The 43,202-nt window shown below is 61.7% G+C and carries 40 protein-coding genes; 18 read left to right on the top strand and 22 right to left on the bottom strand.

Features of this window, described 5'->3' with window-relative positions:
* Window positions 1–141: 141 nt before the first annotated feature.
* The 8 genes from A6D6_RS15945 to A6D6_RS15980 are packed head-to-tail and all read right to left on the bottom strand — an operon-like array spanning window position 142 to window position 7,107.
* Window positions 142–1,095, bottom strand: coding sequence for an MBL fold metallo-hydrolase (locus A6D6_RS15945; RefSeq protein WP_159661265.1), 954 nt, complete (start codon window positions 1,093–1,095; stop codon window positions 142–144).
* A gap of 49 nt (window positions 1,096–1,144) precedes the next feature.
* Window positions 1,145–1,945 carry a 4-hydroxy-2-oxoheptanedioate aldolase gene (gene hpaI, locus A6D6_RS15950; protein ID WP_159661266.1) on the bottom strand — a complete coding sequence of 267 codons (801 nt, stop codon included), beginning with the start codon at window positions 1,943–1,945 and terminating at the stop codon, window positions 1,145–1,147.
* Between the two features lie 12 nt (window positions 1,946–1,957).
* Window positions 1,958–2,761: a 2-oxo-hept-4-ene-1,7-dioate hydratase gene (gene hpaH / locus A6D6_RS15955; protein ID WP_159661267.1), complete on the bottom strand. Its 804-nt coding sequence runs from the start codon at window positions 2,759–2,761 to the stop codon at window positions 1,958–1,960.
* Window positions 2,761–3,150 (bottom strand): 5-carboxymethyl-2-hydroxymuconate Delta-isomerase, encoded by a 390-nt coding sequence (locus A6D6_RS15960; RefSeq protein ID WP_133491312.1) that lies wholly within the window; start codon window positions 3,148–3,150, stop codon window positions 2,761–2,763. The genes hpaH and A6D6_RS15960 overlap by 1 nt, the downstream gene beginning before the upstream one ends.
* Window positions 3,151–3,181: 31 nt before the next feature.
* Window positions 3,182–4,045 carry a 3,4-dihydroxyphenylacetate 2,3-dioxygenase gene (gene hpaD, locus A6D6_RS15965; RefSeq protein WP_159661268.1) on the bottom strand — a complete coding sequence of 288 codons (864 nt, stop codon included), beginning with the start codon at window positions 4,043–4,045 and terminating at the stop codon, window positions 3,182–3,184.
* 54 nt (window positions 4,046–4,099) lie between these two features.
* Window positions 4,100–5,560, bottom strand: a complete 1,461-nt coding sequence (gene hpaE / locus A6D6_RS15970) for a 5-carboxymethyl-2-hydroxymuconate semialdehyde dehydrogenase (RefSeq protein WP_159661269.1) — start codon at window positions 5,558–5,560, stop codon at window positions 4,100–4,102.
* A 3-nt stretch (window positions 5,561–5,563) separates the two neighbouring features.
* A complete protein-coding gene (locus A6D6_RS15975) occupies window positions 5,564–6,334 on the bottom strand; it encodes a fumarylacetoacetate hydrolase family protein (protein ID WP_159661270.1) in 771 nt (256 codons plus the stop codon).
* Entirely contained in the window at window positions 6,334–7,107 is a 774-nt protein-coding gene (locus tag A6D6_RS15980) for a fumarylacetoacetate hydrolase family protein (RefSeq protein WP_159661271.1), read from the bottom strand. Before A6D6_RS15980 ends, A6D6_RS15975 begins: the two co-directional genes overlap by 1 nt.
* 120 nt (window positions 7,108–7,227) lie before the next feature.
* On the opposite strand from A6D6_RS15980, the gene hpaA reads away from it, so the two are divergent.
* Entirely contained in the window at window positions 7,228–8,127 is a 900-nt protein-coding gene (gene hpaA / locus A6D6_RS15985) for a 4-hydroxyphenylacetate catabolism regulatory protein HpaA (protein ID WP_159661272.1), read from the top strand.
* Window positions 8,128–8,167: 40 nt separating this feature from the next.
* On the opposite strand, the gene A6D6_RS15990 is transcribed toward hpaA, so the two are convergent.
* On the bottom strand, window positions 8,168–10,069 hold the full coding sequence (locus A6D6_RS15990) for an FAD-binding monooxygenase (RefSeq protein WP_159661273.1): 1,902 nt from the start codon (window positions 10,067–10,069) through the stop codon (window positions 8,168–8,170).
* A gap of 352 nt (window positions 10,070–10,421) precedes the next feature.
* Between A6D6_RS15990 and A6D6_RS15995 the strand changes: the two genes are divergently transcribed.
* From A6D6_RS15995 to A6D6_RS16005, 3 genes are read left to right on the top strand one after another with little or no spacing between them, the layout of a single operon-like run.
* On the top strand, window positions 10,422–11,471 hold the full coding sequence (locus A6D6_RS15995) for a TRAP transporter substrate-binding protein (protein WP_159661274.1): 1,050 nt from the start codon (window positions 10,422–10,424) through the stop codon (window positions 11,469–11,471).
* Between the two features lie 52 nt (window positions 11,472–11,523).
* A complete protein-coding gene (locus tag A6D6_RS16000; protein ID WP_159661275.1) occupies window positions 11,524–12,015 on the top strand; it encodes a TRAP transporter small permease in 492 nt (163 codons plus the stop codon).
* Window positions 12,012–13,346 (top strand): TRAP transporter large permease, encoded by a 1,335-nt coding sequence (locus tag A6D6_RS16005; RefSeq protein ID WP_133491303.1) that lies wholly within the window; start codon window positions 12,012–12,014, stop codon window positions 13,344–13,346. Before A6D6_RS16000 ends, A6D6_RS16005 begins: the two co-directional genes overlap by 4 nt.
* On the opposite strand, the gene A6D6_RS16010 is transcribed toward A6D6_RS16005, so the two are convergent.
* Window positions 13,324–14,217: a sterol desaturase family protein gene (locus A6D6_RS16010; RefSeq protein WP_133491302.1), complete on the bottom strand. Its 894-nt coding sequence runs from the start codon at window positions 14,215–14,217 to the stop codon at window positions 13,324–13,326. The genes A6D6_RS16005 and A6D6_RS16010 overlap by 23 nt on opposite strands.
* A gap of 229 nt (window positions 14,218–14,446) precedes the next feature.
* On the opposite strand from A6D6_RS16010, the gene A6D6_RS16015 reads away from it, so the two are divergent.
* A complete protein-coding gene (locus tag A6D6_RS16015) occupies window positions 14,447–14,683 on the top strand; it encodes a hypothetical protein (RefSeq protein ID WP_159661276.1) in 237 nt (78 codons plus the stop codon).
* Window positions 14,680–15,687 (top strand): AraC family transcriptional regulator, encoded by a 1,008-nt coding sequence (locus A6D6_RS16020; RefSeq protein ID WP_159661277.1) that lies wholly within the window; start codon window positions 14,680–14,682, stop codon window positions 15,685–15,687. The genes A6D6_RS16015 and A6D6_RS16020 overlap by 4 nt, the downstream gene beginning before the upstream one ends.
* A 30-nt stretch (window positions 15,688–15,717) precedes the next feature.
* On the opposite strand, the gene A6D6_RS16025 is transcribed toward A6D6_RS16020, so the two are convergent.
* The 3 genes from A6D6_RS16025 to A6D6_RS16035 form a co-directional block, all read right to left on the bottom strand.
* Window positions 15,718–17,676: a monovalent cation:proton antiporter family protein gene (locus A6D6_RS16025; RefSeq protein ID WP_133491299.1), complete on the bottom strand. Its 1,959-nt coding sequence runs from the start codon at window positions 17,674–17,676 to the stop codon at window positions 15,718–15,720.
* A 51-nt stretch (window positions 17,677–17,727) separates the two neighbouring features.
* Window positions 17,728–18,222, bottom strand: coding sequence for a DinB family protein (locus tag A6D6_RS16030; protein ID WP_133491298.1), 495 nt, complete (start codon window positions 18,220–18,222; stop codon window positions 17,728–17,730).
* A 153-nt stretch (window positions 18,223–18,375) separates the two neighbouring features.
* Window positions 18,376–19,182, bottom strand: coding sequence for an endo alpha-1,4 polygalactosaminidase (locus A6D6_RS16035; RefSeq protein WP_097057796.1), 807 nt, complete (start codon window positions 19,180–19,182; stop codon window positions 18,376–18,378).
* Between the two features lie 69 nt (window positions 19,183–19,251).
* Between A6D6_RS16035 and A6D6_RS16040 the strand changes: the two genes are divergently transcribed.
* Window positions 19,252–20,196: an SMP-30/gluconolactonase/LRE family protein gene (locus A6D6_RS16040; protein ID WP_159661278.1), complete on the top strand. Its 945-nt coding sequence runs from the start codon at window positions 19,252–19,254 to the stop codon at window positions 20,194–20,196.
* Window positions 20,197–20,238: 42 nt separating this feature from the next.
* Here A6D6_RS16040 and A6D6_RS16045 read toward each other — a convergent pair whose 3' ends face one another.
* The 4 genes from A6D6_RS16045 to A6D6_RS16060 form a co-directional block, all read right to left on the bottom strand.
* Window positions 20,239–21,882, bottom strand: a complete 1,644-nt coding sequence (locus tag A6D6_RS16045; RefSeq protein WP_097057798.1) for an acetolactate synthase large subunit — start codon at window positions 21,880–21,882, stop codon at window positions 20,239–20,241.
* Window positions 21,883–22,080: 198 nt separating this feature from the next.
* Window positions 22,081–22,407 (bottom strand): multidrug/spermidine efflux SMR transporter subunit MdtI, encoded by a 327-nt coding sequence (gene mdtI, locus A6D6_RS16050; protein WP_133491295.1) that lies wholly within the window; start codon window positions 22,405–22,407, stop codon window positions 22,081–22,083.
* On the bottom strand, window positions 22,404–22,754 hold the full coding sequence (locus A6D6_RS16055; RefSeq protein ID WP_097057800.1) for an SMR family transporter: 351 nt from the start codon (window positions 22,752–22,754) through the stop codon (window positions 22,404–22,406). The genes mdtI and A6D6_RS16055 overlap by 4 nt, the downstream gene beginning before the upstream one ends.
* A 312-nt stretch (window positions 22,755–23,066) precedes the next feature.
* Window positions 23,067–23,282 (bottom strand): hypothetical protein, encoded by a 216-nt coding sequence (locus A6D6_RS16060; protein WP_097057801.1) that lies wholly within the window; start codon window positions 23,280–23,282, stop codon window positions 23,067–23,069.
* 382 nt (window positions 23,283–23,664) lie between these two features.
* On the opposite strand from A6D6_RS16060, the gene A6D6_RS16065 reads away from it, so the two are divergent.
* The 6 genes from A6D6_RS16065 (at window position 23,665) to A6D6_RS22050 (ending at window position 27,820) form a co-directional block, all read left to right on the top strand.
* Window positions 23,665–24,558 carry a LysR substrate-binding domain-containing protein gene (locus A6D6_RS16065; RefSeq protein WP_159661279.1) on the top strand — a complete coding sequence of 298 codons (894 nt, stop codon included), beginning with the start codon at window positions 23,665–23,667 and terminating at the stop codon, window positions 24,556–24,558.
* Window positions 24,559–24,680: 122 nt separating this feature from the next.
* Window positions 24,681–25,964 carry an NADH:flavin oxidoreductase/NADH oxidase family protein gene (locus A6D6_RS16070; RefSeq protein WP_159661280.1) on the top strand — a complete coding sequence of 428 codons (1,284 nt, stop codon included), beginning with the start codon at window positions 24,681–24,683 and terminating at the stop codon, window positions 25,962–25,964.
* 55 nt (window positions 25,965–26,019) lie between these two features.
* A complete protein-coding gene (locus A6D6_RS16075; RefSeq protein WP_255461659.1) occupies window positions 26,020–26,112 on the top strand; it encodes a hypothetical protein in 93 nt (30 codons plus the stop codon).
* Between the two features lie 115 nt (window positions 26,113–26,227).
* Window positions 26,228–27,301 carry an NAD(P)H-dependent flavin oxidoreductase gene (locus tag A6D6_RS16080; protein ID WP_159661281.1) on the top strand — a complete coding sequence of 358 codons (1,074 nt, stop codon included), beginning with the start codon at window positions 26,228–26,230 and terminating at the stop codon, window positions 27,299–27,301.
* Window positions 27,291–27,689, top strand: a complete 399-nt coding sequence (locus A6D6_RS16085; RefSeq protein WP_159661282.1) for a hypothetical protein — start codon at window positions 27,291–27,293, stop codon at window positions 27,687–27,689. The genes A6D6_RS16080 and A6D6_RS16085 overlap by 11 nt, the downstream gene beginning before the upstream one ends.
* A gap of 2 nt (window positions 27,690–27,691) precedes the next feature.
* Window positions 27,692–27,820 (top strand): hypothetical protein, encoded by a 129-nt coding sequence (locus tag A6D6_RS22050; RefSeq protein ID WP_255461658.1) that lies wholly within the window; start codon window positions 27,692–27,694, stop codon window positions 27,818–27,820.
* Window positions 27,821–28,136: 316 nt separating this feature from the next.
* On the opposite strand, the gene A6D6_RS16090 is transcribed toward A6D6_RS22050, so the two are convergent.
* Both A6D6_RS16090 and A6D6_RS16095 read right to left on the bottom strand, forming a co-directional pair.
* Window positions 28,137–29,453 carry a ribonucleotide-diphosphate reductase subunit beta gene (locus A6D6_RS16090; RefSeq protein ID WP_159661283.1) on the bottom strand — a complete coding sequence of 439 codons (1,317 nt, stop codon included), beginning with the start codon at window positions 29,451–29,453 and terminating at the stop codon, window positions 28,137–28,139.
* Window positions 29,454–29,595: 142 nt separating this feature from the next.
* Window positions 29,596–32,472 carry a ribonucleoside-diphosphate reductase subunit alpha gene (locus A6D6_RS16095; protein WP_133491292.1) on the bottom strand — a complete coding sequence of 959 codons (2,877 nt, stop codon included), beginning with the start codon at window positions 32,470–32,472 and terminating at the stop codon, window positions 29,596–29,598.
* Between the two features lie 653 nt (window positions 32,473–33,125).
* Between A6D6_RS16095 and A6D6_RS16100 the strand changes: the two genes are divergently transcribed.
* From A6D6_RS16100 to A6D6_RS16120, 5 genes are all read left to right on the top strand, one after another.
* Window positions 33,126–33,848: a response regulator gene (locus tag A6D6_RS16100; RefSeq protein WP_133491291.1), complete on the top strand. Its 723-nt coding sequence runs from the start codon at window positions 33,126–33,128 to the stop codon at window positions 33,846–33,848.
* A 96-nt stretch (window positions 33,849–33,944) separates the two neighbouring features.
* Window positions 33,945–35,561, top strand: coding sequence for an ATP-binding protein (locus tag A6D6_RS16105; protein ID WP_133491290.1), 1,617 nt, complete (start codon window positions 33,945–33,947; stop codon window positions 35,559–35,561).
* A 196-nt stretch (window positions 35,562–35,757) separates the two neighbouring features.
* The gene (gene glpK, locus A6D6_RS16110; protein WP_133491289.1) at window positions 35,758–37,227 is read left to right on the top strand and encodes a glycerol kinase GlpK; all 1,470 of its coding nucleotides are present in this window, start codon (window positions 35,758–35,760) and stop codon (window positions 37,225–37,227) included.
* Window positions 37,228–37,457: 230 nt separating this feature from the next.
* A complete protein-coding gene (locus A6D6_RS16115; protein WP_133491288.1) occupies window positions 37,458–38,546 on the top strand; it encodes a GGDEF domain-containing protein in 1,089 nt (362 codons plus the stop codon).
* On the top strand, window positions 38,546–39,649 hold the full coding sequence (locus A6D6_RS16120; protein WP_159661284.1) for a GGDEF domain-containing protein: 1,104 nt from the start codon (window positions 38,546–38,548) through the stop codon (window positions 39,647–39,649). Before A6D6_RS16115 ends, A6D6_RS16120 begins: the two co-directional genes overlap by 1 nt.
* A 171-nt stretch (window positions 39,650–39,820) precedes the next feature.
* Here the strand turns inward: A6D6_RS16120 and A6D6_RS16125 are convergent, their stop codons facing one another.
* From A6D6_RS16125 to A6D6_RS16135, 3 genes are all read right to left on the bottom strand, one after another.
* Entirely contained in the window at window positions 39,821–40,876 is a 1,056-nt protein-coding gene (locus A6D6_RS16125; RefSeq protein WP_133491286.1) for an ABC transporter ATP-binding protein, read from the bottom strand.
* Window positions 40,877–41,019: 143 nt separating this feature from the next.
* Window positions 41,020–41,928: an ornithine carbamoyltransferase gene (gene argF, locus A6D6_RS16130; RefSeq protein ID WP_133491285.1), complete on the bottom strand. Its 909-nt coding sequence runs from the start codon at window positions 41,926–41,928 to the stop codon at window positions 41,020–41,022.
* A complete protein-coding gene (locus tag A6D6_RS16135; protein ID WP_133491284.1) occupies window positions 41,925–43,106 on the bottom strand; it encodes an acetylornithine transaminase in 1,182 nt (393 codons plus the stop codon). The genes argF and A6D6_RS16135 overlap by 4 nt, the downstream gene beginning before the upstream one ends.
* Window positions 43,107–43,202 lie beyond the last annotated feature (96 nt).

Below are 43,202 nucleotides of genomic sequence, written 5' to 3' on the forward strand. Positions count from 1 at the left end.
TCCGCCACGGTCGCCACGATGTTGCCCGTGGCGGGATCGGTGACCGCGAACCGCTGCGCGGTGTTTACCCAGTTGCCGTCAATATAAGCGTCTTGCCGAAAGAGCCCGTTCTGTTGAAGAGCGCTTGAAAAAGCGGTGGTGTCAGTCATCGAGTTTGATTTCCATGCCGTCGCGGCCCACCACGATGGGCCCTTGATACTGATCGCCCACCGCCTGGCGCCAGACGTCATCGGTGACCAAAGGATCGTCGGCGGGAACGAAATGGCTCAGCACCAGCTTCTTCACGCCGGCTTCCCTGGCGATACGGCCCACGTTCCCGGCGGTAACGTGGTGAGAGATGATGGCCTTGGCCAGAGTGGAGCCGTTACCGATACGTTTGGCCAGGCGTTCGACAGCTTCCACGTGGACCACTTCGTTGATCAGGACATCGGCGCCCTTGGCGAACTCCGCCAGCGGCGGAAAGTAATTCAGGTCGCCGGAAAGAACGATGGTCTTGCCGCCGGTCTCGAACTTGTAAGCGAAGGCCTGGCCGTCCTTGAACGGCGGGTGCGGCACGCGCAGGGCGGAGACGGTGAGTTGCTTATCCCGATACACCACGCCTTCTCCGATTTCCTTTACGGTGATCAGCTGGCGCGGATCGGGTTTGCCTTCATCGTCGATACGCAGACCGATGTCCACCTGGAACGTCTTCCAGGTATTGTCGGTCATCGCCTGAGTACCGGGCGGGCCGAACACCCGCACCGAATGCTTCAGCCCGCTGGCCCAGCCATTCATCAGCACCGACGGATAATCCAGTACGTGATCGCTGTGCAGATGGGTGATGAACACGCCTTTGAGGCGGGCCAGCGGAATACCGGCCTGAACCAGACGCAGGCTGGCGCCGTAGCCGGCGTCGAGCAGGTAAAGATCATCGCCGATCATGAGCGCGGTGGATTGGGGCAAGCGCTGATCGGAGAGTATGGAAGGGCCGCCCTTGGTGCCAAGCAGGATCAGACGAACCGGCGCCTGATCCGCCGGTGCGGCGGCGACGCCGAAAGGGATCAGAATGGCTATGAAAAGCAGCGTCGCGGCCAGTGGCGAGCGTAAGCGAAGCATGATTTTTCCTCTTGTTGTAATGATGAGCGCGGGAGCGTCAATACATCGGTCAGTACACGGCAGGCGGAGCCGGGTTGTGGTCACTGGCCATGAATCGCCCGGCCAGGTTTTTCAGAGCGCCCATCAGCAGGCTGGTGTCCACGCCCACCGCCACGAACAGACAACCGAGGTCGAGAAAATGGCGCGCCTTTCCGGGATCGGCATAGAGAATACCGGGAGCCTTGCCGGCGGCCAGAATGCGGCCAATGGCATTCTCAATGGTCTCTTGCACTTGCGGGTGAGCGGGGTTGCCGCGATGGTCCAGAGCGGCGCTGAGGTCCGCGGGGCCGATGAAGACGCCGTCGACACCCTCCACCGCGGCGATGGTGTCCAGATTGTCCAGGCCGGCTTTTGACTCTATCTGCACCAGTAAACACATTTCGTCGTTGGCCTTGTCCAGGTAACCGGGCACGCTGTTCCAGCGCGATGCCCGCGCCAAAGCGCTGCCGACCCCGCGCACGCCCTCCGGTGGGTAGCGCATGTCCCGGACCAACTGGCGCGCCTGATCCGCTGTCTCCACCATTGGCACCAGCAGTGTCTGTGCTCCCAGGTCCAGGTACTGCTTGATCAGAGCGGTGTCGCCCACGGGGGGGCGCACCACCGGTTGCGAGCGGTACGGAGCAATGGCCTGCAATTGGGACAGCAGGCTGCGCAGATCATTGGGCGCGTGCTCACCGTCAAGTAACAGCCAGTCAAAACCGGCGTTGGCCGCCAGCTCGGCGCTGTAGGGATGGGCCAACCCCAACCACAGCCCGATTTGCGGTACGCCTTGCAGCAGGGCCCGTTTGAATGTGTTCACCGGCATGTCCATGAGATTTCTCCGTTAAACAAAACGGCAGGCGATGGCGCCGAGATCACCGTAGTCCACATGAAAGGTGTCGCCGGGGCGCACCGCCACCGGTCGGGTGAAGGAGCCGCCGAGAATCAATTGGCCGGGCTCCAGGCCGACACCGTAGGGTGCCAGCTTGTTGGCGAGCCAGGCCACGCCCTTGGCCGGGTGGTTGAGTACGGCGGCGGAGACACCGGATTCCTCGATCACGCCATTGCGATACAGCACCGCCGACACCTGTCTCAGATCCACGTCCATGGGCCGAATGGCACGGCCACCCATGACCACGCCGGCGTTGGCGGCGTTGTCGGATATGGTGTCGAAGACCTTGCGGGTGGCGCCGCTTTGCGCGTCCACTTGCTGGATACGGGCGTCGATGATTTCCAGTGCCGGAATCACATATTCGGTGGCATCGTAGACATCGAACAGGGTGCAGTCCGGGCCTGACAGCGGTTTGCCAAGCATGAAGGCCAGCTCCACTTCCAGGCGCGGTACGATGAAACGGTTGCAGGGAATATCGGTTCCCTCGTCAAACAGCATGTCATCCAGAAGGGCACCGTAGTCCGGTTCGTTGATGTTGGAGGATACCTGCATGGCACGGGAAGTCAGGCCGATCTTGTGGCCGATCAGCTTACGGCCGTCGGCGATTTTTTTATCCACCCAGGCCCGTTGAATGGCATAAGCGTCTTCGATGGTGATGTCCGGTTGTTCCAGTGACAGCTGCCGGATCTGGGTGCGCCGTTGTTCGGCGTCGTCGAGCCGCAGGGCGGCCTGGCGAATCAAAGCCTTGTCGAGCATCAGCTCTCCCCTTTGAGAAAGGCGTGGATGTTGTTGTGTTTGAAATTCAGATCCGGGTTCAACTCGGTCATCTCGAAGGACACCGCCAGTAATCGCTTTTCCTGCAACGGCGTGAAGTGGGCCTTGATGACTTCGAACAGCGCTTCCGCCACCCGCCGGCGTGTCGCCAGGTCGCGGCCGCTGCCGACCTTGAGGGTCATGTGCACGAACGCGTAGTCGTGCTGGCCGTCGGCGATGCGCCAGGTGTCATGACGGATGGCGCGGCTGCGAATGCCACCCAGTGGAAACACACCACTGTTACCGAGAACCTCGTGGATGTTCGCGAACAGACCGTCGAAATCCGCTTCGGATTCCAGATTGCCGCTGTATTCAGCAATGAAATGAGGCATGAGCCATACTCCGTTTGAGTACGTCGCGCGGTTACCAGGGCAGTGGGAACACCGCATTGATCTGGCCGGTGCCGGAACTGCCGAACGGTTCGGTAAGAATCTCCACCGGCTTGTCGTATTCGGCGCCGCCCAGCAGGCCCAGCAACATGGCGGTGTCATGCATGCCGCCTTCGCCATAGCAGTGCTCGGCATAGTCCGGCAGCATGGAGCAGAACTCCCTGAAGCGGCCCTGGCGCCACAGGTCCACCACCCTCATGTCCACCTGGCGATCGAACTCGCGGGTCCATTTGTGCAGGTTGTTCTCCGCTTCACGATCGTCGGAAAAACGGTGGGAAAGCGATCCCGAAGCCAGTACCAGAACTTTGTGATCGCTGGCCTCGATGGCGCGGCGTACGGCGGCGCCGAAGGTGAAACTGTCCTCCAACCGGTGCCAGGCGTTCCAGGCGGCGATGGAAATGACACTGAGATGCTGCTCCCCGGGTACGTCCATGTGCATGTAGCGCATGGGCACCAGGGTGCCGTACTCCAGTTCCAGACTGGGGATGTTGTGAGCCAGGGTACGCACGCCGGCGGCGTTGGCCTCGGCGGCTATGTTTTCTCCCAGCGCGGGGTTACCGCGATAACGGTAGCGCATGTCCTTGATGAAGTGCGGCAGCTCGTTGCTGGTGTAGATGCCTTCAAACCGTTCACCGCAGTTGATGTGAAAGCCGCTGTTGACCAGCCAGTGCACGTCGAACACCACGGCGGTATCGGCGCCGAGCTCACGGGCACGGCGGCCGATTTCCTTGTGGCCGTCGATGGCCGCCTGCCGGCAGCCCTGATGTTTGCCCGGCAACTCCGACAGGTACATGGAGGGCACGTGGGTGATTTTAGCGGCGAGAACGACTTCGCCCATGATTTTTCTCCTTATCCGAGATTGGCGCTCCGCCCTTGAATCTTAAGCTGGCGTTCACACGCCCCAGCGGGGAATGTGGTGACTGCCCATGGAAAGGCAGACGTTCTTGACTTCGGTGAAGGCCTCGAAGCTGTATTCACCGCCTTCACGGCCGGTACCGGATTGTTTGATGCCGCCGAACGGTTGACGCAGATCGCGCACGTTCTGGCTGTTGATGAACACCATGCCGGCCTCGATGCCGCGGGCCACCCGGTGAGCCTTGCCGACGTCCCGGGTCCAGACATAGGAGGCCAGGCCGTACTCCACGTCGTTGGCCAGTCGCAGCGCTTCGCGTTCGTCCTTGAATTTACCCAGACACACCACCGGGCCAAAGATTTCTTCCTGGCAGATGCGCATGCGATTATCCACGTCGGCGAAGACCGTGGGCTGAATGAACTGTCCGTTGGCCACCCGTTCGGGCAGCCCGGCGGGACGCTCCAGGCCACCGGCCACCAGGTTGGCGCCTTCCTCGATACCCAGACGAATATAGCCGGTGACCTTCTCGTAATGCTGACGGGTGATCATCGAGCCTATCTGGGTTTCCGGATCGGCGGGGTCGCCCACTTTCAGGCGTTTGGCGCGCTCGGCAAAGGTCTCCACGAACTCGTCGTAAACACTTTCCTGAATGAAAATACGGCTGCCGGCGGTGCAGCGTTCGCCGTTCAGAGAAAAAATGGTGAACAACGCCGCGTCCAGGGCCCGATCCAGATCCGCGTCCTCGAATACCAGTACCGGTGACTTCCCGCCCAGCTCCATGGAGTATTTCTTCATGCCGCCGTTGCGCATGATATTGCGGCCGGTGGTGGTGCCGCCGGTGAACGACACCGCGCGCACGTCCGGGTGGCGTACCAGGGCATCGCCGGCGCTGGCACCGTAACCCTGGATCACATTGAACACGCCGTCGGGCAGGCCGGCTTCCTTGGCCAGACGGCCCAATTCGTTGGCGGTGAGTGGTGACAGTTCCGACATCTTGAGCACGGCGGTGTTGCCCAGTGCCAGGCAGGGAGCGGTCTTCCAGGTGGCGGTCATGAACGGCACATTCCAGGGCGATACCAGTGCGCAGACCCCGACCGGCTGGTACAGGGTGTAATTGAGCATCTGGTCGTCCACCGGATAGCTGTGCCCGTTCATGCGCGTGCACACCTCGGCGAAAAAGTTGAAGTTATGCGACGCGCGTGGAATCAGCACGTTTTTGGTCTGGTGAATCGGCAGGCCGGTATCCAGAGTCTCCAATTCCGCCAGTTTCGGTACGTTCTCATCGATCAACTCCCCGAGCCGGCGCATCAACCGTGCCCGTTCCTTCGCGGGTGTGGCGGCCCAGCCCGGAAAAGCGGCCTTGGCGGCGGTCACCGCCTGATGGATTTCCTTTTCGGTACCGCTGGCCACCTGGCCGATCACTTCGCCGGTGGCGGGGTTGATGTTGTCGAAGGTCTCGTCGCTGGCCACCTGCTGGCCATTAATCCAATGCTTGATCACGGGTTACTCCTCGGTATTCCTGAAAAAGTCGCTCTCGCTGACCATGTGGTTGCGCAGCCTGCCGATCCCTTCTATCTCCACGTCCACCACATCACCGGGCTGGACGTCGGCCATGCCCTTGGGGGTGCCGGTGGCGATCATGTCGCCGGGAGACAGGGTCATGAAGCCGGACAGATACTCGATCAGGAAAGCGACATCGAAAATCATGTCGGCGGTGGTACCTTCCTGGCGCAGCTCACCGTTGATGTAGGTGCGCAGGCGCAGGTCATTGGGGTCGGGCACATCGTCACGGTCGACGATCCACGGGCCCACCGGGGTGGTGCTGTCGCGATTTTTCACCCGCAAATTGGGGCGGTAGTAGTTTTCCAGGTAATCGCGAATGGCGTAGTCGTTGCACAGGGTGTAACCGGCCACGTGGTCGAGGGCGTCGGCGCGCGCCACGTTGCGGGCGGTCTTGCCGATTACCGCCACCAGCTCGCATTCGTAATGCATGTACTCGACATTGTTCGGGCGCCAGCTGCGGCCGTTATGGCCGGTGTAGGCATTGGGCGCCTTGACGAACACCAGCGGTTCCTTGGGCGCCGCCGCGAAGGACAGTTCAGTGGCGTGGTCGGCGTAGTTCAGCCCGAGGGCGAACATGGTGCCGGTGGCGGGAGGCAGCCAGATGACCTGGTCCGGATCCAGTGCGGTGCCGTCCGCCAACAGTGGGTAACCGTCGTCATTCACGGCGACCGTCAGCGTGTCGCCCTGGTACTGAATACGTGCTTTTCTCATTATTTTGCCTCCCCGCCATAGTCGGTGACGATAGTATTGCTGAGCGTACCGATGCCCTCGATGGTGATGTCCACCTGATCCCCTTCGCGGACATCCACCCGGCCCGGCGGCGTTCCGGTGATCAGCACGTCGCCTTCGTTCAAGGTCATGAATTCGCTCAACTCGGCGATCAGGTGGGGAATGGGCCGAATCAGATCGGCGGTACTGCCGCGCTGCTTTTCGATCCCGTTAACCGTCAGGATCAGCGCCAGGTCATGGGGGTTGGCGATATCGTCGCGGTCTACCCACCAGGGGCCTAATGCGCAGAAACCGTCCCGGCATTTTGCTTTGATCGCCGGCCGGTAATAGCTGTCTTCCGGCAGACTGAACTCATTGACCACGGTATAGCCGCGGACATGGTCGAGGGCGTCCTGCTCGCTGACGCGACTGGCGCGGTGGCCAATCACCACGCCCAGGGCAGGGCCTGGCTGCAGTCGCTCGCCCCGGGGTAGTACCACGGCGCCCTGGTGAGCGTTGCGCGTATTCGGGGTCTTGATGAACAACACGGGTTTCTCCGGCGGCTTCTCATAGGGCGACGCCTGAAACTCCGGCAGTCGGGCTTCCAGCAAACCCCGATAGTTCAACGCCACACCGAACAGGGCGCCGTCGCTGACCGGCAGCCAGCGCACCGCGGCGGCGTCCAGCGTCGCGCCGTCGTCGCCGATGAGGCGGCCGTCCGGATCGGCGGTGGCCGTCCGGACGAGCCCTTGATATTCCACGTTAGCGTGCCGCATGAAGGCTCCTTGTTTTGTTAATAGGTTAATGTTTACATTAATATATTAATGAAATCAAGAAGACGTTGCCGAGCCCGTCAAAGCGGTGAATGATGCCGGTATCAGGCAGTGGGCAGGACGATGACAACAACCGATCCCATACCCAACATCAACATCGGTCAGGTGTACGACAAACGTTACGCCGATGCCGAGGTTCACTACGACGCGCTCGGCCCCATGGCGGACTTTTTCGGACGCAACATGCCGGCGCACCGCCATGTCCGTTTCTTCCAACTGCATTACGTCAAGTCCGGCGTGGTACGGGTGTACCTGGATGAGCATCAGTACCATCAGCCGGCGCCCATGTTCTTCCTCACGCCACCCACGGTGACCCACGCCTTCGTCACCGAAACGGGCGCCGACGGCCATGTGCTCACCGTGCAGCAACAGTTGGTATGGTCGCTGCTGGAAGAGAGCGGTGATTTGGGCGACTTCAGTGACATCGCGCCGCTGTGCGTGGCGGCCTCCCAACTGCCGGCATCGCAGGAACCGGCGATGGCGGGACTCGACCGTCTGCTGGATGAGCTGCGTGGTGAAATCCACCGGCCGCGGCCGGGACAGCCCCAGGCGGTGCGGGCCCTGGCGCAATTGATCTTCATTCAGCTGTTTCGGTTGGCGCGTAACCGCGTGACACCACAGCCGGTACGTCATGAGGATCTCTCCCTGTTTCAGCATTTCCAGATGCTGATCGAGGATCATTACCCGCATCACTGGACTCTGACCCGTTACGCCGACGAACTGGGCGTCACCGAGAATCGGCTCAACCAGATTTGCCGGCGTATCGCCGGCAAATCCAGCAAGCGCTTGGTGTTCGACCGGCTGATACAGGAGGCGCGTCGGTTGCTGATTTTCACCACCGCGTCGATCAACGAGATCGGTTACCAGCTGGGTTTTAACGATCCCGCCTATTTTTCACGCTTTTTTACCCGCGAAGCCGGCATGACACCGGGCCGGTATCGCGCGGACAAGCGCACGCCCTGAGAGCAACGCGTCGTTGATCATCGGGCGGGCGCTGGTGATCTCACTGACCTTGACGCACCATGGCCCCATTGAAGAAGGCGGCCAGCTCATCGGTGGCGTCCAGGGCGGTCACCAGGGAAACATACTGATCCGGTCGCACCACCACGACGGCGCCTTTCGGGTCGATACCCCGTGTCTCGAAGATGTTGTATTCCGGGTCGATGGCATAAACCTTTTCGTAATCCGTCAATTGAAACGGACCGATCTTCGGTGTGAACAGCGCCGGGATCATCGGGCCGAATTCCACCTCGCCATGGGGGCGTCGATAGATCACCTTGATATCGAAGAGACTGTCGGGATCGGTTCCTTCCGGAGTGTATTTCAACACCGGCGAACCGGCGCTGTTCCGCATCCAATTGGCCCAGGCGGTCAGCCGGGAATCCTCAGCCGGGGCGGATTGGTCGGCGAAAGCATAGATCCGCCAGCGGCCATCGGCGGTGGCATGGTGTCCCAGGTGAACGTCATTGCCATCACACACCCGCATGACCCGGGCGGACTTGAACCGTTTGCCGACCGGGAAGCCGCTGGCCAGATGCTGGTGCTGTCCACCACCGGTGATCATGGACGGTTGATATTCGGTCATGAAGCCCGCCGGGAATTCGGCGGTCTTGACGTAGAATTCCTTCAGCTCTTGCGGGTCGCTGAATTCCTCCGCCGGTCTGGCCATCAGGCTGGACCATTCGCGATCGAAATCAATCAGGTTCTGCGCCACCACCTGGCGCTCGCTGGAATAGGTTTCCAGCAGGGTCTCCGGGGCAATACCGGAAAGCACGTGCGCCAGTTTCCAGGCGATGTTCCAGCCATCCTGCATGGATACGTTCATGCCCTGGCCGGCCTTGGCACTGTGCGTGTGGCAGGCGTCGCCGGTTATGAAAACACGTGGTGCCCGGGTGCCGGTCTCCCCGGGAGGCACGTCATCGAATTTGTCGGTGACCCGGTGACCCACTTCGTAGACGGTGTACCAGGCGCAGTCCTTAATCTCCAGGGTGTACGGGTGGAGGATCTGGTTGGCCTTGGCGATGGTGGTTTCCAGCGTGGTCTGGCGTATCCGGCGGTTGTCATCGCCGGCCACTTCGCCGAGGTCGACGTACATGCGAAACAAGTGACCGCCTTCCCGGGGAATGTGCAGAATGCTGCCCCCGGAGGACGACTGGATCGCGCACTTGGTGCGGATGTCCGGAAAATCTGTGGTGGCGAGGACATCCATGACGCCCCAGGCGTGATTGGCGACCTTGCCGATGTGCTTGCGACCAATGGCTTCACGCACACGGCTGTGCGCGCCGTCGCAACCGATTACGTATTTGGCCTTGACCGTGCGCTCCATGCCTTCCTGGTCACCGCAAACGTGGCGCAATGTCACCGTCACCGGGTACTCCTCGCCATGATCGATCCGTAGATCCTGGAACTCCAATCCATAGTCCGGTGTCAGGCGGGCGGGGGCGTTGCGGGCGAACTCGGCGAAATAGTCCAGTACCCGCGCCTGATTGACGACGAGGTGGGGGAACTCGCTGATTTCGCCGCTGGCGTCGTCGAGGGCCACCGAGGAGCGGGTGATGTGGGAAGGGTTGGCCGGGTCCGGTGTCCAGAAAGCCATCTCGGTAATTCGATAGGCTTCGGCGGTGATGCGTTCGGCGAAACCGAACGCCTGGAAGGTTTCGACACTGCGCGTCTGGATGCCATCGGCCTGGCCCAGCCGCAGGCGGCCGGGGCGGCGTTCGACGATACGGGTGGTGATGTTCGGAAACTTCGCCAACTGGGCGGCGGCGATCATGCCCGCCGGTCCGCTACCGACGATCAGTACGTCGACCTGGTTCGGCGGAGTGTCGGGACGGTCGATACCGGTGCCGGATGCGTCCTCGATTCTCGGATCGTCGGATACATAGCCGTGATGGTGAAACTGCACTGTTGATTCTCCTGTTGTCGGGCCAGTCGGAACTGCCTGAACGGGGATCCGGCGGGCCGCGATTGTTGTTATCGGCGTATGACGTTCCGCATCTTGGCCGAGGGGAGAAAACGAGCCCAGGTGATTTACGCGGGAAAAATTGCACTTTTCGTGGGGTGTTCGTCGGGGGCGGTACTGAGAGTAACAAAAGAAAGGCGCCGGCGGTTTTTCCCAATCCTCCGTTGACCTGATCGGGGCGAGGTGTTAGAAATTCATTAATACATTAATGGAATCCGGAGGGCCGGCGAACGGAATCGATGGCGCGAACGGATTTCGATGAATAACAATCAGGGTATCAACCCGAGAGGTGTGTATGAATTCCAAAACAATCATGGCCCTGCTGGCGATCGTATGGCTGTCCGTGAGTGCCCAGACCCAGGCGGCGGAACAAAAAGAAAAAGTCACTTTACGTATCATGCATTTTCTTCCCGCGGTGGCGAACGCCCAGAAAAACGTATTGGAACCCTGGTGCGCGGATCTGGCTGAGCAGTCCGGCAACCGAATCGAATGTCAGATTTATCCGTCCATGCAATTGGGGGGCACCCCGGCGCAACTGGCCGACATGGCGCGCAACGGCGTGGTGGATATTGTCTGGACCGGTCTTGGTTATGCCGCCGGCCGTTTCCCGCGCAGCGAGGCGCTGGAGCTGCCGTTCGTCATGCCTCCCGGCGGTGTTGACGGCAGTGAAGTGGCCTGGGAGTTCTACCAGCGCTACGCCAAGGATGATTTCCGTGATTACCACGTATTGGCGATTCAGAGCGACGGCGGTGGTACTTTGCACACCGCGCGCCGTAAAGTGGCTTCCCTGGCCGACATGAAAGGACTGCGGGTGCGGGCATCCACCCGGCTGGCTTCCGAGATGCTGACTTCCCTGGGCGCCACCCCGGTGAGTATGCCGCCGGCGCAGATCGCCGACACCCTGGCCAAGGGCGTTATCGACGGGGCCCTGGCGGTGTGGGAAGTGGTGCCGCCCACCAAGCTGGATGAGACCACGCATTACCACATGCGGACCGCGCCGGATCAGGCCACGCCCACGGTGACCACGCTGGCGGTGCTGATGAATAAAAAGCGCTATCAGAATCTGCCCGACGATCTGCGCGCGATCATTGATCGGTTTAGCGGAGAGGCGCTGTCCCGCCGGTTCGGGGAAGCCTGGGACGTGACCATCGATCAGGTGGTGGAGCAATTGTCCGCTGATCCGGACCACGAGATCGTGACGCTGGACGATGATACTTATCAGTCCATGCGTGAAGCCTCGCAGAGGGTCACGGACGAGTGGGTGGCCTCCGACAAGGGCGGTATTGATCGCCAGGCGCTGTATCAGGGCCTGCGGGACATCGTGCGCGAGCACGCTGGCCGCTAGCGTGCCACCCGTCAGTTCCGCCCTTCAACTCTGATAAAGACCGAGGTTTCCCATGGTTGAAACGGTATTGCGCCGTCTCAGCACTGCCGTCGCCGTGCTTGGCGGTGCCGTGGTGCTGGCGGTGATTGCCATGTCGCTGGTCTCCTTGCTGGGGCGCAAGTTGTGGTCCGCGCCAATTCCCGGTGACATCGAAATTCTGGAAATGGCCATTGCCGTGGCGGTGGCCTCGTTCATGCCGCTGTGCGAGCTGCGCGATAACCACATTCGTGTGGATCTGATCGGCGGGCTGTTGCCGGCGTGGGTGAACCGCGTGTTGTTGTTGAGCAGTCATCTGTTGCTGGCGCTGGTGGCGGCGTTGCTGATCTGGCGCACCGGGCTGCTGACACTGGACAGTCATGAGTATGGCTCCACCTCCACCATGTTGGCGGTGCCGTTGTGGATTCCGCAAATGTTGATGTTGCCTGGGCTGGCGCTGTTGTGCGCCTGCGCCTTGTATCAGGCGGCGCGGTCGCTGACCGGTAAATCGCTGCAGGTGCCGTCATGAGCGGTATGGAAATCGGCCTGTGGGTGCTCGGCGGCGTATTGCTGATTCTGGCGCTGCGTGTGCACGTGGGCGTCGGCATGCTGCTGGGCGGCGTGGCCTGCTATCTGATCGTCAATCATGGTGACACCACGGCGCTGCTGTTCACCATCAACAATCTGGTTTACGCCCGCTTTTCCAATTACGACCTGGCGGTGATCCCGTTATTTGTGTTGATGGGGCAATTCGCCATTCACGGTGGTCTGTCGCGCGCGCTGTTCAAAGCGGCGGCGGCCTTTATCGGTCATTGGCGCGGTGGTCTGGCGATGTCCTCCGCCGGTGCCTGCGCCGGTTTCGGTGCTATTTGCGGTTCGTCCCTGGCCACCGCCGCCACCATGAGTCAGGTGGCATTGCCAGAGTTGGAGAAGCACAACTATCCGTCGAAACTGGCCGCCGGCACGGTGGCGGCGGCGGGCACCCTGGGGATTCTGATCCCGCCGTCGGTGCCGTTGATCATCTATGCCGTGCTCACCGAGGAGTCCATCGCCAAGCTGTTCATGGCGGCGGTGATTCCTGGTCTGGTGGCGATGTTCGGTTACCTGGTGGTGATCCGCCTGGTGGCGGTACGGACCATGGCGTCGGTGCCGCGGGTGGACAAGGCCGGCTGGACGCAGCGGTGGCGGGCGTTGCTGGAGGTCTCTCCGGTGCTGTTGATTTTCGTCGTGGTGATCTTCGGCATCTACGGTGGATGGGCCAATCTCACCGAGGCGGCGTCCATCGGCGCCGCCGCCTGCGGCCTGTTCGCGGTGGTGCGCGGGGGCTTGCGCTGGAACGGGCTGTATCAAAGTCTGATCGGCACCGCCGAGGCTACCGCCATGATCTACCTGGTGGTGGTCGGCGCCGACCTGCTTAACAGTGGCCTGGCGCTCAGCCAGATGCCGGCGGAACTGGCGGCCTGGGTCGCCGACAGTGGATTGGCGCCGTTCGTGGTGCTGTGTTCGATCCTGGCCCTCTACCTGCTGCTGGGCTGCGTGATGGACTCCCTGTCCATGATCCTGCTCACCGTGCCGATCTTTTACCCGATCGTGGTCAACCTGGAATTCTTTGATCTGACCTATACCGAGAAATCGATCTGGTTCGGCATCCTGGCCCTGATGGTGGTGGAGATCGGTCTGATCACGCCGCCCATGGGGATGAACCTGTTCATCGTGCAGAAGTACAGCGTCAAAACCTCTTTGGGAACGGTGAGTCGCGGTATCGTGCCGTTCCTGTGCGCGGACGTCATACGCATCGCCATCCTGGTAGTGTTTCCGGCCCTGTCGCTGCTGTTGCTCAATCTGCCGGGGAGCGGCTGAATCCGCCCCGCGCTTCCTGCTCCGGGCGCTGCCATTCCGGTGGCGCCCAGAAATGCTTCAGACGCTGTCCTAATGGCCCGGGCCGCAGCGCATCGCGAAACATGTCGCGGGCCTCGTGCACCGTCAACGTGACCGGATTGAAACTGTCCACCGGACGGGTAATGCCGTACTCCACCGGCACCGCTTCCCGCTCTTCCACGAAGGTACCGAACAGCCGGTCATAAAGGATCAGGATGCCGCCGTAGTTGCGGTCGATGTATTCGGGATTGCGGCCATGGTGGGCGCGGTGGTGGCTGGGCGTGTTGAACACGAACTCGACTGGGCGCGGCAGTTTGCCAACCCATTGGGTATGAATGAAATACTGATAGGCCAGATTCACGGTGAGCATGAAGAATACCCACACCGGCTCGAAGCCGAGAAACGCCAGCGGAATGTAAAAAATCCAGTTGCCGGCCAGACTGTACAGGGCGCTTTGCCGCATGGCGGTGGAGAAGTTCATGTAGCGGCTGGAATGGTGCGCCACATGAGCCGACCAGAACCAGCGGATGCGATGGCTGGCACGGTGAAACCAGTAATAAAAGAACTCCAGAAGCACGAACAGCAGCGCTCCGGTGAGCGGGGTCATGGTGACGGTGAACAGCCGGTGCTGGTAGGCCCAGTTGAACAGTAGCGCCACCAGGGTCACGGTGACCAGCGTATCGAACACCATGTACAGCGCCCCCAGGCCCATGCTGGCGACAGTGTCGCGCAGCAGGAAGCGGCCGCGACCACGAAAACGGATCCACTCAGCCAGGAGCACCGCGATGAATACCGGCACCATGGCCGGTAATACCAGGGTGCGCCAGTCCAGTTGTTGTAGTGTCTCGAACATGAGGACCTCGTGAAAATCCGGTCGCGTCCACGGCCAGGGTCGCCGGCGGAACGATCCGGAAAGATGGACGGACCTCGACATTGTTCCCTGGCGGCGCAAAAAGCGCTTGACGCCACCGGACTCTTTTTTGACAAATGACGACAGAGGGAGAAAACACCGCCGGTGAGAGAAGGGGCATGGGGTATATGAGCGCCAGCTGCTGGTTGTACCGGCGACCTGGTTTGAGCAAATGCGCCAGCAACTGCCGCGCGGCGGTGATTCGGCGGGGCCGTCGCGGTTCGCCTGCGAACAGGTCAAGGACGCCTTGAGGCGACGCGTGGTGGGCGGTGCCGTGACGGGGCCCACGGTGGATCTGGCGATGCAGGACCTGAGTCTTTCGCGCTGCTTTCTGGAGCAATGGTGGTGGGCCACGGTACATTGGCGTGTCCTGGGTAATGATCTCGAAGCACAGGCATCGACAGCATGAGCGATGAAACAACCGTGATGGCCTCCACTGACAATTACGTGGCCGCCGCCTACGCGCGGTTGCTGTACGATTATCTGGAAAGCCAGGGGGTAGAGGCTGAAGCTCTTCTGGGGGCACCGACGGTGCTGGCCGAGGATGGTCTGGAGAAAGTACCGTTGGCGTTCTGGCGGCGTTGCCTGGAGATTGCCAGCGAGCACCTGAACCAGCCGGCCCTGGGGTTGGCGGTGGCGCGCACTATCACCGCGCGGCATTTCGACGTGCTCGGCTATGTGGTGTCCCACTGCGGCACCCTGGGTGAAGCCCTGGCGCGGCTGGAGCGCTATCACCGCTTGGTGTATGACGTGAATCCGGCCCGCGTGGCCATCCTGGGCGATAGTCTGGAAGTGCGCTGGGGAGTGGAGCGTGGCCGCCCTGGCGCGCTGGTGGATGAAACCGGCGTGGCGGCGGTGGTGCAATTCATTCGCAATTTGTCGGGTCGGGAACTGCCGGTGGAGGCGGTGCATTTCGTCAATCCCCCGCCGGCGGAACTGGCGCCCTATCAGGCGTTTTTCGGCGCCGAGGTACGTTTCGATTGCGCGCGGACGGTGTTGCGGATACCGCTGAGTTATCTGGCGCTGCCCCTGGGGGCCCCGGACCCGGGTCTGGTGGATATCCTGGATCGGCAGGCGCAGGCGTTGCTGGACCGTCAGCCGCGCGCCGGGTCGCCCTACGACGCGGACCTGGTGCGTTTGATGCGCGAAGGGCGGCCGACACTGGACGCCCTGGCGGAACACCATCATGTCAGCGCGCGTACCATGCAGCGCCGTTTGGCGGAACAAGGCGAGGCGTTCCAGCCCTTGTTGCAACGAGTGCGTTATCAGATGGCCCGGGAGTACCTGGCGGACGGTCGTCTGGAACTGACGGAAGTGGCGGCGCTGCTCGGCTACTCTGAACACAGCGCCTTTACCCGGGCCTTTCGTCAATGGAGCGGTGTCGGCCCCAAGCGCTGGCGCCGTGAGCACTAGCCTGGATACTCCCCACTGGCTCGTTTGCCCTCAGCCGCCCAACAGTCTCTCCTCGGTGGCTTCCACCGCTTCCAGGGGGCCATAAAGGATAAGAATGTCACCGGCCATCAGCGTCTGATCCGCGTCCGGATGATGGATGGTCTGCTCTTGTCGGCGCAGGGCCTGCACTTCCACCTTGCGGGCGGGCAGATCCAGATCGCCCAGGGCCTTGCCGATACAGGCCGCCTGCCCGTCGAGGGTGACCGCGTGCAGAAGCCGATAGGGATTGCCGGCGCTGTCACTGGTGGGCAGCGACTCGCCATGATAGTAACCGCGCAGCAGCTTGTAGCGTTCGCGGCGACTCTGACGCAGCATGGCCAGCACTTTGCCGAACGGCGTATCCAGCATCATCAGGGCATGGGCCACCAGCATCAGTGACGCTTCCAGCACTTCCGGCACCACTTCGGCGGCGCCGGCCTGGAGTAACTCGTCCAGATGGGTGTCGTCACGGGTGCGTACCAGAACGCGCAAGTCCGGACATAATTGCTGGGCGGTGTGCAGAATACGTTCCGCCTGGCGGGCATCGTCGAAGGTCACCACCAACAGGCTGGCGCGGTGAATACCGGCTCGTTCCAGGATCTCCTTGCGGGTGGCGTCGCCAAAAATGATGCGCTCACCGGCCTGGCTGGCTTCCTGAATTCGTACCAGGTCGGTGTCGATGGCCACCGCCTGATGATGGAACCGGTTCAGATAACGCATCAGGTTCTGACCGACGCGGCCATAACCGCACAGCAATACATGCCCGCTGGTGTGCTCGTCCACCGCCGGCGTATCCGGTTCCTGTTCCCAGCGGCGAAGCAGCAGGCGGGTGAGGGAGTGGCTGTGTTCCAACAGTGCCGGGGTGGCGGCCATGGTCAGCACGGTAATGGAAACCAGCACGCCGGCCTGTTCACTGTTCATTAAGCCGTGCGAGACCGCCAGGGTTACCAGCACGAAACCGAACTCTCCCCCCTGGGCCAGCATGATGCCGCCGCGCAGGGCGGTTTCCTTGCGTTCTCCGAGTACCTTCAACAGTGCCGACACCAGCGCTGACTTGAATACCATCAGCGCGACGGCGCCGAGCAGGATCCAGTGCCAGTGTTTGGCGAACAACTGGGGCGATACCAGCATGCCCACGCCCATGAAAAACAGGCCGAGCAGCAAATCCCGGAACGGACGGATGTCGGCTTCGATCTGATGTCGGAAATGGCTTTCGCCAAGCATCATGCCGGCGAGAAAAGCACCCAGCGCCATGGACAGGCCAAGGGCGTGCGTGACCCAGGCGGCCAGCAGCGCCAGCAGCAGGGCCGTCATCACGAACACCTCATCGGAGCGGGCGCGGCCGGTTTCTTCCAGGGCGCGGGGCATTACCCACTTGCCGATCACATAGATGCCGAAGAACAGTAGCAGGGCCTTGCCCAGTGTGGTCCCGGCGGTAATGAGCGGGTCACCGATTTCCGGATGCGCCAGTACCGGCAACAGCACCAGCATGATCACCGCCGCCAGATCCTGGAACAGCAGAATGCCGGTGCTGGCACGGCCATAGCCGGTGTTGACCGCGCCCCGGGCGATCAGATCGCGGATCACGATGGCGGTGGAGGACAGTGCGAAGGCGCCGCCCGCGATCAGAGCGATGGCCAGCGGAAAATCCAGCAACCACATGATCAACGATACCGGCAGGCCGGTCAGCAGCACTTGCAGCGGCCCGGCGCCGAACACCACGCGACGCAGAGCGAGCAGACGGGGGATGGAGAATTCCAGTCCCAGGGAAAATAACAGAAAGACAATGCCGAACTCGGCCAGATGCTGCATGCCGGAGGTGTCGTCGACCCAGCCGAGGCCCCCCGGACCCGCTAGGACACCGGCGCCCAGGTAGGCCAGGATCGGGGGCAGATGCAGCCGCCGGAACAGTACCACCGCGAACACCGCGGTAGCGAGTAGAATTACGACAAGAGTCAGGGCATCGGGCATGGCAGGTCCTATGGGTACCACCGCTTGAGGATCAGAGTAGCGCGGTTGGTGTCATGGAGAGGGCATGAAGATCAAATCCGTGACACCGACGTCATGGCCCAGTTGGCTATAGGCGGTGGTGAGCTGGCCGCGATGGTGGGTCTGGTGATTGAAAAAATGCGTCAGACACAGCCGCAAAGGGTAGCTGCGTAATTGGCCGGTGGAAGCCGAGACATAGCTTAGGTCATCGTCCAGACGGGTTCTCTTAAGCTCGGCGATATAGTCGAGGATGATCTGATCGGTGCTTTCCCGTTCCCGTCGTAATTGATCAAAATCCTCATACAGCTCCTGGTCCAGCCCCAGGATAGGGAAGGGGCGGTCCAGGAACCGACCCAGCCACAGCCGGTCGGCGAGCAGAAGATGGTTGAGCGTGCCGTGGATGGAGTGAAAGAACAGGCCCCGGTCCGCTTTGCGTTGAGTGTCGTCCAGTTCGGCGCAAAGTTGGTAGTGTTGCCGATTCTGCCACCGGTTATAGAGTGCCAGTGTCGAGTAGTGCGATAACCACATCACAACCTCCCGGGTTTGGGCCGTTCAGGCTGGCATGTTGGCAGGTAATCCGGGGCTTGCCAAATTTCGTGGGCTGTGAGCTGGCGTGGCACGGCGATCAGAAAAGAGACACCCCGGGGGGTGTCTTCAAAGTCTACGTGAGGGCTCATGAGGTCACGGATTACAACTTAATCGGAAGCTGCCATCCAGTAGTTCCGGCAGTGTAAGTGTGCGGAATCCGAGCCCCTGAGTGTACAGGCACAGTTGGTCGCGACCGACCGGATCGTTGGCGTACAAATAGTCGATGTGCAGTACGGGTTTACCGGCCTGAGTGAATGGTGTCAGTAACTCGCATTCGTCCCATTCATGACAGGATTCGTTGATGGCGAAATCGAAATGCGCCACCAGATCCTGGATCTGGCCCAGGTCATTCTTTAGTGAGACCGCCAATCCCCGTTGGTGGGCTTCACCGGCAAGCCAGATATTGTAGTCAAGCTGATTCTGGTAGGTCAGCGGCAGGCCAGTGTGGTTGGAATAGCCGTCCACGTTATCCGGGTCGACACCGTCGCAGCCTTTTTCCACCGCCAGATCGAGTCGGTCGGCCATGATCTCACGGACATTCTGTGAGCGGATATCGAGCCAGCGTTCGCCGGGCCAGTTGCCCAGCCGTCGGCCTTTGTCACCGGGCAGGAAACGCCCGGCGTCGTCCCGCCAGTTTTCGAAAGTGCCGGCGGAAAAGTAGCAGATCATTTTAGCGCCCTGGGCATGCAGGCCGCCAATCACGCTTTGTTCGGTGTCAAACAGGTCGAGCACGTAGAGCTCCACGTCGTAGTGGGTGTCCGGTGTGCCCTGGAGCTGTACCTGCCAGTTTACGTCCATGGCGGGCTGGTACCAGCCGCCGTTGGCAAGAGCCGGCTGGACGAGCGCGGCGGTGCCCAGCAATGTCGACAGAAGCTCGGGAAGAGACAGGAAAGTAGACATGATGGTGTCCATGTGCCGGGATTTAAACAAGCATACAATGCGGATCGAATCAATCGTTAGAGGTTTTCGATGAGCGATCATGCGACCGGGATAAAGGGGCGTGGCCACCGGGACACAGGGTGTCTCTGGTCAGGTGTTGCCGTCGCGCTGCTGTGGCTGTGCGCGCCTGTCGGAGCGATGGAGCCGGCGTCGAGGGACTGGGTGGCGGAGGGCACTTTCCCGCGCGGTATTGAAGGGCCGGCGGTGGCGCCGGACGGCCGTTTGCTGGTGGTCAACTACCAGCGGCCGGGGACCCTGGGGGTGATAAGCGGACAGTTCCAGGCCGGCCTGTTGCTGGTGTTGCCGAGGGGCAGCGTGGCCAGTGGTTTGCGGTTTGGCCCCGATGGTTTCCTTTATGCCGCCGATCATCGCGGCCACAATCTGTTGCGCATCGACCTGGATAACGGCAGCGTCAGCGTCTGGGTTCACGAGCCACGCATGCATCAACCCAATGATCTGACCATCGCCGCCGATGGGGGCATCTACGCCAGCGATCCGGACTGGAACAATGGCACGGGCCGGGTTTGGTATGTGAGCCCCGCCGGTCAGGCGCGTGTCGCCGCCGATCATCTGGGCACCACCAATGGCCTGACGTTGAGCCCGGACGGCCGGTGGCTCTATGTGGCCGAGACGGTGCAGCGTCGTATCCGTGTCTTCGAGGTTGGGGACGGTGGCGCGCTGGATGGTGGTCGCGTGCTGGTGGAATTTCCACGGCACAAGCTCGATGGGCTGCGCGCGGATGTGGATGGCAATCTGTATGTGGCGCGGTATGGCGCAGGCGAGATCGCGGTGGTGGCGCCGTCTGGAGAGGTGCGGCGGACAGTAAGGCTCAAAGGAGCGTACCCGACTAACCTGACCTTCGGCGGCGAGGACGGGCGGAGGATGTTCGTGACCGTGGATAAGAGGGGACTGGTGGAATCATTCCGGGTCCCGCGTCCCGGAGCCGACTGGGTGCGGCTGCAAGACTTGCGGTAGGGGAGTACACCGTTCCCGCCAGGCGGGAACGGTGTCAGCGGCTCAGACCTTGCTGCTCAGCTCGCGGATTTCCTGATTGAGAATGCGGTCGTTCATGGAGTAATCCACCGGCAGGTCGATGACGTGAACACCGCCGGCCTCGAAGCAGCTCTCCACCAGGGGAACCAGTTGATCGCTGCTTTCCACCCGGTGCCCTTCGGCGCCATAGGCCTTGGCGTAGGCGACGAAATCCGGATTGCGGAAATCCAGACCGAAGTCGTGGAAGTCCATCTGGCTCTGTTTCCACTTGATCATGCCGTAGCCGTCGTCGCGCAGAATCAGTACCACCAGATCCAGCCCCATGCGCACCGCGGTTTCCAACTCCTGGGAGTTCATCATGAAGCCGCCGTCACCGCAGACCGACAGGACCCGCCGGTTGGGATGAACCATCTTGGCCGCCATCGCCGAGGGCAGGCCGGCGCCCATGCTGGCCAGGGCGTTGTCCAGCAGGACCGTGTTGGGATGGGTTGCCGGGTAGTTGCGGGCGAACCAGATTTTGTACATGCCGTTGTCCAGGGCGATGACACCGTCGTCGGGCATCACCTTGCGCACCTCGTGCACCAGCCGCTGGGGCAACATCGGGAAACGATCGTCGCGGGCTCCTTCGTTGATGTGCTTCTGCAGCGCATCGCGCACCCGGTGAAAATCGGCGAAGCTCCAGTGCTCCTGCGGGTCGAGACGCTCCTTGAGCTGCCACAGGCTGTTGGCGATGTCGCCGACCACTTCGATCTGAGGGAAGTAGACCGGATCCACCTGGGCGGAGTTGAAGTTGATGTGCACCACTTCCGGTCCGCCGGGACGCATGAAGAACGGCGGCTTTTCCACCACGTCATGGCCGATGTTGATGATCAGGTCGGCGGCGCTGATGGCGCGATGCACGAAATCGCCATCGGACAGCGCGGTATTGCCGAGGAAGTGCGGGCCGGTTTCGTCCACCACGCCTTTGCCCATCTGCGTGGTGACCACGGGAATGCCCAACTTGTCGATGAACTGCCGCAGCATCTTGCTGGTCAGTTTGCGGTTGCCGCCGGCACCCACCAGGATCAGCGGTTTGCGCGCGTTCTGGATCGCTTCCACGGCGCGGCAGATGGCCTTGTCCTCGGCGATGGGCCGGCGCGTCAGACTCGGCTCCAATACCGGCATGGTGGAATGTTCGCGGGCGATGTCTTCCGGTAATTCCAGGTGGGTGGCGCCGGGACGTTCCTCCTGGGATAGACGGAACGCCTCACGGATGCGGGCGGGAATGGTATCGCCGCTGACCACCTGCTTGGTGAACTTGGTCAGCGGACGCATCATGTCGACCACGTCGATGATCTGGAACTGACCTTGTTTGCTGGACTTGATCGGCTTCTGGCCGGTGATCATCACCATCGGCATGGCGCCGAGCTGGGCGTAGGCGGCGGCGGTAACCAGGTTGGTGGCGCCGGGCCCCAGGGTGGACAGACAGACGCCGGCCTTACCGGTGAGGCGGCCGTAGGTGGCGGCCATGAAACCGGCGGCTTGCTCGTGACGGGTAATGACCAGGTTGATTTTCTTGGACCCCCGCAGGGACTCCAACAAATCCAGATTCTCTTCCCCGGGGATGGCGAACAGATATTCGACGCCTTCGGCTTCCAGGGCACGGACAAAGAGATCCGACGCTTTCATGAACAGGGGCTCCCTAACGCAGCAACTCTCGATATGCGGCAACATATGCAGCAACTCTTACATGAACAGCAGTGCGGCAATATGTAAAAAGACGGCGCGACCTTCCGGTCAGCGCCGTCACTCACTATAACGCCTTGGGCGCGCGGTTGCGCGTGGATTGGCTGATGGATGTCATCGGATTATCCAATCAGCGCCGGTTTAACCAAATTTGAGCAATGCCAGACCAGTCAGCAATACGACGATCCCCAATACGCCCAGGCCGCCGAGGCGCTGGCCGAACAGCACCGCGCCGGCGGTGACCGTGGCGAGAATGCCGAAGCCGCCCCACAGGGCATAGGCCACCGCCAGATCCAGGTGGCGCACGGATTGCGCCAGGGCGGTGAAGGCGGCCAGCACACAGACAATGGACAACAAGGCCGGCACGCGGCGGCGGAAACCCCGCGAGTACTTGAGCATGACGTTGGCGACCACATCCAGCACCACGGCCAGGAGCAACCAGCACAGCGCGATCAGAGTCGGGCTCATGATGCCTCCCCCTGCTCATCGGCCGAATCGCGGGTGCCAACCTTGAGCAGGGCGATGCCGCTCAACAACAGCAGCATGCCGAGCCATTGCCAGAGGGACAAGGACTCGGCGAACAGGGTCAGCCCCACCAGGGCGATCAGCAGTAGCCCAAGGGCTTCCCAGAGGGCGTAGGCCACGCCCAGGGGAATATGTTCCACCGCCCGCGCCAGGCAGTAGTAGGACAGGGTGATCAGAACATACATGGCCAGGTGACCGGTGATCGGCGCTTCGCCGCTGGCCAGTTTCATTACGCTGGTCCCCATCACCTCGGTGACGATGGCGGCCAGCAGGAACAACCACGGATTCATGGTCGGGTCTCCATGATGGAACAGCCCGGATCGGTTCCGGGAAATTGGAAAAGAGGTATCAGGGAAGGGCCGTCAAAGCCGCCCGGGCAGGGGCGATCGGCCGTCAGTCGTGAGGAGACCTACAGATAGTGGCGCCAGCACAACTCACTGTGGATGGCGTGGTTGAGCGGCGGAAGCCGCAAAGCAAACAGGGGAGACATGGTGAAGGGATTATAAGTCGCGGAATAAAAAACCGCCAGACAGCGCCAGGACGGCGGGAAGCACCCCGCGGAGAAAGGAACCGGACAGGCCGCTTGGGACGGCCTGGCGGAGTCAGTGCCAGGTGCCGCCCAGATTCTCGCAGCGTTCGAGGAATTCCTCGGCGGTCAGTTCCTCGGTTTCGTCTTCCAGGTGGGAAGCCACCTGTTCCTTGAGTTGGGCCACCACGGTGCTCATCACCGTCAGAGCTTCTTCCACCTGCTCAATGGTATCGAGCAATTCGCGGGCTTCCTGTTTATCATGGCCGTCGTAATCTTCGTGGTCGCTCATTCACGCCTCCGGGAAGGGTTGTGCTTATGGTGCCAAAGCATGGTCACGGAGACAATGCGGGAACGGCCTGGTGTGGCGTCATCGGGGAGAGACGGTTGGCTCGACCTGGATCGGGCAAAAGTGTGATGAATGTCACTTTTTTCAGTTAAATCAACATGTTGAGGGTGCCGCTATGAGCCAGAGAGTCACATTGGTCTGGCTGATGCCAGGGGGATCGTTCCAGAGACGATCGGCACGCTATCCTCTGAAATGCCGGTTGCCAGGAGGCGGTTGAATCCTTTAAGACAGGCGGAGTAGGCTGGACCGCGCGTATCGACGTTCTTGTTCCCGCCTCTGTTGTGAGCATCGAAGTCCACGAAGCCCTCTCATCATGACACCTGCCATGCCGACAGCGAAACGCCCGCCCCCGCTTCAACTGCTCCCCGCGTTTGAAGCCGCCGCCCGATTACTGAGCTTCAGCAAGGCCGCGCAGGAACTGCACCTGACGACATCCGCGATCAGCCAACAGATCAAACAACTTGAAACCTTGCTGGGCCAGCCTTTATTTCGCCGGTTTACACGGCGAGTGGAGCTGACCGAGGCCGGGCAACAATTCGCGACGGTGGCCTCTCGCACTCTGGCCGCATACCGGCAGGGTCATGCGGAGTTTATTCATCTGTTCGGGAAACCTCAGTTCCGGCTTGGTATGACTCCGCTGATCGCTCATGAGTTTGTAATGCCCCGTGTGGAAGGCTTTCAGGCAAGACATCCCGGCGTGGTCATCTCGATCGAAAGCCGCATGGAGGTGGTGGACTTCGAGGCAGTGCCAATTGATGCGGCTATTCGTGTTGGTGATGGACAGTGGGCAGGCCTGACCGCCTGGCCGCTTTGCGAATGTGAGGCGGTGCTATTGGCGGCGCCGTCTCTGATCGAACACCATCCTGTGAGGTCGTTGAAGGATCTGGGAAACCACACCCTGATTCGTCGTCGTCGGGAGCAGTTTGGCTGGGAGGAATTGGCGGCATTAATGGCGGAACCGGAGCCGTGTGGCAAAGCGGAGCTGTTAGTGGATTCTGATCTGGCCGCACTGCATGCCGCGGAACGGGGGCTGGGGGTGGCCTTGAGCTTTTTTCCTGCCAATACCTCTCTCTCGCAACTATGGCCAGATAGTCGTTTTGTGTCGGTTTTGCCGCCGGTGAAGACGCCTCTCAAAGCGTACTTCGTGTTTCGCTCCAACAATGGTAAGAGCGAGCTTCTCAGGGATGCCTTCGCCTGGATTCAAGCTTTGTTGAACTGAAGAGGCGAAGCAAAGCCATGATTAAGTCATGCTTAATCATGGCGCAGTAATCATCGTTTGTGAGTCCATGACCCTATTTCTAGTATGGGTTGGCACAAGTACCGAGCCAACACGAGGGTCTCATGAACGCCATCGAATCGCCATCCACTCCGATTTCTGTTGGCCACTCCGGCCTTGCCGCGCCGCTGACACTCAAGACCGGCACCGTGATCCCCAACCGTATCGTCAAAGCGGCTATGCATGAATCCATGGGGAACTCCCGGGGAAAGCCATCTCATTGGCTGCTGCCGCTGTACCAGGCTTGGGCGCTTGGCGGTGCTGGACTCAGTATTACCGGCAACGTCATGGTCGACAGGCGGGCCCGTAGTGAGCCCGGCAATGTGGTGGTCGAGGACGAGCGTTACCTGAAGATCTTGAGCGAATGGGCGCAGCAGGGGAGTGTTGGGGGTACTCAGCTGTGGATGCAGATCAACCACCCCGGCAGGCAGGCCATGCACGGTTTGAACCGGGAGAACCTGGCACCGTCGGCCATTCCGTTCAAACCGGAACTGGCGCCTTATTTTCCGGTACCGCGGGAAATAAAGCCAGACCAGATCGAGGACGTCATTGCGCGTTTCGCCAACACAGCGCGCATCGCCAAAAAAGCCGGTTTTGGTGGTGTTCAAATTCATGCGGCCCATGGTTATCTGATCAATCAGTTTCTTTCGCCACAATTGAATCGTCGTGAGGATCAATGGGGAGGAACCCCGGAGAAACGACGACGTTTCCTGTTGGCGGTTTATCACGCTATACGTGAGACGGTGGGTGATGACTACCCGATTGGCATCAAGCTGAATTCAGCGGACTTTCAGAAAGGCGGCTATGGCGAAAATGAATCCATGGAGGCGGTGCTGGCCATTGCCGATGCCGGGATCGACCTGATTGAGATTTCCGGTGGCACATATGAATCCCCGGCCTTTACCGGATTGCAACAGCCGGAAAAGGAAAGTACCCGCCAAAGGGAAGCCTATTTCATCGATTTTGCCGAGAAGGTGCGTGAGAGAACGTCGGTGCCGTTGATGGTGACGGGCGGTTTTCGCTCCGTGGCGGGTATGAATGAAGCGCTGCAAGGAGGCGGACTGGACTTGGTCGGGTTGGCCCGTCTGTTCAGTCTTGACCCCGCTGTGCCTCAGCGCCTTTTGGCGGGTTTTGATCCGAAGCAGGCAGTGGCGCCCAGGCGGTCTGGTGTCAAAGCAGTGGACCGGTCCGGGATGATGGAAATTGTCTGGTATTCACATCAGCTCATGCGTATTGCTCGTAACGGCAGGGCCCGGCCCGAAGAGTCCGTTCTCAAAGTGGCGCTCTGTTACATGCTGAGTAATTTCTCCAAAGGGGATATCGGGCTACCCAGGTTCCGGGCCAGTTGACCCCCGGCCTGTTAATCCTCGTTTGTAAATGTAGAAGAGTCCCCTGGCTTTTGAACTGCTCCCGCTGCCTTACGGGATGAGGGCCCTGGGTGCCCATATCTCCAGGGAAGTCCTGAAATATCACTATGGAAAACATCAAAGCGCCTAGGTGGTAAACCTCAATGGACTGATTGAAAACTGGCTAGCTGGGACTTTGTTACTGAAAATCTGATGGCTTGAAGTCACCTTGAGTCTGTCTGGCGGCACCTGCACTGGAGGAAAAAATGAACGATAACCGTGATGCGATAACCGCACCCTCGCGCGCTTCGAAACACCTGTCGGGCAGTGACATCGAGGCGTTGGCGAAGCTGGGGGCTTTAGGGGTGCGTCACCCCGTCATGCAAGCCGGTATGACCAGTGCTTCTGGCCCGGCTCTGGCCGGGGCAGTATCCGCCGCTGGCGGGATTGGCACGCTGGGGCTGCATGATGTGTCGGTCTGGGAAGAGATGATTGAGCGCACCCGTGCCCGCGCCAAGGGCAACCCGATCAGTGTCAACCTGTTGTTGCCGTACACCCGGGTGAAACATCTTGATGTGGTGATTCGTCAGCAGGTGCCCATTGTTACCCTGTTCTGGGGTGATGGGAAGCGGGAGATCCGGCAGTTACGCAAACATGGTGTATTTGTTTTTCAGCAGGTGGGGTCTGTTGTGGAAGCACGTAAGGCGATTGATGCGGGAGTAGACGGCATCATTGTCCAGGGTGTGGAGGCTGGAGGGCATGTCCGGGCGGAAAAACGGCTCGACGTGCTGCTCCCCGAGGTGGTGGAACTCACCTCGACGCTGCCGGTGTTTGCTGCCGGTGGTATCTATGCGGCTGAAGATGCGGCGCGCGTCGTGGGATTGGGAGCGCACGGAGTCTGTACCGGAACCCGTTTTCTGCTCACCCCGGAAAGCCATATTCACGATGCCTACCGCGAAGCGTTACTGGCCGCGGATAACACCATACTGACGCACCTGTTCGGTTTCGGCTGGCCTGACCTGCATAGGGTGGTGCCGAACAAGGCCACTGAGCGCTGGTGTCGGGAAAACGGCAGCATTCCCGGGTGGCTGAAAATGTTGAATACGAGTTTTTCCTTTACCCGTAAGCTGGTGCCCATGAAATCGAGGATCTCTTCGATACAAAAACCAAGTGTGCCGTTCTTTTCACCAGCGATGTTGGGGCGAGGTCAGCAAGAGAGCCTGATCGATGCCACCGCCATTTACGCTGGGGAGCAGGTGGGGCGTATCCACGATATCAAGCCGGCCTCGGAGATAGTGGCCGAATTGGCGAAAGGCATGGTGTTTCGGCATGAGCAATGAACCACTTGGTGAAAAGGTGAGAAACATGAATTCCGCACCAATCAGCTTAACGGCGTTTGGGCTGTATATGATGTTGATTCCTGGGGTTGGCCTGATGATCGCGCCGGAACGGTTGCTCGACCTTTTCGGCCTGAGCCATGGCGGCCACTTCTGGATGGCCAGGGTGATTGGCCTGCTGGCGTTTATCATCGGGGTCTTCCAGTTCAGTATCGCCAGGTATGCATTGGAGCGGCTGTACCCGGTTACCGTGGCTCAACGCTACTTTGCTGCGCTGGTCTTCATCGCGCTGTGGGTAAAGGGAGAAGCGCAAGTTGCCATCCTGCTGTTCGCCGTGGTGGATATGGCTGGTGCGACCTGGACTTTGCTGGCAAAGAAACGGAGCCGTTAATCATGTTGACCGAAGACCAGATCGCGATCATCAAGGCGACAGTTCCGTTGTTGGAAACGGGTGGCGAGGCGCTCAACGATCATTTTATCAAACCCTGCAGGGGAGAACCCGGGTGTACGGCCTTTGTTTAATCAGGCACATCAGGCCAGCGGCCAGCAATCTCGTGCGTTGGCCAGCGGAATCCTGATGTATGCCCGCTTCATTGACAAGCTGGATGAGTCAAGGATAAAGGGTGTCTTAAAGAAATCCGTATACCGGAAAGTCAGTGTCACTATGAATTCCTTGGGCCAGCCCTGGCGCTGGAAAGTTGAACTGACGGGGGCGCGGTAAGGCCACTCTTGAGGTGTTTTGATGGTGCAGGAGAGTCCCACGGCCATCAATACATAAGTACGGTTTCTGTTTTAATTTCATAAGAAAAGGGCGCCGAAGCGCCCTTTGTGTTCTGTATCAATCCCAGCTCAGCGCTCCACCGACCTGATATTCGGTGACCCGGGTTTCGAAGAAGTTCTTCTCTTTCCGCAGGTCCATGATCTCGCTCATCCAGGGGAAGGGGTTGCTGACGCCCTTGAACTGCTCGGGGAGACCCAACTGGGTGAGACGGCGGTTGGCGATGAACTGCAGGTACTCTTCCATCATCGCGGCGTTCATGCCCAGCACGCCACGGGGCATGGTGTCGCGGGCGTATTGAATCTCCAGCTCGGTGCCTTCCAGGATCATCTGGGTGGCCTTGTCACGCATGGCCTGGTCCCACAGGTGCGGGTTTTCCAGCTTGATCTGGTTGATCACGTCGACGCCGAAGTTCACGTGCATGGACTCGTCACGCAGGATGTATTGGAACTGTTCGGCCACGCCGGTCATCTTGTTGCGGCGACCCATGGACAGAATCTGGGTGAAACCGCAGTAGAAGAAGATGCCTTCCAGTACGCAATAGAACGCGATCAGGTTCTGCAGTAGCGCCTTGTCGGTTTCCGGCGTGCCGGTCTTGAATTCCGGGTCGGACAGCTCGCGGGTGTACTGGATGCCCCATTGAGCCTTTTTGGCCACGGAGGGGATTTCCCGGTACATGTTGAAGATCTCGCCTTCATCCATGCCCAGGGACTCGATGCAGTACTGGTAGGCATGGGTGTGAATCGCTTCCTCGAAGGACTGACGCAGAATGTACTGGCGGCACTCTGGATTGGTGATCAGCCGGTAGATGGCCAGTACCAGATTGTTCGCCACCAGGGAATCGGCGGTGGAGAAGAAGCCGAGATTGCGCTTGATGATGCGGCGCTCGTCCTCGGTCAGACCGTCGCCACGCTTCCACAGCGCCAGGTCGGCGTTCATGTTGATTTCCTGGGGCATCCAGTGGTTGGCACAGCCATCCAGGTATTTTTGCCAGGCCCAGTCGTACTTGAAGGGGACCAGTTGGTTGAGGTCGGCGCGACAGTTGATCATGCGTTTGTCGTCCACCTGCACGCGGCCGGCGGTGCCTTCCAGTTCCGCCACGCCCTCGGCCACGTCCATCTGCGCCACGGTCTGTTGAGCGCGGGCCACGGCGTCGGTCAGGGCGCGTTCTCCGGTGCTTCCGTCGGCGGCGCCAGCAGCGTTTCCTGGCAGGTCTTGTTGAGGCTCAGCATCCGCTGCACTTCCCGTTGCCGGTGCTTGAGGTGCAGATGCCGCTTTCTCAGGTACCGGCTCAGATTGCGGCGGCGTCGGCTGTGCGACGCCGGGCTGCTTGTTGGCGGGCGTCTCTTGCGCATCAAAATCGTCCCAGCTCAGCATGATTCTCTCCATTCTTTCAGAGTGACGTCCTGGCGTCACCGGTGGTGCATTTCTTAAATGGCCTGACGCTGGACGCCTGACGCCGGACGCTTAAGAAAAGCGGGGTTGGCGTCTCGCGTCGGGCGTCAAGCGTCCGGCGTCTTTACTGGCACGCCTCGCAGTCCGGGTCGTCGATGGAGCAGGCCTGCGGCACATCCGCCGCCTTGTCGAACTGGGCCGGCTCTTCCGCCACGGCGGATACCCGGTTGAGCTTGTTGTCGTTGACCGTGGACTTCTCGGTCTGGGTGGCGCCGATGGCGCGCAGGTAATAGGTGGTTTTCAGACCCAGCAGCCACGCCATTTTGTAAGTCACATCCAACTTCTTACCGTTGGCCTCGGCGATGTACAGGTTCAGGGACTGGGCCTGATCGATCCACTTCTGGCGGCGGCTGGCGGACTCCACCAGCCAGCGCGGCTCCACCTCGAAGGCGGTGCGGAAGCGCTCCTTCAGATCCGCCGGCACCCGTTCGATCGGTTGTACGGAGCCGTCGTAGTACTTGAGGTCGTTGACCATCACGTTGTCCCACAGACCCCGTTCCTTGAGCGCGTTCACCAGGTAAGGGTTGACCACGGTGAACTCGCCGGACAGGTTCGATTTCACGTACAGGTTCTGGTACGTGGGCTCGATGGACTGGGATACGCCGGTGATATTGGCGATGGTGGCGGTGGGCGCGATCGCCATCACGTTGGAGTTACGCATGCCCTTGCGCGCTCTTTCGCGCACACTGTCCCAATCCAGGGTCTGGCTGCGATCCACCTTGCAGTAGTCCTCGCCACGCTGTTTCACCAGGATGTCGATGGAGTCGATCGGCAGCACGCCCTGGCTCCACAGGGAACCGTCAAAGGTCTGGTAGGCGCCGCGTTCCTCGGCCAGATCGGCGGAAGCCTGGATCGCGTAGTAGCTGACCGCTTCCATGGACTGGTCGGCGAACGCCACCGCGTCGGCGGAAGCGTAGCTGATGCCTTGCTTATACAGCGCGTCCTGGAAGCCCATGATGCCCAGGCCCACCGGACGGTGCTTCAGGTTGGAGTTCTCCGCCTGCGGCACGCTGTAGTAGTTGATGTCGATCACGTTATCGAGCATGCGCACGGCGGTGTTGACGGTGCGTTCCAGCTTCTCGCGATCCAGGGCGCCGTCGACAATGTGCTGGGCCAGGTTCACGGAACCCAGGTTGCACACCGCGATTTCCTCGCGGTTGGTGTTCAGGGTGATCTCGGTGCACAGGTTGGAGGAGTGCACCACGCCCACGTGCTGCTGCGGACTGCGCAGGTTGCACGGATCCTTGAAGGTGAACCAGGGGTGGCCGGTCTCGAACAGCATGGAGAGCATCTTGCGCCACAGGTTGATGGCCGGCAGACGCTTGTAATGTTTGATGCGGCCGTCACGGGTCATTTCCTCGTATTCGTTGTAGCGTTGCTCGAACGCTTCACCGTAGAGATCATGCAGATCCGGCGCGTCGTTGGGGCTGAACAGGGTCCACTCCTGTTCGTTCACCACCCGCTTCATGAACAGATCCGGAATCCAGTTGGCGGAGTTCATGTCGTGGGTACGGCGACGGTCGTCACCGGTGTTCTTGCGCAGCTCGAGGAATTCCTCGATGTCCATGTGCCAGGTTTCCAGGTAAGCGCAGACCGCGCCCTTGCGCTTGCCGCCCTGGTTCACCGCCACCGCGGTGTCGTTGACCACTTTCAGGAACGGCACCACGCCCTGGGATTTGCCATTGGTGCCCTTGATGTAGGAGCCCAGCGCCCGTACCGGGGTCCAGTCGTTACCCAGGCCGCCGGCGAATTTGCTCAGCATGGCGTTGTCGTGGATGGCGCTGTAAATGCCGGACAAATCATCGGGCACCGTGGTCAGGTAGCAGCTGGAGAGCTGTGGACGCAGGGTGCCGGCGTTGAACAGGGTCGGCGTGGAGCTCATGTAATCGAAGCTGGACAGCAGATTGTAGAACTCGATGGCGCGCTCTTCGCGGTTGTCCTCGCGCAGTGCCAGGCCCATGGCGACACGCATGAAGAAGCACTGCGGCAACTCGATGCGGGTGTCGTCATGATGGATGAAATAACGGTCGTACAGGGTCTGCAGGCCCAGATAGGAGAACTGCAGATCGCGTTCGCCCTTGAGTGCGGCGCCCAGTTTTTCCAGATCGAAGTCGGCCAGTTCCGGGTTCAGCAACTCGAACTGGATGCCCTTTTCCACGTAGGTGGCGAAGGTGCGGCCGTACAGCGCTTCCATCTCTTCCTGGTTGGCGCGCTCGCCGACGCCCAGGTATTGCAGTGCCTCGGCGCGGATCTTGTCCAGCAGCAGGCGGGCGGTGACCAGGGAGTAGTTCGGTTCCACCTCGATCAGAGTGCGGGCGGTGATCACCATGGAGGTGTTCACGTCCTTGATGGAGACGCCGTCGTACAGGTTCTTGACGGTCTCGGCGATGATCTTGTCGGCGTCCACGTAATCCAGACCGCGGCAGGCCTCGCGGATCAGGTGCTCCAGGCGGCCCATGTCCAGCGGCGCGCGGCTGCCGTCTTCCATGGTCACGGCCAGATCCACCTGGTGGGTGGGCTCGGGGAACTGGCTGTCGCGCTCGGCGCGTTTGCGGGCCTGTTGCTCGCGGTAGAGAACGTAATCCCGGGCCACTTTGTGTTCGCCGCCGCGCATCAGCGCCAGCTCCACCTGATCCTGGATTTCCTCGATGTGGATGGTGCCTCCGGAGGGCATGCGGCGCTTGAAGGTGGCGCTGACCTGCTCGGTGAGCCGGGCGACGGTGTCATGGATGCGCGAGGAGGCCGCGGCGGTGCCACCCTCCACGGCCAGGAACGCCTTGGTAATGGCGACGGTGATTTTGTCGTCATCGTAGGAAACCACCTTGCCGTTGCGTTTGATCACGCGCAGCTGGCCCGGGGCGGTGGTGGATACGCCCGCGTCCTCGATGTCGATCGCATCGCGGTCGTCGGGTTGCGATTCGCGATTCATCTCCGTTTGCATGATGCCCTCTCCGTAAAAGTGTGGTGCGATGCTGTATGGTGTTCCGGCCCGGCTGGCCGGGGCGGCGCTGTCACGGCGCTGACAGGGTGTCCTGATTCGTGTTCCGTCTGCTTGCTCGGGGCTTGCCGCGGCCCTGGCGCCACGTTCACCGTCTTTCCCGGGACGTTCCGGTGGATCCGGACCGCGCCCATGGTGCCTGGATACCACTATATCTTGTGTGCCCGAAAAGGGCGGGTACCCAGCGGGAGGAGGTGCCGCCGGCCCCGTGGCGCCGGCCCGCCACGGGCTTCGGCTGTCTTCAGCCACCTCCAAATGACAGAGGCCGTGGCATTTTACAAAACCCAATATATTGGGTTGGTGTTTCCTGTTGGGTACAAGTTATAGTCGAGCGAGCGGATTTGCAAGATGCCGGCCTGGGGAAATCCTGTGGATAATGTGTGAACTTCTGTGAGTCTTTTCCAGCGCCGGAAATGACACTGGCGGTAAAGCGCCGCTATCCCATATATTGTGTCATCTTGCCGACATCGCCGTGGTTGCCGCCGCCGGGGTGTATGCGCTAAAAGAAGAATATCGCCACGCCATTGGGGGTGGGGCAGCTTATACCGGGGTAACCCGGTCCCTTGTGAACAGAAACGGATAAGGACAACGACGGGATGACAACCGTGCAGGATAACCCGCCGACCATCATGATCGTCGAGGACGATGACCGCCTCGCCGACCTGACCCGAGAATACCTGGAATCCAACGGCCTCGCCGTTACCGTGGTGCGCGATGGGGAAGACGCGATCCGCCGGATCCGCGCCGAGCAACCGGATCTGGTGGTACTGGATTTGATGCTGCCCGGGGCGGATGGGCTGACGGTGTGCCGGGAAGTAAGGGGGACGTACAAAAAGCCGATCCTGATGCTGACCGCCCGCACCGACGACATGGATCAGGTGCTGGGGCTGGAGATGGGCGCCGACGATTACGTCGCCAAACCGGTCAAACCGCGGGTATTGCTGGCGCGGATCCGCGCCCTGCTGCGGCGGGTGGAAACCGACAACGAGCGCGACAACTCGCCGGCCCGCCTTGAGTTCGGCGCTCTGGTGATCGACAACGCCGCCCGCGAAGTGACGCTGCGCGGTGAATCCGTGGATCTCACCAGCGCCGAATACGATCTGCTCTGGCTGCTGGCCTCCAACGCCGGCACGGTGCTGTCCCGGGAGACCATCTTCGAGAAGCTTCGCGGCATCCAGTACGACGGCCAGGACCGTTCCATCGACGTGCGCATTTCCCGGATCCGCCCGAAAGTCGGCGACGACCCGGAAAACCCCAAACGTATCAAGACGGTGCGTTCCAAAGGGTACCTGTTCGTCAAGGAAATGAGTGCCGGTTGAAGACACCGCGCCCGCTTTCCCGCCGCGCCATGACCAGCGCCGGCGGTGCGGGCACGGTTGTCGGCGCCATTTGCCCGGGTAAACCGGAGAGGCTTCTTGAACAGCATTTTCGTGCGCATCTACGGCGGTATCCTGGTGGCTCTGCTGATCATCGGCGTGGCCACTTATGTTGGCGTTGACCTGATCAACCAGTATCGCGCCGGCCAGTATCGCGAGCGCATGGCGGAAGGGACTTTCTTCCTGCTCGGGGAAGGGCTGCGTGAGCAATCCGGGGCCGACCGCGCCGAGTGGTTGCGGGAGATGAGCCGCCGGCTCGGCGCGTCCCTGCGGATTCACCCGGGAGCGGATCTCAGTCTGACCTATCGGGAGCGGCTGCATCTGGACGAAGGCCGGGTGGTGATCCGCGAACACCCGGAGTCCGAGCGGATCACCGTCCTGTATCACGTTCCCGGCGGTGACGACTATCTGGTGACCAGTCTCGAACGCCTCTCAGAGCAGCAGGCGCGCGCCACCGCCGGCCTGATCCTGGACCGCCTCAAGGCGGTGACGCCGGAGCAGCGGGCCCAGTCCCTGGCCCGGCTGGTGCCGTACTTCGGGTTTCCGCTGTCCCTGGCGGAGTGGGGTGAGGTCGGTCTGGACGAGGAACAGTATCAGCGCCTTGATCGCAATGAGATGGTGCTGTTGCTCACCGACAGCACCCGCCGGGACGCCACCCTCTACCTGTACGTGCCCATCCCCCGGGATCATCGGGTGTTGGTGCTCGGGCCGATGACCCTGTTCGACCCCTTTCCGTGGGAACTGTTGGTGGTCGCCAGCCTGTTGGCCCTGTGCCTGGTGGCACTGTCCACCTATCTTCAGGTCCGGCCGCTGCAGACTCGCCTGCGCCATCTCGAGCGCGCGGTGAAACGTCTCGGCGGCGGTGATCTCACCGCCCATGCCGATGTTCGTGGCGGCGATTCCATTGGCCAACTGGCCGCTACCTTCAACGGTATGACCGCTCATATCCGCCGTCTGATCCATGCCCAGCGGGAAATGACCCGGGCGGTCTCCCACGAACTGCGCACTCCGGTGGCGCGCCTGCGTTTCGGGTTGGAAATGCTGGCCGACAGTGAATCCGCCGAGGCCCGCCGGGAAAGGCTGGACGCTCTGGACCGGGATATCGATCAGTTGGATCAGTTGATCGACGAGATTCTCACCTATGCGCGGTTGGAACAGGGCACGCCGACCATCGATTTCCAGCCGGTGTATCTGGTGGAAGTGTGCGAGCAATTGAAAGGGGAACTGGACACGATTCGTGGGGACATCGTGATCGAGGTGGAGGGGGACCGCGTTCTGGCCGTGGACGGAGACCCCCGCTACTTGCATCGTGTCCTGCAGAATCTGGTCACCAACGCGCTGCGCTACGCGCAGGCGCGGGTTCGCATGACCATTCGCCTGGAAGACGAGGCCGAACGGGTGGTTCTGGACGTGGACGACGACGGTTCCGGGATCCCCGAGCATCAGCGCGAGCGGGTGTTCAAGCCCTTTGCCCGCCTGGACCAGTCCCGCCACCGCGCCAGCGGCGGCTACGGCCTGGGGCTATCCATCGTCAAACGCATTGTCGACTGGCACGGCGGCGAGATCAGGGTGCTGGAAAGCGACTGGGGTGGCGCCCGTTTCCGGGTTATCCTGCCCCGCGAACAGCAGCGCCAGCATGTGCTGGGAAGGCAATAAAGGCAATTAACAGTGAATAGTGAATAGTTAACAGCAAAAACAAGGGACTGAACTGCTGTGGGAAGCTTGCTTGCAAGCGAATATCGCTAAACGCTTGAGCGAACCCCATTCGCTTGCAAGCAAGCTCACACAGCGGCTAAAGATCACCTGCTTTTGTTTTTCCGCTATCAACTGTCAACTGATTTCCGGGGTTCTCATGTATATCCTCGCCATCGACCAGGGCACCACCAGTTCCCGCGCCATTGTGTTTGATCGCGATGGGACCTCGGTGGGGCAGGCGCAAAAGGAATTCAAGCAGCATTTCCCCCAGGACGGCTGGGTCGAGCACGACGCGCAGGAAATCTGGAATGACGTGCTGGCATTGTGTCGGCAGGCGCTGCGCAACGCGGCGGTGGAGGCGGCGCAACTGGCGGCCATCGGTATCACCAACCAGCGCGAGACCACGGTGCTGTGGGACCGCGCCACCGGCGAACCAGTGGCGCCGGCGATCGTCTGGCAGGATCGTCGTACCGCCGCCTTGTGCCAGCAGTTGAAGGATCAGGGGCATGAGGACACCGTGCGTGAGCGTACCGGCCTGTTACTGGATCCGTACTTCTCCGCCACCAAGCTGGCCTGGCTGCTGGATACCGTGGAAGGGACACGGGCGCGGGCCGAGGCCGGCGATCTGGCCTTCGGCACCATCGATTGCTGGCTGTTGTGGAAACTCACCCGTGGCAAGGTGCACGCCACCGACGCCACCAATGCGTCTCGCACACTGCTGTTCAATATCCATGAGCAACGCTGGGACGACACCCTGCTGCGCCTGTTCGACATCCCCGCCGCCCTGCTGCCGGAGGTGCGCGACAGTGCCGGTGATTTCGGCACCACCGCACCGGAGTTGCTGGGAGCGCCGGTGACGGTGGCGGGAATCGCCGGCGACCAACAGGCGGCACTGGTGGGGCAGGCCTGTTTCCAGCCCGGCATGGTCAAGAGCACTTACGGTACCGGCTGCTTCATGATCATGAACACCGGCGCCGCGGTGACCTCGGAAAACCGTCTGCTGACCACGGTGGGCTACCGCCTTGGCGGCGAAACCAGCTATGCGCTGGAAGGCTCCATCTTCGTCGCCGGCGCCGCCATCCAATGGCTCCGTGATGGTCTCAATCTTATTTCCCACGCCAGCGAAACCGAGGCCCTGGCGCGCCGGGCCGGTTCCTCACGTGGTGTTTACCTGGTGCCGGCGTTCACCGGGTTGGGGGCGCCTTGGTGGGACCCCCATGCGCGTGGTGCCTTGTTGGGGCTGACCCGGGACACCGGCATTGCCGAGGTGGTCACCGCCGGTCTGGAAGCGGTCTGCTATCAGTCCCGGGATCTGCTGGAGGCAATGGCGGCGGACTGCCGGCGGCGGCCGACCACGTTGCGGGTGGACGGTGGCATGGTGGTCAACAACTGGCTCAGCCAGACCCTGGCGGATGTGTTGGGGATTCAGGTGGACCGTCCCGATGTGACCGAGACTACCGCATTGGGTGCCGCCTATCTGGCCGGGCTCGGCTGTGGCTGGTACAGCGATCTGGCGCATGTGGGGGACCACTGGCGTTGCGAGCGCTCCTTCCTGCCGTCGTTGGCGGAGGACGAACGCGAGCGTCGTTATCAGGGCTGGCGGGCAGCGGTGCGTCGGGTGATGTGAGGGGGGCCGGCTGATCCGGCACTGCCCAGGGATGTGACTTTCTTTTACACAGGCGGCATGGGCCGTCTCATCGGCTTTCAGTATCATTTCCTGGCTGTTCTAGGAAAATAGCCTGATACCTGCTGCCGATACCGCCCTGAGTGGCTCCGGCAACCCCGGATCCGGCCCCGGAACAGCGTTCGGCGTGTGGTGCATAGGCCCCCGCCTGCCATCATTCGGGGACCCGGCGCATGCCTCAAAGAATTTCGCGGGGATATGACAAACAGGAATTCCAGCGGTTGTCCCTGGCGGCGCTGCTGGGCGCGGGCGCCCATACTCTGGTGTGCTGGCTGGCGTTGCAATGGGGTTTTTTCGCGCTGTCCCCGGAGGCTTTCTTCCTCACCTTCCTGGCGCTCTGGTTCGGCCACCTGGTGGTCTGGAGCCTGGCCTGCCTGACCTTGAGAAAGGGCGGGGACGCCCGCCGTTTCACCGAACCGGTGTTGGTATGGAGCACGGTGGCGTTGTTGATCAGCGCCCTGTTTCTGAGTGACCACCGCCTGCTGGTCATGGTGTTCTTTCTCGCCGTCCTGCAAATCGGAGTATTCCGTGTCGGCCGTTGGCAACTGGTGCGTCTGGCGTTGCTCGGCGTGGGTGGTTACGCCCTGGTACTGCTGGAGCTGCAAAGCCGCGAGCCGAGCGCCTTCAACGCCCTGGTGGAGTGGCAGCACTGGCTGCTGTTCACCCTGGCGGTGGTGCTGATGATGGTATTGGCATTGGAGATCGTCGGCATCCGCCGTCGTATCGACGGCCGCAATGAGGCCTTGCAGCAAATGGCACGGCAGATCCGCGATCTGGCGATCCGCGATGAACTGACCGGCCTGTACGGCCGTCGCCACGCCATGGAGTTGTTGACCAAGGCCTGCGGCCAGGCCCGCCGTGGCGCCTATTTGCTGGCGGTGGTGTTTGTCGACCTGGATCACTTCAAGACCATTAACGACCAATACGGTCATCTGATCGGCGACCGTGTCCTGATCCGCTTCGCCGATTTACTGCGTCGCCACCTGCAACCGCCAGCACTGGCGGCGCGGATGGGGGGAGAGGAGTTTCTGCTGATGTTGCCGGTTGATCACCGGGAGCAGGCCCGGGAACTGGTGGAACGGATTCTGGTGGCACTGCGCAAGGAAGGCTTCGAAGACCAGCCGGGGTTGAGTGTCACCGCTTCCGCCGGCCTCGTCCTGGCCAGTGCCGGGGAAGAGGCGGAGCAGGTGCTGGCCCGCGCCGACCGGCTGCTGTACCAGGCCAAGCAGGCTGGCCGCGACCGGTTGCTGGAGGAAGCCTGATGAAGCCGGACTGGCAGCCGTTGGGGCGTCTGACCGTGAACGAGCGCCGCTTGCTTCGGGTGCACGGCCGCTCGGTGGTGGCGGTGGCGTTGTTCTACTCCGCGGTGGCGTTGGTGCTGTGGAAGCTGGGACATAACCGTGTTGACGGGGAGGCGCTGGCGTGGGCGTTGGTGTTGCTGTGGAGCCTGATGCTGCCGTACCTGGCGATGATCGAGCGCGGTCTGACCCGGGCCTGGCGGGAGCCGACGCTGTCGTTTCCGTCCGGCATCACCCTGGCCGCCATGCTGTTACTGACAGCGGTCCATACCGCGGACGGGCGCCTCGCCGTGATGTTGCTGTACTTTCCGCTGCTGTTGCTGTTGTCGTTCCGGTTGGAGCCAAGGTCGCTGGGATTGCTCTCCGCGGTGGTCTGCGCCGCTTACGGGTTGGCGCTGCTGGGTCTGTATCAGCACCGGGATGAGCAACTGGAGCTGGGGTCGGCGCTGCTGCAGTGGCTGGCTTTCGTGGCGGTGAGCGGTTGCTTCACCATCACCGGAGGCGGCGTCAACGCGCTGCGCCGGACCCTCGGCCGGCATAACCGGGAACTGGCGCGAATGGTACGGCAAAGCCGGGAACTGGCGATCCGCGACGATCTGACCGGGCTGTTCAACCGCCGTCACATCGTCGAGGTGCTGAATTATCAGAAGAGCCTGGCGGACCGGTATCATTACCCGTTCGCGGTCTGCTATCTGGACATGGATCACTTCAAGGCGATCAACGACCGCTACGGCCATCAGTGGGGCGACCAGGTACTGCGCGCCTTTGCCGACCACGCCGCCGCTTTGTTACGCGAAGGGGATTACCTGGCTCGGCTCGGCGGCGAGGAGTTCCTGATGGTGCTGCCGCAAAGTAACGAGGCCGGTGCCCTGCGCGTGGTGGAACGCCTGCGCCAGCAGTGGGCCAACGCCGGTTTCGACCATATGGGCGGGCCGGCCACGGTGACGTTGTCCGCCGGAGTCGCCGGTTATCAGCCGGGGGAAACCGTGGAGGCCTTGCTGGCCCGCGCCGATCACGGCCTCTATCTGGCCAAGAGCCATGGCCGTAATCAGGTGCGTACCGGATGAGAGCGGAGCGTCAGGCCTGCCTCGTACCGGCTCGCTGACACGCTATTCGCGAGCAGGCTCGCTTCCCACAGCGACGTGGTAGCCCCCGTGTAAGCTGTGGGAAGCGGCCTTGGCCGCGAATAAAACGCACATTCATGTCGCCAGGGACTGCCGGTCCGGCACCGCCAGGCCCTAGCCGTCTTCCCGCAAAGGAAACGTCACCAGTTGTTCCGGCGCCATGGTCACCGACAGGGTTTCGCCGGGCCGGGCCGGTGGGCGGCGGCCGCTGGTCTGGCACAACAAGGTGCCGCCATCCGGCAGCCGTAACCGGTGCAATATCGTGGGGCCGGTAAACAGGCTCTTCTCCACGATCAGAGGCGTACCCTGAGGATCCGGCAACAGATCGTCCGGCCGCAGCAGCACGTCCACCTCGGTGCCCGCGGGCCAGGGGAGGGGGCCGCCGCGCAGTTCCCCCAGTACCGTGTTGACCGCGCTCGTGGCGGTGACGGTGCCGCGCAGGAAAGTACCGTAGCCGGCGAATTCCGCCACGAAACGACTGCTCGGAGCGTGATAGATGCGGTGTGGGCTGTCCCACTGGGCCAGGGTGCCGGCGCGCATGACGCCGACCTGGTCGGCCAGCAGAAAAGCCTCTTCCTGATCGTGGGTGACCATCAGTGCCGCCACCTGCTCCTGGCGCAGGATATCGCCCAGTTCCTCGGCCAGCGCCCGGCGCAGATCCAGATCGAGACTGGCGAAAGGTTCGTCCAGCAATAACAGGCGCGGGCGCGGAGCCAGTGAGCGTGCCAGCGCCACGCGTTGTTGCTGGCCGCCGGAGAGCTCGTGGGGGTAGCGTTGATCCAGCCCTTCCAGGCGCACCCGGCGCAGACACTGGGTGACCCGCTCGTGGCGCTGCGCGGGGGACTCCCGACGCAGCGCGAAAGCCACGTTCTCGGCCACCGTCAGATGCGGGAACAAGGCGTGTTCCTGGAACACCATGCCGAGCCGCCGGCGTTCCGGGGCCAGTTGGTAGCCCGGGCGGGCCACTTCCTCGCCGCCGATATGGATATGGCCGGCCTGGATCGGTTCCAGCCCGGCCACCGCTCTCAGGGTGGTGGTCTTGCCGCAGCCGCTGGGGCCCAGAAGACAAGCGATCCGGCCTTCCTCCAGGGTGAAACTGACGCCGTTCACGGCGCGGTATTCACCGTACTGGCAGGCCAGGTCGGTAACGGTCAGCAAGGGCTGTGACATGGGGGCTCCATTGCCGCGAGCGCATACAGCGTGAATTCATGTCTCCCAGGCTGGCGTCAGGCTTTGGGCATGGCGTGCAAGCGTGTTGCGTATGAGCGTGCCAGCGAATTACGGGACACCGGTGGTTCTCCAGCCTCAATTCGTCAGTGCTGGCCGTGCAGCAGAAACTCCAACAGCGCCTTCTGCGCGTGCAGACGGTTTTCCGCTTCGTCCCAGACCACCGAGCGCGGGTCGTCGAGCATGTCATGGCTGACTTCCTCGCCGCGATGGGCGGGCAGGCAGTGCATGAACAGCGCCCGCTCGTCGGCCAGGTCCATCAGTGCCGGGTTCACCTGATAAGGGGCGAAATGCCGGGCCCGTTCCTGTTGTTCCTGCTCCTGGCCCATGGAGGCCCAGACGTCGGTGGTGACCAGGTGGGCGCCGGCCACCGCTTGGCGGGGGTCACGCACCACCGACACCCGATCGGCGTTGTCCGCCATCAAGGTGGCGTCGGGCTCGAAGCCTTCCGGGCAGGCCACCACCAGTTGGAAATCGAACTGGCGGGCGGCGTTGATGTAGCTGTTGCACATGTTGTTGCCGTCGCCGACCCAGACCACCTTGCAGCCTTTGATTTCGCCACGGTGCTCGGTGTAGGTCTGCATGTCGGCGAGCAACTGGCAGGGATGGAAATCATCGGTGAGGGCGTTGATCACCGGTACCCGGGAATGCCGCGCGAAGGTTTCCACGGTGCCGTGATCAAAAGTACGGATCATCACCGCGTCGACCATGCGCGACAGCACCCGGGCGGAATCCTCCACCGGCTCGCCGCGGCCCAACTGGGTATCGCGGGAGGACAGGAAAATACTGGCGCCGCCGAACTGGGTCATGGCCACTTCGAAGGACACCCGGGTACGGGTGGAGGACTTGTCGAAGATCATGCCCAGGGTCTTGCCGCGCAACGGCTCATGAAACTGGCCGGTGCGCTGCATGGTTTTCAGTTCCACCGCCCGTTGGATCAGGTAGCCCAGTTCTTCCGGGGTCAGGTCCAGCAAAGTCAGGAAATGGCGGGTCATGGGGCCTCCTGCTCATTGGCGTAGCGTTGCAGCACGGTGCTCAGGGTGTCCACCAGTTGGTCGCGCTCCGCGTTGCTCATAATCAGTGGCGGCAGCAGGCGGATCACCGAACCGGCGGTCACGTTGATCAACAGTCCCGCTTCGCGGGCCCGGTCCACCAGCTCGCCGCAGGGACGATCCAGTTGAATCCCCACCATCATCCCCTGGCCACGGACTTCCTGGACCAGGGACAGACCGGACAGTGCCTCGCGCAGCCGGGCACGCAGTGTCTCGCCCTTGTCGCGGACCTGCTCCAGCACGCCGCTCTGTAACGTATCGATGACAGCCAGTGCCACCGCACAGCCGAGCGGATTACCGCCGAAGGTGCTGCCGTGATTGCCGGGGCCGAACAGATCGCTGGCCGCGCCGCTGACCAGACAGGCGCCAATCGGGAAGCCGTTACCCAGACCCTTGGCGGTGGTCAGAACATCGGGACGGATCCGCTCCGCCTGGCAGGCGAAATAGGTGCCGGTACGGCCGTTGCCGGTCTGGATTTCGTCCAGCATCAACAGCCAGCCGTGTTGATCGCAAAGCTCGCGCAGCCCCTGCAGATAACCGGGGCTGGCGGCGTTGACGCCACCCTCGCCCTGAACCGGTTCCACCAGCACCGCCACGACATTGTCATCGGCGGCCGCGCGGACCGCGTCAAGATCGTCGTAGGGCAGGCGGCGGAAGCCTTCCAGCAATGGTCCGAAACCTTCCTGAACTTTCTGGTTGGCGGTGGCGGACAGGGTCGCCATGGTGCGGCCATGGAAGCTGCCTTCCATCACCAGCACCACCGGCTTTTCCACACCACGGCGGCGGGCATGCAGCCGTGCCAGCTTGATCGCCGCCTCGTTGGCCTCGGCGCCGGAATTGCCGAAGAACACCTTGTCCATGCCGGCCAGTTGGCACAGTCGTTCGGCCAGTCGTTCCTGAACGGGAATACGATACAGGTTGGAGGTGTGCATCAGGCGTTCGCTTTGCTCGCGAATCGCCTGGACCACCGCCGGATGGCAGTGACCGAGATTACACACGGCGACACCGGACACCGCGTCCAGGTATGCCTTGCCTTGCTCATCGTACAACCATACCCCCTCGCCGCGGACGAAAGCGACGGGCTGCCGCGCGTAGGTGGGAATCAGGAACTGCTCGCTCATGATATTAGGGTCCGTGAAAATAAAAACGGCAGCCGAGGCTGCCAGTGGACCAACGATAATACTCACGCTTGAAGGGTGGCGCAACGCGCGGGCGGG

It is taken from the genome of Alcanivorax xiamenensis (assembly GCF_009846745.1).
Taxonomy (GTDB): Bacteria; Pseudomonadota; Gammaproteobacteria; order Pseudomonadales; family Alcanivoracaceae; genus Alloalcanivorax; species Alloalcanivorax xiamenensis.

What these genes read in the sequence shown, in the direction of transcription:
- A6D6_RS15945 (WP_159661265.1), bottom strand. Translation starts at nt 1,095, where the DNA reads ATGCTTCGCTTACGCTCGCCACTGGCCGCGACGCTGCTTTTCATAGCC.
- hpaI (WP_159661266.1), bottom strand. Translation starts at nt 1,945, where the DNA reads ATGGACATGCCGGTGAACACATTCAAACGGGCCCTGCTGCAAGGCGTA.
- hpaH (WP_159661267.1), bottom strand. Translation starts at nt 2,761, where the DNA reads ATGCTCGACAAGGCTTTGATTCGCCAGGCCGCCCTGCGGCTCGACGAC.
- A6D6_RS15960 (WP_133491312.1), bottom strand. Translation starts at nt 3,150, where the DNA reads ATGCCTCATTTCATTGCTGAATACAGCGGCAATCTGGAATCCGAAGCG.
- hpaD (WP_159661268.1), bottom strand. Translation starts at nt 4,045, where the DNA reads ATGGGCGAAGTCGTTCTCGCCGCTAAAATCACCCACGTGCCCTCCATG.
- A6D6_RS15975 (WP_159661270.1), bottom strand. Translation starts at nt 6,334, where the DNA reads ATGAGAAAAGCACGTATTCAGTACCAGGGCGACACGCTGACGGTCGCC.
- A6D6_RS15980 (WP_159661271.1), bottom strand. Translation starts at nt 7,107, where the DNA reads ATGCGGCACGCTAACGTGGAATATCAAGGGCTCGTCCGGACGGCCACC.
- hpaA (WP_159661272.1), top strand. Translation starts at nt 7,228, where the DNA reads ATGACAACAACCGATCCCATACCCAACATCAACATCGGTCAGGTGTAC.
- A6D6_RS15995 (WP_159661274.1), top strand. Translation starts at nt 10,422, where the DNA reads ATGAATTCCAAAACAATCATGGCCCTGCTGGCGATCGTATGGCTGTCC.
- A6D6_RS16000 (WP_159661275.1), top strand. Translation starts at nt 11,524, where the DNA reads ATGGTTGAAACGGTATTGCGCCGTCTCAGCACTGCCGTCGCCGTGCTT.
- A6D6_RS16005 (WP_133491303.1), top strand. Translation starts at nt 12,012, where the DNA reads ATGAGCGGTATGGAAATCGGCCTGTGGGTGCTCGGCGGCGTATTGCTG.
- A6D6_RS16010 (WP_133491302.1), bottom strand. Translation starts at nt 14,217, where the DNA reads ATGTTCGAGACACTACAACAACTGGACTGGCGCACCCTGGTATTACCG.
- A6D6_RS16015 (WP_159661276.1), top strand. Translation starts at nt 14,447, where the DNA reads ATGCGCCAGCAACTGCCGCGCGGCGGTGATTCGGCGGGGCCGTCGCGG.
- A6D6_RS16020 (WP_159661277.1), top strand. Translation starts at nt 14,680, where the DNA reads ATGAGCGATGAAACAACCGTGATGGCCTCCACTGACAATTACGTGGCC.
- A6D6_RS16025 (WP_133491299.1), bottom strand. Translation starts at nt 17,676, where the DNA reads ATGCCCGATGCCCTGACTCTTGTCGTAATTCTACTCGCTACCGCGGTG.
- A6D6_RS16030 (WP_133491298.1), bottom strand. Translation starts at nt 18,222, where the DNA reads ATGTGGTTATCGCACTACTCGACACTGGCACTCTATAACCGGTGGCAG.
- A6D6_RS16035 (WP_097057796.1), bottom strand. Translation starts at nt 19,182, where the DNA reads ATGTCTACTTTCCTGTCTCTTCCCGAGCTTCTGTCGACATTGCTGGGC.
- A6D6_RS16040 (WP_159661278.1), top strand. Translation starts at nt 19,252, where the DNA reads ATGAGCGATCATGCGACCGGGATAAAGGGGCGTGGCCACCGGGACACA.
- A6D6_RS16045 (WP_097057798.1), bottom strand. Translation starts at nt 21,882, where the DNA reads ATGAAAGCGTCGGATCTCTTTGTCCGTGCCCTGGAAGCCGAAGGCGTC.
- mdtI (WP_133491295.1), bottom strand. Translation starts at nt 22,407, where the DNA reads ATGAGCCCGACTCTGATCGCGCTGTGCTGGTTGCTCCTGGCCGTGGTG.
- A6D6_RS16055 (WP_097057800.1), bottom strand. Translation starts at nt 22,754, where the DNA reads ATGAATCCGTGGTTGTTCCTGCTGGCCGCCATCGTCACCGAGGTGATG.
- A6D6_RS16060 (WP_097057801.1), bottom strand. Translation starts at nt 23,282, where the DNA reads ATGAGCGACCACGAAGATTACGACGGCCATGATAAACAGGAAGCCCGC.
- A6D6_RS16065 (WP_159661279.1), top strand. Translation starts at nt 23,665, where the DNA reads ATGCCGACAGCGAAACGCCCGCCCCCGCTTCAACTGCTCCCCGCGTTT.
- A6D6_RS16070 (WP_159661280.1), top strand. Translation starts at nt 24,681, where the DNA reads ATGAACGCCATCGAATCGCCATCCACTCCGATTTCTGTTGGCCACTCC.
- A6D6_RS16080 (WP_159661281.1), top strand. Translation starts at nt 26,228, where the DNA reads ATGAACGATAACCGTGATGCGATAACCGCACCCTCGCGCGCTTCGAAA.
- A6D6_RS16085 (WP_159661282.1), top strand. Translation starts at nt 27,291, where the DNA reads ATGAGCAATGAACCACTTGGTGAAAAGGTGAGAAACATGAATTCCGCA.
- A6D6_RS22050 (WP_255461658.1), top strand. Translation starts at nt 27,692, where the DNA reads ATGTTGACCGAAGACCAGATCGCGATCATCAAGGCGACAGTTCCGTTG.
- A6D6_RS16090 (WP_159661283.1), bottom strand. Translation starts at nt 29,453, where the DNA reads ATGCTGAGCTGGGACGATTTTGATGCGCAAGAGACGCCCGCCAACAAG.
- A6D6_RS16095 (WP_133491292.1), bottom strand. Translation starts at nt 32,472, where the DNA reads ATGCAAACGGAGATGAATCGCGAATCGCAACCCGACGACCGCGATGCG.
- A6D6_RS16100 (WP_133491291.1), top strand. Translation starts at nt 33,126, where the DNA reads ATGACAACCGTGCAGGATAACCCGCCGACCATCATGATCGTCGAGGAC.
- glpK (WP_133491289.1), top strand. Translation starts at nt 35,758, where the DNA reads ATGTATATCCTCGCCATCGACCAGGGCACCACCAGTTCCCGCGCCATT.
- A6D6_RS16115 (WP_133491288.1), top strand. Translation starts at nt 37,458, where the DNA reads ATGCCTCAAAGAATTTCGCGGGGATATGACAAACAGGAATTCCAGCGG.
- A6D6_RS16120 (WP_159661284.1), top strand. Translation starts at nt 38,546, where the DNA reads ATGAAGCCGGACTGGCAGCCGTTGGGGCGTCTGACCGTGAACGAGCGC.
- A6D6_RS16125 (WP_133491286.1), bottom strand. Translation starts at nt 40,876, where the DNA reads ATGTCACAGCCCTTGCTGACCGTTACCGACCTGGCCTGCCAGTACGGT.
- argF (WP_133491285.1), bottom strand. Translation starts at nt 41,928, where the DNA reads ATGACCCGCCATTTCCTGACTTTGCTGGACCTGACCCCGGAAGAACTG.
- A6D6_RS16135 (WP_133491284.1), bottom strand. Translation starts at nt 43,106, where the DNA reads ATGAGCGAGCAGTTCCTGATTCCCACCTACGCGCGGCAGCCCGTCGCT.